Annotated in this window: 47 protein-coding genes, 1 tRNA gene and 2 riboswitches (1 of these 50 running past the window's edge); of the genes, 38 read left to right on the top strand and 10 right to left on the bottom strand. The window is 49.2% G+C overall.

Translation table 11 applies throughout. The features are described from left to right. Positions 1-6,049 carry the final stretch of an MBG domain-containing protein gene (locus ABFC84_10025; GenBank protein MEN6413074.1) on the top strand. It extends 6,953 nt beyond the left edge of the window, so 6,049 of the gene's 13,002 nt are visible here — the last part of the coding sequence; its start codon lies off the left edge, out of view; its stop codon occupies positions 6,047-6,049. 71 nt (positions 6,050-6,120) lie between these two features. Here the strand turns inward: ABFC84_10025 and ABFC84_10020 are convergent, their stop codons facing one another. After that, positions 6,121-6,477 (bottom strand): hypothetical protein, encoded by a 357-nt coding sequence (locus ABFC84_10020; GenBank protein ID MEN6413073.1) that lies wholly within the window; start codon positions 6,475-6,477, stop codon positions 6,121-6,123. A 93-nt stretch (positions 6,478-6,570) separates the two neighbouring features. Beyond that, positions 6,571-6,657: riboswitch (cyclic di-GMP riboswitch) on the bottom strand. A gap of 84 nt (positions 6,658-6,741) precedes the next feature. Then, positions 6,742-6,828, bottom strand: a riboswitch (cyclic di-GMP riboswitch). Positions 6,829-7,085: 257 nt separating this feature from the next. Here ABFC84_10020 and kduI point away from each other — a divergent pair. The 9 genes from kduI (at position 7,086) to ABFC84_09975 (ending at position 17,796) form a co-directional block, all read left to right on the top strand. Continuing rightward, a complete protein-coding gene (kduI, locus tag ABFC84_10015; GenBank protein ID MEN6413072.1) occupies positions 7,086-7,913 on the top strand; it encodes a 5-dehydro-4-deoxy-D-glucuronate isomerase in 828 nt (275 codons plus the stop codon). A 46-nt stretch (positions 7,914-7,959) separates the two neighbouring features. Beyond that, positions 7,960-8,709, top strand: coding sequence for a 2-dehydro-3-deoxy-D-gluconate 5-dehydrogenase KduD (gene kduD, locus ABFC84_10010; protein ID MEN6413071.1), 750 nt, complete (start codon positions 7,960-7,962; stop codon positions 8,707-8,709). Between the two features lie 118 nt (positions 8,710-8,827). After that, positions 8,828-9,787, top strand: a complete 960-nt coding sequence (locus tag ABFC84_10005; GenBank protein ID MEN6413070.1) for a sugar kinase — start codon at positions 8,828-8,830, stop codon at positions 9,785-9,787. Between the two features lie 43 nt (positions 9,788-9,830). Further along, on the top strand, positions 9,831-10,610 hold the full coding sequence (locus tag ABFC84_10000) for an IclR family transcriptional regulator (protein ID MEN6413069.1): 780 nt from the start codon (positions 9,831-9,833) through the stop codon (positions 10,608-10,610). Between the two features lie 87 nt (positions 10,611-10,697). After that, entirely contained in the window at positions 10,698-12,239 is a 1,542-nt protein-coding gene (locus ABFC84_09995; protein MEN6413068.1) for a DUF116 domain-containing protein, read from the top strand. 35 nt (positions 12,240-12,274) lie between these two features. Further along, positions 12,275-13,156, top strand: coding sequence for an NAD(P)-dependent oxidoreductase (locus ABFC84_09990; GenBank protein ID MEN6413067.1), 882 nt, complete (start codon positions 12,275-12,277; stop codon positions 13,154-13,156). 130 nt (positions 13,157-13,286) lie between these two features. Further along, positions 13,287-14,210 (top strand): alpha/beta hydrolase, encoded by a 924-nt coding sequence (locus ABFC84_09985; protein ID MEN6413066.1) that lies wholly within the window; start codon positions 13,287-13,289, stop codon positions 14,208-14,210. Then, complete coding sequence (gene recQ / locus ABFC84_09980) at positions 14,200-16,371, top strand: DNA helicase RecQ (protein MEN6413065.1); 2,172 nt, start codon at positions 14,200-14,202, stop codon at positions 16,369-16,371. The genes ABFC84_09985 and recQ overlap by 11 nt, the downstream gene beginning before the upstream one ends. A gap of 72 nt (positions 16,372-16,443) precedes the next feature. Then, on the top strand, positions 16,444-17,796 hold the full coding sequence (locus tag ABFC84_09975; GenBank protein MEN6413064.1) for an MATE family efflux transporter: 1,353 nt from the start codon (positions 16,444-16,446) through the stop codon (positions 17,794-17,796). Between the two features lie 41 nt (positions 17,797-17,837). Here ABFC84_09975 and ABFC84_09970 read toward each other — a convergent pair whose 3' ends face one another. Next, complete coding sequence (locus tag ABFC84_09970) at positions 17,838-18,227, bottom strand: hypothetical protein (protein MEN6413063.1); 390 nt, start codon at positions 18,225-18,227, stop codon at positions 17,838-17,840. Positions 18,228-18,285: 58 nt separating this feature from the next. Between ABFC84_09970 and uvsE the strand changes: the two genes are divergently transcribed. Both uvsE and ABFC84_09960 read left to right on the top strand, forming a co-directional pair. After that, on the top strand, positions 18,286-19,239 hold the full coding sequence (uvsE, locus tag ABFC84_09965) for a UV DNA damage repair endonuclease UvsE (GenBank protein MEN6413062.1): 954 nt from the start codon (positions 18,286-18,288) through the stop codon (positions 19,237-19,239). 41 nt (positions 19,240-19,280) lie between these two features. Then, positions 19,281-21,416, top strand: a complete 2,136-nt coding sequence (locus ABFC84_09960; protein MEN6413061.1) for a DNA topoisomerase 3 — start codon at positions 19,281-19,283, stop codon at positions 21,414-21,416. A 278-nt stretch (positions 21,417-21,694) separates the two neighbouring features. Here the strand turns inward: ABFC84_09960 and ABFC84_09955 are convergent, their stop codons facing one another. After that, on the bottom strand, positions 21,695-23,029 hold the full coding sequence (locus tag ABFC84_09955) for a DEAD/DEAH box helicase (protein MEN6413060.1): 1,335 nt from the start codon (positions 23,027-23,029) through the stop codon (positions 21,695-21,697). Between the two features lie 359 nt (positions 23,030-23,388). Between ABFC84_09955 and ABFC84_09950 the strand changes: the two genes are divergently transcribed. The 11 genes from ABFC84_09950 (at position 23,389) to ABFC84_09900 (ending at position 34,850) form a co-directional block, all read left to right on the top strand. Continuing rightward, the gene (locus ABFC84_09950; protein ID MEN6413059.1) at positions 23,389-24,567 is read left to right on the top strand and encodes a DEAD/DEAH box helicase; all 1,179 of its coding nucleotides are present in this window, start codon (positions 23,389-23,391) and stop codon (positions 24,565-24,567) included. Between the two features lie 18 nt (positions 24,568-24,585). Further along, a complete protein-coding gene (locus tag ABFC84_09945; protein ID MEN6413058.1) occupies positions 24,586-25,770 on the top strand; it encodes a metallophosphoesterase in 1,185 nt (394 codons plus the stop codon). Positions 25,771-25,913: 143 nt separating this feature from the next. Next, a complete protein-coding gene (locus ABFC84_09940) occupies positions 25,914-28,103 on the top strand; it encodes a DNA topoisomerase III (GenBank protein MEN6413057.1) in 2,190 nt (729 codons plus the stop codon). A gap of 106 nt (positions 28,104-28,209) precedes the next feature. Next, positions 28,210-28,626 carry a VOC family protein gene (locus ABFC84_09935; GenBank protein ID MEN6413056.1) on the top strand — a complete coding sequence of 139 codons (417 nt, stop codon included), beginning with the start codon at positions 28,210-28,212 and terminating at the stop codon, positions 28,624-28,626. Between the two features lie 14 nt (positions 28,627-28,640). Then, positions 28,641-29,219, top strand: coding sequence for a hypothetical protein (locus ABFC84_09930; protein MEN6413055.1), 579 nt, complete (start codon positions 28,641-28,643; stop codon positions 29,217-29,219). 98 nt (positions 29,220-29,317) lie between these two features. Then, a complete protein-coding gene (locus ABFC84_09925) occupies positions 29,318-30,646 on the top strand; it encodes an MFS transporter (protein ID MEN6413054.1) in 1,329 nt (442 codons plus the stop codon). 47 nt (positions 30,647-30,693) lie between these two features. Then, entirely contained in the window at positions 30,694-31,044 is a 351-nt protein-coding gene (locus ABFC84_09920) for a hypothetical protein (GenBank protein ID MEN6413053.1), read from the top strand. A gap of 78 nt (positions 31,045-31,122) precedes the next feature. Then, entirely contained in the window at positions 31,123-31,956 is an 834-nt protein-coding gene (locus tag ABFC84_09915) for a deoxyribonuclease IV (GenBank protein ID MEN6413052.1), read from the top strand. A gap of 4 nt (positions 31,957-31,960) precedes the next feature. Next, positions 31,961-32,641, top strand: coding sequence for a DNA alkylation repair protein (locus ABFC84_09910; protein MEN6413051.1), 681 nt, complete (start codon positions 31,961-31,963; stop codon positions 32,639-32,641). Positions 32,642-32,675: 34 nt separating this feature from the next. Then, positions 32,676-33,614 carry a DUF1848 domain-containing protein gene (locus tag ABFC84_09905; GenBank protein MEN6413050.1) on the top strand — a complete coding sequence of 313 codons (939 nt, stop codon included), beginning with the start codon at positions 32,676-32,678 and terminating at the stop codon, positions 33,612-33,614. A gap of 51 nt (positions 33,615-33,665) precedes the next feature. After that, complete coding sequence (locus tag ABFC84_09900; protein ID MEN6413049.1) at positions 33,666-34,850, top strand: cation diffusion facilitator family transporter; 1,185 nt, start codon at positions 33,666-33,668, stop codon at positions 34,848-34,850. Between the two features lie 48 nt (positions 34,851-34,898). Here ABFC84_09900 and ABFC84_09895 read toward each other — a convergent pair whose 3' ends face one another. From ABFC84_09895 to ABFC84_09885, 3 genes are all read right to left on the bottom strand, one after another. After that, positions 34,899-36,236 carry a hemolysin family protein gene (locus ABFC84_09895; protein ID MEN6413048.1) on the bottom strand — a complete coding sequence of 446 codons (1,338 nt, stop codon included), beginning with the start codon at positions 36,234-36,236 and terminating at the stop codon, positions 34,899-34,901. A gap of 223 nt (positions 36,237-36,459) precedes the next feature. Beyond that, entirely contained in the window at positions 36,460-37,776 is a 1,317-nt protein-coding gene (locus ABFC84_09890; GenBank protein MEN6413047.1) for an ammonium transporter, read from the bottom strand. A gap of 215 nt (positions 37,777-37,991) precedes the next feature. Then, positions 37,992-38,351 (bottom strand): P-II family nitrogen regulator, encoded by a 360-nt coding sequence (locus tag ABFC84_09885; GenBank protein MEN6413046.1) that lies wholly within the window; start codon positions 38,349-38,351, stop codon positions 37,992-37,994. A 157-nt stretch (positions 38,352-38,508) separates the two neighbouring features. Between ABFC84_09885 and ABFC84_09880 the strand changes: the two genes are divergently transcribed. Continuing rightward, a complete protein-coding gene (locus ABFC84_09880; protein ID MEN6413045.1) occupies positions 38,509-39,192 on the top strand; it encodes an HD domain-containing protein in 684 nt (227 codons plus the stop codon). A 94-nt stretch (positions 39,193-39,286) separates the two neighbouring features. Here ABFC84_09880 and ABFC84_09875 read toward each other — a convergent pair whose 3' ends face one another. Further along, a complete protein-coding gene (locus tag ABFC84_09875; GenBank protein ID MEN6413044.1) occupies positions 39,287-39,835 on the bottom strand; it encodes a ferritin family protein in 549 nt (182 codons plus the stop codon). Between the two features lie 121 nt (positions 39,836-39,956). Beyond that, positions 39,957-40,844, bottom strand: coding sequence for a tRNA epoxyqueuosine(34) reductase QueG (gene queG, locus ABFC84_09870; GenBank protein ID MEN6413043.1), 888 nt, complete (start codon positions 40,842-40,844; stop codon positions 39,957-39,959). A gap of 105 nt (positions 40,845-40,949) precedes the next feature. On the opposite strand from queG, the gene ABFC84_09865 reads away from it, so the two are divergent. After that, positions 40,950-42,308 (top strand): aminotransferase class V-fold PLP-dependent enzyme, encoded by a 1,359-nt coding sequence (locus tag ABFC84_09865; protein ID MEN6413042.1) that lies wholly within the window; start codon positions 40,950-40,952, stop codon positions 42,306-42,308. Between the two features lie 19 nt (positions 42,309-42,327). On the opposite strand, the gene ABFC84_09860 is transcribed toward ABFC84_09865, so the two are convergent. Next, the gene (locus tag ABFC84_09860; GenBank protein MEN6413041.1) at positions 42,328-43,278 is read right to left on the bottom strand and encodes a bile acid:sodium symporter; all 951 of its coding nucleotides are present in this window, start codon (positions 43,276-43,278) and stop codon (positions 42,328-42,330) included. 193 nt (positions 43,279-43,471) lie between these two features. Between ABFC84_09860 and ABFC84_09855 the strand changes: the two genes are divergently transcribed. Beyond that, a complete protein-coding gene (locus ABFC84_09855) occupies positions 43,472-44,821 on the top strand; it encodes an SH3 domain-containing protein (GenBank protein MEN6413040.1) in 1,350 nt (449 codons plus the stop codon). Positions 44,822-44,925: 104 nt separating this feature from the next. Then, a complete protein-coding gene (locus ABFC84_09850) occupies positions 44,926-46,554 on the top strand; it encodes an ATP-binding cassette domain-containing protein (GenBank protein ID MEN6413039.1) in 1,629 nt (542 codons plus the stop codon). Positions 46,555-46,606: 52 nt separating this feature from the next. Here ABFC84_09850 and ABFC84_09845 read toward each other — a convergent pair whose 3' ends face one another. Beyond that, entirely contained in the window at positions 46,607-48,184 is a 1,578-nt protein-coding gene (locus tag ABFC84_09845; GenBank protein MEN6413038.1) for a DASS family sodium-coupled anion symporter, read from the bottom strand. Positions 48,185-48,355: 171 nt separating this feature from the next. Between ABFC84_09845 and ABFC84_09840 the strand changes: the two genes are divergently transcribed. The 11 genes from ABFC84_09840 to ABFC84_09790 all read left to right on the top strand — a co-directional run bounded on the left by ABFC84_09840 (position 48,356) and on the right by ABFC84_09790 (position 57,620). After that, positions 48,356-48,781: a hypothetical protein gene (locus ABFC84_09840; GenBank protein MEN6413037.1), complete on the top strand. Its 426-nt coding sequence runs from the start codon at positions 48,356-48,358 to the stop codon at positions 48,779-48,781. Positions 48,782-48,887: 106 nt separating this feature from the next. Then, the gene (locus ABFC84_09835; protein ID MEN6413036.1) at positions 48,888-49,094 is read left to right on the top strand and encodes an H-type small acid-soluble spore protein; all 207 of its coding nucleotides are present in this window, start codon (positions 48,888-48,890) and stop codon (positions 49,092-49,094) included. 229 nt (positions 49,095-49,323) lie between these two features. Continuing rightward, positions 49,324-51,303, top strand: coding sequence for a sulfatase-like hydrolase/transferase (locus tag ABFC84_09830; protein ID MEN6413035.1), 1,980 nt, complete (start codon positions 49,324-49,326; stop codon positions 51,301-51,303). Positions 51,304-51,386: 83 nt separating this feature from the next. Continuing rightward, a complete protein-coding gene (locus ABFC84_09825; protein MEN6413034.1) occupies positions 51,387-52,001 on the top strand; it encodes a TetR/AcrR family transcriptional regulator in 615 nt (204 codons plus the stop codon). Next, positions 51,994-52,968 carry an efflux RND transporter periplasmic adaptor subunit gene (locus ABFC84_09820; GenBank protein ID MEN6413033.1) on the top strand — a complete coding sequence of 325 codons (975 nt, stop codon included), beginning with the start codon at positions 51,994-51,996 and terminating at the stop codon, positions 52,966-52,968. Before ABFC84_09825 ends, ABFC84_09820 begins: the two co-directional genes overlap by 8 nt. Then, positions 52,965-53,864 carry an ABC transporter ATP-binding protein gene (locus ABFC84_09815; protein ID MEN6413032.1) on the top strand — a complete coding sequence of 300 codons (900 nt, stop codon included), beginning with the start codon at positions 52,965-52,967 and terminating at the stop codon, positions 53,862-53,864. Before ABFC84_09820 ends, ABFC84_09815 begins: the two co-directional genes overlap by 4 nt. Next, positions 53,865-54,773: an ABC transporter ATP-binding protein gene (locus ABFC84_09810; GenBank protein MEN6413031.1), complete on the top strand. Its 909-nt coding sequence runs from the start codon at positions 53,865-53,867 to the stop codon at positions 54,771-54,773. Further along, positions 54,770-55,894: an ABC transporter permease gene (locus tag ABFC84_09805; protein ID MEN6413030.1), complete on the top strand. Its 1,125-nt coding sequence runs from the start codon at positions 54,770-54,772 to the stop codon at positions 55,892-55,894. The genes ABFC84_09810 and ABFC84_09805 overlap by 4 nt, the downstream gene beginning before the upstream one ends. A 66-nt stretch (positions 55,895-55,960) precedes the next feature. After that, on the top strand, positions 55,961-56,536 hold the full coding sequence (locus ABFC84_09800) for a nitroreductase family protein (protein ID MEN6413029.1): 576 nt from the start codon (positions 55,961-55,963) through the stop codon (positions 56,534-56,536). A gap of 47 nt (positions 56,537-56,583) precedes the next feature. Beyond that, entirely contained in the window at positions 56,584-57,429 is an 846-nt protein-coding gene (locus tag ABFC84_09795) for a PHP domain-containing protein (protein ID MEN6413028.1), read from the top strand. 115 nt (positions 57,430-57,544) lie between these two features. Next, positions 57,545-57,620, top strand: a tRNA-Gln gene (locus ABFC84_09790). Positions 57,621-57,671 lie beyond the last annotated feature (51 nt).

The following is a 57,671-nucleotide window of genomic DNA, read 5'->3' as shown; positions in this document are numbered from 1 at the left end:
TGATAATACGTCAGCCGCTCAGCCGGTGCTTATTCGCACCAGCGGTGATCTTACCCTTGCCAGCGGCGCTCAGATTACAACCGGCGGGGCAGCGGACATTTATTTGTCGGCGGAAGGCTTGTACAAGCATTTTTACAATAACAGCGGGCGAACTGCCCAAAATCCGGCACTAAATCCCGGCAGCGGCCGCTGGCTGGTCTATTCCTACAGCCCGATTGACGACAAAAGTATTGACAGCGCCCAGTCAAGCGCTACCGATGTAATTGGAAACTTGACGCGGGATTATAAATATTACGGTTATACCTTTAATGCCGATGCACCGGCTTCCGTTGCTCCGCTGCCGATTGCACCGGCCGGATCAAAGCGTGCCTTTCTCTATGCCTATGCGCCGTTTTTGACGCCAACAGCTGCTACCCGTACCTATGGCTACGATAATCCTACAATTCAGTTTACCTTTGCGGGATATATTGACAGTGATACTTCGGCCAGTTTGGGAATCACACAAACACAAAACATCCAGACCAGTGCGGATATTAATACGAATGCAGGAACTTATGCCGATAATAATACTCTTTATCAGGTTAAGACGACAGATCAAACGGTTACGCCAATGGGTTATATTATCAAGGGCAGTACCACGGTTCCTTTGACGATTAAACAGCGGCCAATTACTGTCAAAGCCGACGATGCCGCCAAAGTATATGACGGAACATCAACTGCGCCGACAAATTGGCATGCAGGAACGGACTATACAGTGACCAGCGGCAGCTTCTATAACACGGATACTGCAGCCAGTATCATTACCGGGCAGCTTGCCTTCCAGGGTACATACACGAATGCGGGTACGTATACCAGCGGGATTGGCAATGGAACATTAAGCGGCGGTACCAATTACATTGTCACCGTCGATCCGGGAACCTATACCATCTACAAAAGGCCGATCACCGTGACCAGCGGCACCATTACCGCGGCCAGTAAGGTGTATGACGCAACGACGGCGGCAGTGATTTATGGCGGCGGAGCTACGCTAACCGGAGTGGTTCCCTCAGATTCAGCCAATGTCACTGTTGCTTTGCCAAGCCAGGGCGTCTTCGTGGATAAAAATGCAGCAGTCGGCAAGACCGTTTATATTCAGGGCCTGACACTTGGGGGAAGCGCTGCCGGCAACTACAGCCTCAGCAATGCCAATACCTATACCACAACCGCTGATATTACGCCGCGGCCCATTGGGATACAAGCCGGCAGCGGCAGCAAGACTTACGGCGATGCGAACAGCACCGTGACTTATGACAGCAGCGGGAAGTTCAGCCAGGTAGCTGTCGGTCAGACAGTAGACGGTAAATCGATGATGAGTATGGCCGGGGGAGAAAAAATCAGCGATGTGACCAATACCTTTTATACCGATGGAGCGACTCATAGCAGCCAAGTGACGGATACAACCGATCATGGCAGCTATACAGTGGCGTCCACGGCGCCGGTCTTTGCTAATGGCGGAATTGCCGGCAACTACGAGATCCATTATCTGGACGGCACTTTGGCAATAAACCTCAGGCCGATCACCATCACCGCCGCCAGCAGCAGCAAAACCTACGGGGACTCTAACCCGACTGTCAGCGGCTTTACTGTTGCCGCTAATGGCGTTGGAACAAGCCGCGGTATGGCAGGTACGGACAACATCAGCAGTGTGACAAATACACTGCATACCGGCGGGACAACGGATAATTCGATTGTCGAGAAGACCGGAATAGGGACATACCTCGTTACGCCTTCCGCCGCTAGCTTCAGCAGCGGCAGCAGCGGCAATTATGTGATCACCTATGCTGACGGAGCCTTTGTTATCAATAAGCGGGCGTTGACGGTAACTCCCGACAATGCGACAAAGGTATACGGAGAATTTGATCCCGGATTGAGTTACGTTTCTCTAAATACAGCAACCGGTGAAGAAGTAACTGGAACTATGAGTCGTGTTGCCGGAGAAACGGTGAACAATTATGCTTTTTCCGTGGCTAACATTAAAGTAAGGGATTCGGTTAGCCTTGTGGATACCACAGCTAACTATACCATCACTTCGACAGTGGCTAATTTTGCGATCACCAAGCGCCCCATTACCGTTACCGCCAGCACAGCGTCCAAGGTATATGACGGAACCAATGCTGCGACAAAAGGCGAAGTCCCGACCATCACCAGCGGCTCACTGGCAAGTAAGAGAGTTGTTGATACCGCTACTTATAGTGAAACCTATAACAGCAAAGACGTTCTTACCGCCACGACAATGAATCCGCTGATAGCGATCAGCTCAGGCAACAGCAACTATAATATCACCTATATAACGGCTCCCGGCAGCATTACCGCCCGGCCGCTGACGATTACGGCGGCAGATTCCAGCAAGGTTTACGGAGATTCCAACCCCACAATAACCGGTTTTACAGTAACAGCCCCGGGAGTTGGCACAGGGCTGGCCGGCAGCGAGAAAGTAATCGGCGTAACAAATTCAATTTGGACAGACGCAAGCCATACTGCAGCTGTTGATAAGACTACAGATGTCGGCTCAACCTACAAGGTTACATCTTCGGCAGCAACCTTTGGCAGTGGCGGGATTGCCAGTAACTATACGATTAACTACGTGGACGGACCCTTTACAATTAATCAACGTCCGTTGACAATAACGGCATATAGCCAAACCCGCCACTATGGCGATCCCAATGACAGTTTTGGGTACACTGTAGCGCTGGATGGCACAGGAACCAGCCGAGGTCTAGTGAACGGCAATACGGTAACAGGTGTAACGATTACCCCTGGGGCAAGCTTTGATACGAGTACCTCAGCTGGTTCAAGCACGAGTTTAACTCCTTCAGCCGCTGTGTTTGGCAGCGGCAGCATTGGAAACTACGACATCACTTATACTAATGGGACGCTGAGTGTCGATAAGCGTCCGCTGACAATTACAGCCGGTGGTGCCAGCCGCCTGTACGGTGATAATAACCCGACGGTTACTGCCTTTACGGCAGCAACCGGAGCAGTCGGTTCCGGCAGCGGCTTAGTTAACGGTGATAGCGTAACCAGTGTAACGGATACGGTCAACGCTGCGCTGAACACGGGAGTGGGAACGGCAAGTATTACTCCGTCAGCAGCCCACTTTAGCAGCGGTACAATTGACAACTATACCATCAGCTATGTAGACGGAACCTTGACCATAAATCAGCGTCCGCTGACCATTACAGCAGACAATATCACCCGTCACTACGGCGATACCAATCCGACATTTACGGCTACAGCATTGACCGGGACAGCGGGATCAGGTTCAGGACTGGTCAATGGGGATACCGTTGGCAGTGTGACCGTAAACGCCAGCCAAGTGCTCGATACCCATAGTGGGGCAGGCTCTACCGCTGTACTGACCCCGTCAGGACAAACCTTCAGCAACGGCAGCAGCGGCAACTATACCATCAGCTATGCTCCAGGCACATTGACAGTGGATCAGCGTCCCACCACGATAACGGCGGATCCCAATCAACACAAGACCTACGGGCAAAGCGATCCGACGGCCTATACCTACACGGCGACGAACCTGGTCAACAGCGATAGCTTCAGCGGAGCACTGACGCGAGACAGCGGCGAAAACGTCAGCAGTTACGCGATCAACCGGGGAACGCTGGACAATCCGAACTACGCTATCACTTATGTGGGAAATCCGTTTATCATCGATAAAGCGGCGCTGACGATCACGGCCGACAGCAAAACCCGGATTTACGGCGATGCCAATCCGGCGCTGACAGCCAGCTACAGCGGTTTGACAAATGGGGATTCCGCCAGCGTAGTCACCGGTCTCAGCCTGGCAACTCCGGCGACGGTTACCAGCAATGTGGGTCCATACGCGATCAGCGGCTCGGGGGCTGCAGCCAGCAACTATACCATCAGCTATGTAGACGGAACCTTGACCGTAAGTCAGCGCCCGTTGGTAATCACGGCAGACAACATCACCCGTCATTACGGTGATACCAATCCGGCCTTTACGGCAGCAGCATCGACCGGGACAGCGGGATCAGGTTTAGGGCTGGTCAATGGGGATACCGTTGGCAGTGTGACCGTAAACGCCAGCCAAGTGCTCGATACCCATAGTGGGGCAGGCTCTACTGCTGCACTGACCCCGTCAGGACAAACCTTCAGCAGCGGCAGCAGCGGCAACTATCTCATCAGCTATGCTTCAGGCACATTGACAGTAGATCAGCGTCCCACCACGATAACGGCAGATCCCAATCAACACAAGACCTACGGGCAAAGCGATCCAACGGCCTATACCTACACGGCGACGAACCTGGTCAACAGCGATAGCTTCAGCGGAGCACTGACGAGAGACAGCGGCGAAAACGCCGACCATTACGCGATCAACCGGGGAACGCTGGACAATCCGAACTACGCTATTACGTATGTGGGAAATACGTTTACCATCGATAAAGCGGCGCTGACCATCACGGCCGATAGCAAGAGCCGGATTTACGGCGATGCCAATCCGGCGCTGACAGCCAGCTATAACGGATTCCAATACAGTGATTCCAATAGTGTAATATCCGGTCTCAGCCTGGCAACTCCGGCGACGGCCACCAGCAATGTTGGTTCGTACGCGATCAGCGGCTCCGGGGCTGCAGCCAGCAACTATACCATCAGCTATGTTCCCGGCGATTTGACTGTTACTCAGCGGCCGACCACAGTAACCGTTGATGCCGGACAGCACAAGACCTACGGAGAAAGCGATCCGGCGGCGTATACCTATACGGCGACGAATCTGGTCAACAGCGACAGCTTCAGCGGAGCACTGACGAGAGTCAGCGGCGAGAACGCCGGCAGTTATGGCATTAACCAGGGAACACTGAACAATCCGAATTACGCCATTACTTATATCGAAAATCCTTTTACTATCGACAAAGCACCGCTGACCATTACAGCCGACAGCAAAACCCGGCTTTACGGCGATGCCAATCCGGACTGGACGTTCAGTTACAGCGGGTTTAAAAATAAAGAGGGAGCCAGTGTGCTGAGCGGTCTGACGGCCGGAACCGCAGCCGGGTCTGCCAGCAATGTGGGAACTTATGACATTGTTCCGGGGGGAGCAACGGCAGCTAACTATGCTTTAAGTTACCAGAATGGCGCTTTAACCATTACTCCGGCTACTTTGACTTACGTAGCCGATGCCGCAACCCGGAATATAGGGCTTCCCAATCCCGGTTTTACCGGTACGGTAACAGGATTCAAAAACGGGGAAACCGTAAGCAGCGCTACCGGCGGAAGCCTAAGCTTCGACAGTCCGGCTACAGCGACTAGCAGTATCGGCAAGTACGCCATTGATGGCAGCGGTTTATCAGCTAATTTTGGCAACTATGTTTTTCAGCAGGATCCCGGCAATGCAACGGCGCTGTCCATAACGGGTCTGCCCCAGCCGGCAAAGGATGCCACCGGTAATGCTTCAAACCCCGGTAACCAAGGAGGAAAATCACCCACCCCCGGCAATCAGGGTGGCACCTCACCCGGTCAAGGAAATAGCAGCAATACGGGTCCATCCATCAACTTTGGGCCGGGTAGCAGCGGTTCTGTGACTGTGAACTTTGGGAGCGTCGGTGCCGACGGCAATAAACAGACAGATGATTTTGGCGATTTGACGCCGCGTAAAGAGGGGATCAGTATTCCGGTGTTTACCAGGAACAGCAGCGGAGTCAATGCGGAAGGATTATATGATGTCAGCTACAATCAATCCAGTCTGACGGTAATACCCAGCGGGCAGAACGCTCCCCCGCCGCCAGCGTTGGAGGGTGATGCCGGCCCTGCTGCTATTTTCGATATGAAGGTAGGAAATACTACCAGTTCGTTTAGTGTTCAGGCGCTAAACGGTGTGCTCCGCATTACTCCCTTGGGGGATGCGTCAAAACAAATTATCCAAAGCGGGGACAAAGCGGCGAATAAATTAATCCTGGCAAATGGGATACTGAGCGCGGTCAACGAATTGGGGGTAGTACCGGATCAGGTTTTGGCAGTTTTTATTATGAATGACCGCTAGGCCTGCAGTTGGTAAAATAAAAAACAGGGAACGCAGTTTGTACTGTGTCCCCTGTTTTTATTTTACTCTTATTAAGGTTGTGGATTTTCAGCGGCAACGGAATTAGAACCCAAGAAGGTGATACCGTCCATAGACGTTACACTCTGTGCCCGGACAATCCCGTTGGTATTAAGAACCGGACTTATTGCAGCGGCGGAAACCTCATTCATAATAGCCTTATGGCTTGAGAATACAATATCTTTGTGATTTGACTGTGCCGCCAGGTTTGTTTTATCAATAATAGCATGGACAAGTCCATCACCGCAAACATCAATGCTGACTTTATCGACTGCATTGGCGTTTGCCGGACTTGCTGCGGCTGAACCGGTAAACGCGAAGAGTAGAGCAGCCATAACCACTAATAATGTTAACTCATATATTTTTTTCATCACCAACAACTCCTTTTGCTCATTCTGCCGGGGGAATAAACCGGAAAAACGAAAAGCCGGACGATTGTCCGGTTGCAAACACACTGTTGTTAGCGCGGCAACCTGGCAATCATAGAGTAAAAACTCCGTAGACCCATGGCTTTGCGTCCCTATCTTTCAATAAGTTTGCCCCATATTTACTTGGTGCTTTTTTTCAATCTGCCGGGAAATAAACCGGGAAAACAAAAACCGGACGAGATTGTCCGGTTGCAAACACACTGTTAGCGCGGCAACCTGGCAATCATAGAGTAAAAACTCCGTAGACCCAAGGCTTTGCGTCCTTATCTTTCGATAAGTTTGCCAATCATTTCTAATTGCTGAATTCTTTATATTTATTATAACCGAATTTGCAAACTATGCCAATGGGACTTTTGTCTCAGATTATGGCAGGAGTGCGCTTGCGGCAGCCAGGAAAAGGGGTTCCGGGGCAGGAAAGAATGAGCGGGATATGCGAAAACAAATTTTTGGAATTTAGTGCCGCATGGTGAATTATCGTAACGGGAACGGTGGCAGGGGGAAGGATTTTAATTTTATTTCTAGTATTTTATTTCAAAAAAGGGGGGATTTTCATGGAAGTCAGACATACGGTTCATCCGCAGGACGTAAAGCGGTATACGACAGAGGAACTGAGAGAAAGGTTTCTGATTCAGGGACTGTTTGCTCCCGATGAAGTGAAACTGGTATACAGTCATGTAGACCGGATGATTACCGGCAGTGCCTGTCCGGTGAAACCGCTGGCTCTGGAAGTGGAACAGGGAATGGGAGTGGATTACTTTCTGGAGCGCAGAGAACTGGGTATTATCAATATCGGCGGCGCCGGTACAGTTATGGTAGACGGCAGGGCGTATGCTCTTAACCCTACCGACGGATTATACGTGGGCATGGGAGCGAAAGAAATTCTATTTTCCAGCAGTAACGCCGCTGCACCGGCAAAATTTTATTTTAATAGTTCACCGGCTCACGCTTCCTATTTGACGGTGAAGATTGAACGCAGCCGGATTACGCCGCGACATCTGGGCTCCATTACCGAATCTAATGAACGGAATATCTATCAATATATTGTTCCCGGCAAAGTGGAAAGCTGCCAGTTGGTTATGGGCATGACGGTACTGGAGCCGGGAAATATGTGGAATACCATGCCTTGTCATACTCATGATCGCCGCATGGAAGTTTATTTATATTTTAATGTCCCCAAAGATGCCGTTGTTTTCCACTATATGGGGGAACCGGAGGAGACCCGGCATATTGTGATGCGGAATGAAGAAGCGGTTATTTCTCCCAGTTGGTCGATTCATGCCGGCGGCGGAACGCATAACTATACCTTTATTTGGGGTATGGCGGGGGAAAATCAGACCTTTGACGATATGGATCAGGTGGCTATGCAGGATTTAAAATAATAGGGATCATTTTAAATAACGATTTAAAAAGACGGGGGAGAACGCGATGTTTGACTTAACGGGGAAAGTGGCAATTGTGACCGGGGCGACTGCCGGTCTCGGACAGGGAATGGCAGTCGCTCTGGCGACAGCCGGCGCCGATATCGTGGGCGTCGGGAGAAGAACGTCAGCAGAAACGAAAAATAAGGTACTGGAAACCGGACGCAGGTTTTTGGGAATTGAAGCTGATTTGTTGAGCATTGAACCGATTCAGGGAATCGTTAGCCGGACAGTTGCTGAATTCGGTCATGTTGACATATTGGTGAATAACGCCGGAATCATCCGGCGGCAGGACGCTGTTGAGTTTTCGGAAAAAGACTGGGATGATGTCATGAACATCAATATTAAGACCGTCTTTTTCTTCAGTCAGGCAGCTGCCAGGCAATTTATCAAACAAGGCAAGGGCGGTAAAATAATTAATATCGCTTCTATGTTATCCTTTCAGGGTGGCATACGAGTGCCTTCCTATACGGCCAGCAAGAGCGGCGTTATGGGAGTTACCCGGTTACTGGCCAATGAATGGGCGAAGTACAATATCAATGTAAACGGCATTGCGCCCGGCTATATGGCAACCGACAATACCGCGCCCCTCAGAGCCGATGCTGTCCGCAGCGCGGAAATTTTGGAAAGAATACCGGCCGGACGCTGGGGAACACCGGAAGATTTGGGCGGCCCGGTAGTCTTTCTTGCCTCTCAGGCTTCCGACTATGTAAACGGCTATACGCTGGCGGTGGACGGCGGCTGGCTGGCACGATAAGCTCTAGCAAGGGGAAAAGGCTGCGTCTTCTATTTGGGATAGGAGGCGCAGTTCGCATAAGCCGGGTAAGAATAGGCGATGTAATGCTGGCAAAGTCAGTGTGAGAGGTGGGAGCTATATGCCGGAAGTAATAACGATTGGTGAAAGTATGGTGATGATGGTAGCGGATCAGAGCGATTCGCTGCAGTTTGTGACCAGCTATACCCGCAAAATTGCCGGAGCCGATTCCAATGTAGCCATCGGGCTGGCCCGATTGGGGCATGAAGCGGGCTGGATCAGCGCTCTGGGTGACGATCCTTTTGGTACTTACATCCGCAACACGATCAGAGGCGAAGGCGTGGATACGAGCCAGGTGGCCTTCTCCGCCGAGTATCCAACAGGTTTGTTGGTGAAAGAATTAAATGAAATCGGCGATCCCAAAGTATACTATTACCGGAAAGGATCGGCCGCCAGTCATATTAAGCCGGATATCCTGAATGAAAATTATTTTTTTCAGGCAAAGCTGCTGCACATCACGGGAATTTTTCCGGCCTTAAGCCCCAACTGCCTGGAAACGGTTTTGCAGGCGATCAAACTGGCCAAGCGGAAGGGGCTGATGGTGTCCTTTGATCCTAATATACGATTGCAGTTATGGACAAGGGAACAGGCCAGAGAAACACTGATGCAAATAGCGGCTCTGTCCGATTTAATATTGCCGGGCAGTATCGAAGCGGAAATTATGGCGGGAACCACAGCGTTTGAGTCTGTTGCCGATATTTTTCATAAGCTGGGTGTACAATACGTCGTTATGAAGGACGGTTCGCGGGGAGCGCATTATTCTTGTGCCGGCGATAATGGGAACAGCGCCAGGGGCTATGAGAAAGGTTTTCCGGTCAAACGGGTAGTGGATACTGTCGGGGCGGGCGACGGGTTTGCCGTTGGCGTTCTTTCCGGTTTATTAGAGAATATATCACTCAAGGAAGCGGTTATCCGGGGAAATGCGATAGGGTCTCTGGCCGTAAAAGTCCGGGGAGATGTGGAGGGCTACCCTACCAAGAAGCAGCTGGAAGAATATTTGCAGACTCGAAAGGATATTTGAATCGCTCGACAGAAGTTATCAATAAAGGGATAGTTAGTGGAGGATGATTCAGTTGACTCAAAGCTTGGCAGTGCAGTCCCTGCAGAGAACTTTTGATATTTTGGAGGTAATCGGGAATAGCGTTGCGCCGATCAGTTTGAAAACGATTACGAACATAACCGGCTTACCGAAATCCACTGTTTACCGGCTGCTTAATAATTTGGAAAATAGAGATTACGTTCGCTGTGACAGTAATGGGAATTATCGTCTTGGGCTCCAATTGCTGATGATGAGCCAGCGAGCCGAACAAAATTTTGAGATTAAGCATTTGGCCCGAAAATATTTGACGGCTCTCAATCAAGTTACCAGGGAAACGGTGCATCTGGCGATTTTGGAGAAAAACCGGGTACTTTATGTAGATACGGTGGAAAGCCCGCATGCTCTGCGGCTGGCGGCCAAACTGGGTACTACGAATTCGGTGCACTGTACGGCGCTGGGGAAAGCGCTTTTGATTCAGCATAAAGATAGTAAAATCCGGGAGATTCTTGCCGGTCAGGATATGGAGAAAAGGACGGAGCAGACATTGCTTACTCCGGATGAGTTTGTCCGGGAAATGGCTCATGTCCGTAAATGCGGCTATGCTCTGGATGAATGTGAAAGTGAAATTGACGGCCGCTGTGTGGGAGCGCCGATATATGACAACGCCGGGCAGGTTGTGGCAGCAATCAGTGTTTCCGGTTTGGCTTCCCGCTTCTCCCGGGAGTATATTGAAAACGAGGTCGCCGGCCCGCTGTTGGACAGCACCCGGGAAATATCCCGGTCGCTAGGCTATTCCGGACTATAAAAGGGAGACTTTTTCGCTTGCTTGGCAGGAAGCAGGAATATATATGCTAGTAAAAGCTGGATGTCGCGGTGAAAGGGGTTATTGCAGGTGGATTGGCGGTTAATCAATAGCGGCTGCCGCTCGGCGGCTGAGAACAGCGCTTTGGCAAAGACGATACTGAATACTTCGGCGCTAGAACATACTGGGGGCTCACTGCGTTTCTTCCGTTTCGATTCCAGTTATGTTTTAGTGGGACAATATCAGGACGTGGAGCGAGAAGTAAGAGGCAATTATTGCCGGGAGCAGGGTATTCAGGTAGTACGCCGGCTCACTGGCGGCGGCGTTGCTTATGTGGACCGGAATACACTGGCCTGGGAAATCATAGCGGCAAAAAATGATTTACCGGCCTATCCGTCTGAAGAACTTACCCGTATGGCCGGCGATGCCGCAGCAGAAGGACTCCGGAAACTGGGACTTGCTGCAAGCTATCATGAGCCGGGTGAAATACGGCTTGCCGGCAGGCTGCTTTGTCGCATTCACTGCTTGGAGACTGCCGGCAGTATGCTGTGGGAAGGGTATATTCCCCTGGAACTGGATGCGGGTGTTTTGCTGCGGGTGCTGCGGATTCCGACGGAAAAACTAACGCAGAAGGCAGAAGAAGCCTTCAAAACCAGACATACATCCCTGGCACGGGAGTATAAAGGAATCGTTTCGGCTCACCAGGTCAGACAAGTTCTGGCGGAGGCTGTAACCAAGAGGTTTGGCGTTTCCTTTTACCGGTGCAGGCAGAGAGAAGAACCGGCATATTTGTCTCCGTTCGACTGGTGCGGGGAAAATCCGGTTTGCGACCGGGATAGTAGCAAGTACAGGCTATGTTCCCGCTTGCGGTGCCAAGGCAGAGAGCTGACGGCCGCGCTGGTTTTGGATGATACCGGGCAGCGTATTGAGTCTGCCCGGATAACCGGCGATTTTTACCTGTATCCCGGTTCCGCCGTCACCCGACTGACAAAAAAATTGGCCGGTTTACCGGCCAATGAAGAATCGGTTGATCCGGTTGTCGCCGCTGAGTTAGCTTTTGTTCGTATTACAGGTTTTACTGTGGAAAATTTCAGGGATACGATCAGAGAAGCTTTGAGCAAAAAAAAGTTTACTGGTATTGGCGCCAGCCCTCAGGAGGTCAGTGATCTGTATTGCGTGGGCGGGCTGAAGCCAAACACCTTACCGGAGCTTTTGCAAACAAGGCCGCTTACTTTTTTACTGCCCTATTGTGCCAAACAGCCGGATTGCAAGTTTCGCTTTATCGAGGGCTGCGGCTGCTGCGGCCGTTGTGATGTGGGGGACGGATACCGGCTGGCCGAACAGAACCGGCTGCAGCCGCTGACAATTCAGAACTATGAAATGCTGGAGGATGCTCTGCGGGCGATGAAGGCAGCCGGAAAACGTATTTTTTTTGGCACTTGCTGCGAGGAATTTATTGACAAACATTATCAGGATTTTAAGAAAATCGGTTTGCCGGGGCTGCTGGTAGGCGTGAATAATTCCACGTGCTATGAATTGGGAAAAGACGCGGAGGCCCATCAGGGAACATTTGAAAAGCAGACGAAATTAAAAATGGATCTTATCAAACGGATTATAAAATGTTCCGCCTAAAGGCAAATTAGACAAATAGAAAGCGGGGGAATAAATTGAAAATAACAACGGAAAACACGGTCATAGGATTTATCGGTATCGGTGTCATGGGCAAAAGTATGGCCGAGCATTTGCTGAAGGCCGGGTATAAAGTAGTTGTTTACAACCGGACGAAAGCCAAGGCGGAAAGTCTGCTCAGCCAGGGGGCTGAGTGGGCGGAAAAGGTAGCGGATTTGGCTGCCAGGGCCAATGTGATTATCAGCATGGTGGGCTATCCCCGGGATGTGGAGGAAATCTATTTTGGCAAGAACGGAGTTTTGGACAATGCCCGGGAGGACAGCTATCTTCTGGATATGACGACTTCATCGCCCAAGCTGGCGGTGAAGATTTATCAGGCTGCAACAGGGAAAAAACTCCATGCCCTTGACGCTCCGGTTTCCGGCGGTGATGTCGGCGCCAGGGAAGGCAAGCTGGCCATTATGGTGGGGGGCGATCAGACCGATTTTGCGGCTGTACTGCCTATTTTGCAGCTGATGGGGCAGAATATCGTTCTGCAGGGAGATGCCGGTGCCGGGCAGCATACTAAAATGTCGAATCAAATTGCTATTGCCGGCAATATGATGGGCGTGTGCGAAGCCATCGCCTATGCCAAGAAATCCGGTCTTGATCCTGCCAATGTGCTGAAAACGATTGAAACCGGCGCTGCCGGCAGCTGGTCCCTGAGCAATCTGGCGCCCCGGATGCTGGCCGGAAACTTTGAACCGGGATTCTATATTAAGCATTTCATTAAGGATATGGGAATTGCCATTGAGGCAGCTCAGGAAATGGGATTGAAAACTCCGGCATTGGATCTGGCGATGAAGCTTTATCGCCAGCTGGCCGCTCAGGGGGAGGAAAACAGCGGCACCCAGGCGTTGTTTAAATACTACGACTGTTAAATCGGAGAAACCGGCCTGCCTTATTTAAAAGGGGACCGGTTTTATTTTTGCCAAAAGGATATGGCAGGATATCGGAGAAACGTGGGGAAGTTTGTAAGAACTTAGTTTTTGGCTGACTGGAGGCGGGAAGATGACAACAAGTTTGAAGCATAACCGGCGGTTTAAAATCAGTATGCCGCTGTTTCAGCTTATGGGGGTAGAAAAGGCGCGACAGACTTTTTATCAATTGGCGGCTACGATAAAAAAAGTGGATATTCCTATAGGATCGGTCCGGAATTGTACTGTGAAAACGGCAGGCCGGGATACGCCGGTTCGTATTTACAGTCCGGCGGGAGAAGGACCGTATCCCGCTTTTATTTTTTTGCACGGCGGCGGGTTTGTTGTCGGCAGTGTGGAGCATTATGACGGGTTTTGCAAAAAGATAACCCATGATGTAAACTGTATGGTGTTTTCGGTAGATTATGGCCTGGCACCGGAGCATAAGTTTCCGGAACCGGTAGAAGAATGCTATGAAGTGGCGAAATGGGTACAGGATCATGCCGGGGCACTGCATATCCAATCCGGCAGGCTGGCTGTTGGCGGAGAAAGTTCCGGCGGTAATTTAAGCGCGGCGATATGCCTGCTGGCCAGGGAACGGGGCGAACTTTCCCTGCTGTATCAAATGCTGATTTATCCGGGACTGGATCTGGCTTCCGATCCGGCAGGCAAAGTGGAAGCTAACGGGGATTGCGTCATTGATCCGGGAACGCTGAAATGGTTTAATGACTGTTATTTAAAAGACAGCAGCGATGCGGTCAATCCGCTGGCATCGCCGGTCCTGGCTCCCGACCTGTCCGGACTGCCGTCAGTTTGCATGATTACCGCTGAAAATGATCCGCTGCGGGCTGAGGACGAATTGTATGTTCGGCGCCTTCGGGCGGCGGGAGTTGCTGTCTGCCATCGGCATTATGACGGAGTGATGCATGGTTTCATTAATATGACCGGGCTGCTGGAAGAAGCGAAGCAGGCGCAGGAATTTGTTTGTGAGCAACTTCGTCAGGTATTTGACCGGTAAAGAACAGAGGGATCAATATCGCTTGGGGGAGTATAGAATGCTGCAAAAGGCCAGGGAGATATTACAAAAATATTATGGTTATCGGGATTTTCGTCCCGGACAAGCCGAAATTATCAATAGCCTGCTAGGGGGCAGGGATACGGTGGCCGTTATGCCTACCGGCGCCGGCAAGTCGCTGTGTTTTCAAATACCGGCTTTGCTGCTGCCGGGAGTGACACTGGTGATTTCACCGCTGATTTCACTGATGAAGGATCAGGTGGATTCCCTTCGCAGTCTGGGAATTCCGGCAGCGTTTATTAACAGTTCCCTTACGGCGGCGGAAGTGAATGAACGGATTTATCACGCCCGGAATAACCGCTATAAACTGCTGTATATCGCACCGGAGCGGCTTGGATCCGGTAATTTTCAAACGGCGGTTCAAAGCTTGAAAATATCGCTGCTGGCCATTGATGAAGCTCATTGCGTCTCTCAGTGGGGTCATGATTTTCGTCCCAGCTATCGCGCCATTGCCCCGTTTATCGCCAGTTTGCCAAACCGGCCGGTCATTGGCGCTTTTACGGCCACGGCGACGGAAAATGTCAAGCAGGATATTATTGAACTCTTGACATTGGACCGGCCGGCAGCCTATTTTACCGGCCTGGACCGGCCAAACTTGTCCTTTACCGTGATTCGCGGCGAGAATAAACAGGAATTTATTTTGAAGTTCGCCGCCGCCAATAAAAACCGTTCAGGCATAATTTATGCCGCTACCCGCAAAGAGGTGGATCAGCTTTACACTCTGCTGCAAAAAAGAGGCTACGCTGTAGGAAAATATCATGCCGGACTAGGCGAAAATGAGCGGCGGCAAAGCCAGGAAGCTTTTATCCGGGACGACGTGGCGATTATGGTGGCTACCAATGCTTTTGGTATGGGGATTGATAAATCTGATGTCCGTTATGTCATTCACCACAATATGCCGAAAAACATGGAGTCTTATTATCAGGAGGCCGGCAGGGCCGGACGGGATGGGGAACCCAGTGAATGCATTTTGCTGTTTGGCTCCCAGGATGTGATGCTGCAGAAATTTTTTATTGAGCAAACCGTGCAGGACAGTGAACGAAAGGCCAACGAGTTTAATAAACTTCAGGCCATGGTGGATTACTGCCATACACCCAATTGTCTGCGCTGCTATATACTGAATTATTTTGGCGAAAAAACCGCCTACGACCAATGCGGCAACTGCGGCAACTGCAAGGATGACGGGGAAGTCACCGATATTACCCAGGCGGCCCGGCAGGTATTTTCCTGTGTCTTGCAGATGAATCAGCGCTTCGGCATTTCTTTGATTGCCGAGGTGCTGAAGGGATCAAAGAACAAGAAGGTGCTGCAGCAGAAATTTGATTTGCTGCCAGACTATGGCCGGTTAAATAGTTATTCCCTGCAGGAAATCAAAGATTTGATCAACCGGCTGGTTGCCACTGATTATCTGCGCCTTACGGACAGTGAATATCCGGTCGTCAAAATGACGGGAACGGGAATCACGGTGCTGAAAGGCAATGCCAGGGTATGGCAGAAGGTAGCGAAACGGCCCCAGCAGTCAGCCGCCGACAATTCTTTATTTGAACTGCTGCGGGTGCTGCGCAAGGAGATTGCCGACCGGGACAAGGTACCGCCTTATATGGTGTTTGCCGACAGCACCCTAAAAGAGATGAGCCAGTGTTATCCGGCAGACGAGCAGGCATTGCGGCTCGTCAGGGGTGTCGGTGAAATGAAGCTGGAGCGTTATGGCGCTGCCTTTCTGACGGTGATTCGACAGTATGCGGCCGCTCATCAGGTTCAGCTGTCTGCTTCACCGGCCGCAGCCGCGTCATCAGTCCCGCCGGAAGAGAAAACTCCCAGCCATCTGGTTACTTACCGCCTGTATCAGGAAGGCCGATCGTTAGCGGAAATTGCCGCTCAGCGCAAGCTGAAGCCGTTGACGATCCAAGAACATTTGCTGCGCTGCCATCAGGAAGGGTTGGCCATTGATTGGTCGCCGCTGATCCCCCAGCAGTATGAAAAACTGATCCTTGCCAAGATCAGGGAGCTGGGGGCGGCAAAATTAAAGCCGCTAAAGGAGGCGCTGCCGGAAGAAGTTGATTACGGCGCCATAAAAGCGGTCATTTGCAAGTATTGTCAGTAGGGTTTTGTATAGCTGTCAGCCGAATCAGCCAATCTAATAAGGAGAATCATAGCGTGAGATAGGAGAATCATTTTGCATAATCCGCATGAGATGGGCGAAAAAAAGATAGGCCGGCTGCTTTGGGATTTTTCCTTACCGGCAATTACCGGCATGATGGTTAACGGACTGTATAATATCGTGGACAGTATCTTCGTCGGTCACGGCGTCGGCGCCATCGGACTGGCCGCCGTGACCGTCGCCTTTCCGGTTATGATTATTTTAATGGCTTTCAGCATGCTGATAGGCGTTGGGGCAACGACTCTCATTTCAATTCGCATGGGGGAGCATAAAATTCAGGAAGCGGAGAAGATTCTGGGGACTGCCTTGCTGCTGGGGATGGTTTCGTCCCTTGTGCTGACCACGGGATTTGAGTTGTTTTTAGAGCCGATTCTGGCTAATCTGGGCGCCGAAGCGGCGGTCCTGCCTTACGCCCGGGATTTTACCCATGTTATTTTGCTGGGGAACATTTTTATGTTCCTGGGTTTCGGACTGAATAATGTCATACGAGCCGAGGGACATCCCCGAATTGCCATGCAGACGATGATTATTTCGGCTGTGCTTAATACACTGTTAAACCCGCTGTTTATTTTTATTCTGGGGCTGGGAATTAAAGGCTCGGCGCTGGCAACGGTGATTTCCCAGGCTGTGTCCGCGCTGTTGGTGCTGCGGCATTTTCGGGGGGAAAATAGTTTTCTCAAGCTGCGGCTATGCAATATAAGATTAAGTAAACTCATTATTCCTAAAATTCTGGCTATGGGTTCTTCGGTTTTTTGCATGCAGCTTGCCGCCAGTGTGGTAACCGGGTTACTGAATTTTTCTCTGCAGATTTACGGCGGACAGCTGGCGGTTGCGGCTATGGGAATTGTCAACCGGATATCCTTGCTGATGTTAATGCCGATTTTCGGCATTAACCAGGGGGTTCAGCCTATTATTGGTTATAATTATGGAGCAAGAAATTACAGCCGGGTCATTGAAACGCTGAACAAGGGAATGATGGCTGCCACGGTGATCTCGGTATCCGGCTTTCTCCTTGTTGAACTTTTTGACACGTATATCGTGCGGCTGTTTAATAATGAGCCGGAACTGATTGTTATTGGGGCCAAGGGACTGAGACTATCGCTATGCATGCTGCCGGTGGTTGGGTTTCAGATCGTGGGCTCCGTGCTGTTTCAGGCTATCGGCAAGCCGTATCATTCATTGCTGTTAAGTATGTCCCGGCAAGTCATTTTATTAATTCCGCTGGTATTGATTCTGCCCCGCTTTTGGGGTGTGACGGGGATCTGGCTGGCATCTCCCCTTGCCGATTTAGGTGCGGCTATTCTTACCGGAATCCTGGTATGGAATCAAATCAGGCAGTTAAAACCGGCGGAAGTAAAACAATCATGACTGTGTTTCACAGTCATGATTGCTGCTGTCCCTTTGTTGTCTCAAACTGATGGGTTATAATAACCGCTGCTGTCCCGATGTTTTAATACTGCATCGTGTTTTTCCGTCAAGGTTTGACCGGAAGACCAGACCTCCTGGAACTGCAGGGAATTTTTAAAGCCGGTGCTCCATAAGAAGGCGTTGTCCGGTGTATAGCAGGCAAAAATAATCGTCTGCTGTAAGTTTTCCGGCATGTTTCCGGCTTCATCCGTAATCAGGGCATAATTTCCCGCTTCGCTGAATACGAAGAACAGTTCGGCAGAGCCATCCTCTTGCTCGGTTTCTTCAAAACCCAGAGCTTGGTAAAATTTCCGGATATTTTCATCAGTCAGAGGAATCACAACCTTTCCCAGATGATCTAATACTGTTATTGTAGCGTAAATTGACGACACTTACAATAAAAGAACGATTTGAACCGAAACGTTTTTGGCAAACAGGGTGGTGTCAACAATGATGATTCGCTTTGGCTATGTCGCCATGGCTCTTAACATACTTCAGGGTTCACCGAACAAGACGATGACGGTAGCTGGCCTTAGTAAAATATCGGAACAGCAAGACCGGCTTACTCGTTTACGCCGCATTGTTCGTGAAAATTTAACCACTCAGATGAGGGTTCTTCGTTATAATGCGGCTCATGATATTCATGTATTCCGGTTTACTTCGAAGCTGATTCCTCTGGCTACCCATCCCAGTGTCAGCGGCTGGAATTACCGGGAAGAATTTCAAACAGAATTGGCGGAGATCGGTGAGTTCGTCCGTGAGCATGGCATGCGGGTCAGCTCTCATCCCGACCATTTTACGGTGCTGAATAGTCCTGAGCCTAAAGTGGTTGAGGCAGCAAAAGGCGATTTGGCATATCACGCCGGAATATTTGATGCCATGGGGTTAGGGGCTGAGGCGAAACTGGTGATCCATGTCGGCGGAGTATATCAAAACAAAGAGCTGGCTTTGGAAAGATTCAAAGAAAGTTTCAGTGGATTGTCCCCGGAAATGCAAAATCGTTTAATGCTGGAAAACGATGATAAATCCTATTCGGCCGCCGATGTCCTTGGACTTTGCCGACAGCTTGGCAGGCCGATGGTGCTGGATGTGCATCATCATTCCTGTTATAATACAGGGGAAACTCTTGAAGAAATGTTGCCGGAGATTTTTGCTACTTGGCGGGATATGATGCCTAAAATTCATGTCTCAAGTTCCAAAAGTGCCGGCAGTTTCCGCAGCCATGCGGACTATATTCATGCGGAAGAATTTGTTGCTTTTTTACATAAGGCTAAGCCATTTGGCGCCGATTTTGATGTGATGATAGAAGCCAAACAAAAAGACAAGGCAATGTTTCAGCTGTTAGCCGATTTGCGGCAAGTCCCGGGTGTGAAGTTTATCGATCAAGCTACGATTGAGTATTGAGTGGCTATACTGGAATTTTAATTTTTTTAAGGAGTGCGAACGTGCGACTGTATATTGCTGAAAAACCCAGCATGGCGGCTGAAATTGCCAAGTGCCTGCCTGGAACGGTAAGCCGTAAAGACGGATATATTGTGGCCGGCGGCGACGTAATTACCTGGGGATTCGGTCATGTTCTCCGGCAGGCCGAGCCTCGTGAATATGATGAGAAATATGAAAAATGGCGCATGGAAGACTTGCCGATTATTCCGGAAACGTGGAAGCTTCTGGTAGCCGATTCCTGTAAAAAACAATTTAGCATTATTCAAAAGCTGATAGGCGAGGCGGCGGAGATTGTTCATGCCGGCGACCCGGACCGGGAAGGACAGTTATTGATTGATGAAATTTTAGAATATGTCCACAATGAAAAGCCGGTTCGCCGCATTCTGCTAAACGCCCTGGATGAAAAAAGCATCAAGCAGGCCATTGCCAATCTGCGGGATAATCAGGACTTTTATCCGCTGCAGCAGTCGGCCCTTGCCCGAGCCAGAGCCGACTGGCTGATTGGTATGAACTTGTCCCGGGCGTATACTTTGGCCGCCCAGAGGGCCGGCCACCGGACGACGCTTCCCGTAGGGCGGGTGAAGACGCCGACTTTGGCTTTGGTGGTGCGGCGGGAGCGGGAACTGGAAAATTTTGTTCCGCTTGATTATTTCACGCTTAAAGCCGATTTTCAGCATGAGAACGGTTTGTTTACCGCCCACTGGAAACCGCAGGCGGAGCAGCCGGGCCGGGACAACGAAGGGCGTCTGGTGGATCAGGCGGTTGCTCAGTCTTTGCTGGAGAAAATTGAGACAACGAAGGAAAAGGCGAAGATCACCCTTTGTGTAACAACGGAGAAGAAAGAAACCCAGCGGCTGCCGCTGTCATTGTCCGTACTGCAGGTCATGGCCGGAAAAAAATTCGGCTATGATCCCCAGACGATTTTGGATACGGCGCAAAAGCTGTATGAGAAAAAGCTGACTACCTATCCCCGGTCGGATTGCGATTTTCTGCCGGAGTCACAGCATGATGACGGTACCGCAATTCTGGAGAATTTGTCCGGCAGCAGCCAGCCTCAGCTGGCAGAGTGGTCAAAGGGAGCCGATCCTAAAATCAAAAGCCGGGCCTGGAATGATAAGAAGATTACCGCCCATCATGCCATCATTCCTACAACGGGAAAATGCAATTTTTCCGCCTTGCAGGAGGTGGAAAAAAAGGTTTACTGTTTGATTGCTCAGGCCTATATTGCCCAATTTTATCCGGTGCATGTCTATAATCAGACGAAGGTGGAAGTAGAACACGCCGGGGAGATTTTTGCGGCCAGCGGGCGAATCATCATCGAATCCGGCTGGAAGACCGTGTACGGCATGGAAGACGACGAGAAAAAAGAGGAAGACAGCGGAACGCTGCCGGCGATGGAACAGGGTGATGAAGCAGACTGTACTCGCGTTTCGGCTGACAAAAAGGCGACCAGGCCGCCAACCCGGTTCACGGCGTCCACCCTGCTGGCCGCGATGAAAGAGATTCATAAATATGTAAAAAATCCGGAACTTAAAAAGCAGTTGAAGGATGTGTCCGGTATTGGCACGGAAGCGACCCGGGCGACGATTATCAAGGAACTGATTCAGAGAGGCTTTTTAAAAGAGGAAAAGAAGAAGAAATATCTTGTGCCGACCGATTGGGCATATTTATTAATTGACGCTCTGCCGGATGAAATGACTTATCCGGATTTTACAGCTCTGTGGGAAGACATTCTGCACCGTATGGTTGACGGCAGTGAGAGCCTGGAAGCTTTTCTTAGACAGCAGGTCGATTTTACCGTCGATTTGTGCGCTAAGGCGAAGCAGGCAAGTATTCCCCTGAAAGGAGAGTATCCTTGTCCCCAGTGCGGTAAAGGAGTGCTCCAGCTGCGAAACGGCAAAAACGGCAAGTTCTGGGGCTGCTCCGGCTATCCGGAATGCAGAGCGGCCTATAATGATATGAATGGCAAGCCCCAGCAGCCGGAATATGTTTGTCCCAAGTGCCGCAAGGGAGCTTTAAAACTGAGAAAAGGCATCAACGGCGCGTTTTGGGGCTGCACGAAATATCCGGCCTGCAGGGCAACCTATAACGATAATCAGGGAAAGCCGGCCATCCCCCCGCAGCCGGCAGCCCAATAATAAAAGGTTCACAAGTCTCTGATACAGAAGCTTGTGAGCCTTTTGATATGGTGAGCTATGTGTTAAATGTAAGCATCTAGAAAGCGGCACCGCCCTGATCCGGGGATTAACCAACGCTCCGCCGCCATCGCTTAACCTCCGCTTATGGCTAATTCTCGGCCCAAGGCTTGCAGTCCTTCAGATTTTTTTCTCAATTCCAAGTTCCAAGTTCCAATTGCCAAGTGCTATGAGCTATGCGCCATGGGCCATGCGCTATGCGCCAAATCAACTCCGCAGCCTTAATGCCGGGCTGCCTTTCTTTTAGCACCATAGGACTTTTTAGCGACATTTTCTCCAGCCGTCTTGAGCTTGCGGCGGCTTCGCAGATTGCTGCCGCTGTGGCTGACGGTTTTTTTTGGCGGCTTTTTACCGGTAGGTGTGAAATCATTTTTTTTATCCGGCCTTACAGTATCGCCAGCCTTGCGTTTGTAGGCCGTGCTCGCTTTCTTAATAACCGTTTGTCCGTTTGCTTTCTGCTTTTCAATGGGCGCGCGGATAGCCTGCTCGATCAGCCGCAGATAAAGATGTTCCGCCGGGGTAACAAAGGTAACCGCCGTGCCGGTTTCTCCGGCCCGACCGGTTCGACCGATGCGGTGGATATAGCTTTCGGCATCATGGGGAATGTCATAATTAAATACATGGGTGACGCCTTCAATATCCAGTCCCCGGGCGGCGATATCGGTGGCTACCAATATCTGCAGCTTGGCGCTGCTGAAGCGCCGCATGACTTGTGTCCGCTTGGCCTGAGTCAGCTCGCCGTGGAGTTCATCGGAAGCATATCCCCGTTGGCTGAGAGCAGTATTGACGGAGATGACCCGTTCGCGGGTATGACAGAATACAATGGCTAAATAGGGCTGATAGCGATCAATCATGCCGCAAAGCTTGTCAAGTTTGTCGGCTTCGGCAAGCTCCACGGTGATTTGCTTGATTTCGTCCAATGTCACATGCGAACTTTCGATGCTGATGTTGACCGGCTGCTTCATATATTGAGAGGCGAGGGCCCGGATTTTGGCAGGCATGGTGGCTGAGAACAACATTGTTTGCCGTTTGCCGGAGGTTTGGGCGATGATTTCTTCCATGTCTTCTAAAAAACCCATATGCAGCATTTGATCGGCTTCGTCAATGACCAGTGTTGACACGCCGGACAGCTGCAGGGTTTTGCGCCGGGCATGATCCAGCAGCCGGCCCGGTGTGCCGATTACAATGTGGGGATTGCCTTTTAGTTTTCTGATTTGCTGCTCAACCGCCTCACCGCCGTAGGCGGAGAGAACATTGATGCCCATGGGTTGGGCCAGTTTCGTTGTTTCTTTTGTTATTTGCCGAGCCAGTTCCCTAGTCGGTGTTACAATTAATGCTTGGACGTAAGGAGCGCTTATTTTGATTTTTTCCAAAATAGGCAGCAGAAAGGCAAGGGTTTTTCCGGTACCGGTTTGGGACTGGGCAATCAGATCTTTTCCTGCCATCAGCAGCGGAATGGCCTGAAGCTGGACGGGGGTAGGGCTGGTGATGCCGCTGTCCCGTAAGGAGTCATTTATTTCACGCCGGATACCCAGCGCGGTGAAGTCTGACGACATTGAATACACCTCTTCTTTTCATTATCGGATAGTACCCATCATTATATCAGTTTGCGCTAATATAAGATAGGCTATGCCGCTATCGTACCGCAAGCAGAACAAAATGGGGAACGATAACCGCGAAGGCACAAAGGACACGGAAAAAGAAGGGAAAATAGAATAAAAACCATAACCCCTTTGCGCTCTTTGCGCCTTCGTGGTTTCAAAGCCCTGCATCCCCGCCTGGGGAACGATAACCGCGAAGACACAAAGGACACGGGAAAATGCAGTTTTCGTTATGAACGGCACAAAATAGGGTATAATGAAAGAGGCTGCTTTAGAATAAAGAAATATTGAATCTATTTTGAGGGAGAAGGACTATGAATCAATCTTTTGAACAATTGGGAATCACGGCGTCGCTGGTGGCAGGATTGAAGCAAGCCGGTATTACCGCTCCGACGGGAGTGCAGCAGCGGGTGATTCCCCCGGTCCTGCAGGGAAAAGACGTTATTGGGCAGTCGGCAACCGGGACCGGCAAGACGCTGGCTTATTTGCTGCCTTTGTTTCAAAAACTGGATCTTACGAAACGGGAAATGCAGGCCATCATTCTTACGCCGACCCATGAACTGGCTATTCAAATACAGCGTCAGATTGAACTGCTGGCGGAAAACTCAGGACTGCCGGTTACGTCATCACCGGTTATCGGCAATGTGAATATTACCCGCCAGATCGAAAAACTGAGAGAGAAGCCTCATATCATCGTGGGTTCCGGCGGACGGATTCTGGAACTGATTCAAAAAAAGAAGATTACGTCGCAAACCATCAAAACAATCATTTTGGATGAAGCCGACCGTCTTCTGGACGACCAAAATCTGGACGGGGTAAAAGCGGTTATCAAGACGACGCTGAGAGACCGGCAAATGCTGTTGTTTTCCGCTACGATTACCCCTGTTGCGATGGAAAAAGCGAAACCGCTGCTGCGGGAACCGGAAGTAATTCGGGTAACCGAACCGGAGGCAGTTTCCCCGCGGATTGAGCATATGTATTTTCTTACGGCACAGCGGGATAAACTGGAGACGCTGCGGAAGCTGGTCAGAGGGATACCGGTTGAGCAGGCGTTGGTTTTTGTTAACAGCGGCGACAATATTGATCGGCTGGTAGATAAGCTGAATTACATTGGGTTGAAAACCGCCGGCATTCACGGCGGTTCAGTGAAGACTGACCGCAAAATGGCCTTGGACGGTTTTCGCAGCGGGAAGATCCAGCTGCTGGTTGCTTCCGATGTGGCAGCCCGCGGGTTGGATATACCGGGTATTGAATATGTATTTAATCTGAACTTGCCGGAAGATCCCAGAGTGTATCTTCACCGGGTAGGGCGGACGGGCCGCGCCGGCAAAAAGGGTACTGCCATTTCCCTTGCCGATCGCAAGGAACTGGCTTTTCTGGGGAAATATGAAAAAACGCTGAAAATAGAGATTGCGGCCAAGCAAGTGACAAGAGGCCGGATTGTGAACATTCATCAGGCGAACCCCGCATCAGACAGGCGCTCGGCCGAGTAACGATTGGGAGGAGAATCCATGCGTTTGTTTTATCCAGTGCTCATTGCGCTTATTTTTCTGATTTGCTGGGTGAATTGGCGGCTGCTGGTCAAATGGTATCCCCGGCCCTATCCGTCCTGGGTTCGCTGCGGCTACTGGCTGATTACGCTGGCCGCCTGCTCCTCCATCAGCTATAGCTGGCTGACCCGGTTTAATCTGCCCCTTTACCAATGGTTGTCGCCCATGGCTTATCCGGGCTTTATCTGGGTGACCGGCGAGATTGTTCTGCTGGTGTGTTTTCCCCTGCTGTTTGTAGTCCGGCGCCTGGTTCGCGGCATTTGCAGTGAGCCAGAGACTGAGCCAAGAGAGGGACTGACAGTCACGCGCCGCGCCTTTTTGCAGAATACGCTGTATGCGGTTCCCGTTTTGGCTTTTGTTCCCAGCACTTTTGGCGTATGCTCCGCCGAGGCAACCATGACGGTTCGTCGTCTGAATTTAAGCTGGCAGGAACTTCCTGCCGCTTTTAACGGCTTGAAAATCGCTCAAATCAGTGATGCTCATTTAGGTCCCTATTTTAATTTAGGCAGGCTGGACTACGTGCTGCGGCTGGTGAAAAAAGAAAAACCGGATCTGGTGGTGATTACCGGGGATTTAATTGATGATTTGGATTTGCTTACTGCGAGTGTGGATAAACTGACTGAACTGGCTGCGACAATACCTTTCGGTATGTTTTTTTGCTGGGGCAATCATGAATATTTTCGCGATGTGAACCGGATACGCCGGGAACTGGTGAAAAGCCCGGTTGCCATCCTGGAGAATACCAGTGTGCAGCTTCAGTCAGGCGGCGAATCACTGTATCTTTTGGGAGTCGATTATCCCCGGACCAATTCAGCGACAGAACGAGAGATGCTGCGGCATAAGTTTATGGAAAGTGCCGTGGCGGATGTGCCGGCGGGAGCTTTCCAAATCCTGCTGGCTCACCACCCGGATTTTCTGTTTGACGGATTTAACAGGCGGATTCCCCTGACTCTTGCCGGACATACTCATGGCGGACAGGTCAGGATTTTCGGACACTCTTTGCTGCCGGTGCATTATGATTTCATGGGCGGGCTGTATCAGGAAAACGAAACATATGGCTACGTGAATATCGGTGCCGGCCAGTGGTTCCCTTTCCGCTTGGGCTGTCCGCCGGAAATCAGCATTTTTACGTTGAAAAATTCATGATGCCGCACAAAAGTACTCTAATGCCGCGGCGGGGCATTAGGGTTTCTTCATTTGATTTTTATTCCAGAGGATCAAGTTCGTGCTAAAATATCTTTATATTTGTGGTACGATTTAGGTATAATTTATTGGGAGAGGATTTTACGATGAGTAAAGCACTAGTATTAGCGGAAAAGCCTTCTGTCGGGCGGGATTTGGCCCGGGTGCTCCATTGTCAAAAACAGGGAAACGGTTATTTTGAAGGTGAAAAACATATTGTTACCTGGGCTCTGGGGCATTTAGTCACTTTGGCCGATCCGGAAGCCTATGATGAAAAATACAAAGCCTGGCGGCTGGAGGATCTGCCGATGCTGCCCCAGCAATTGAAACTGGTTGTTATCAAGCAAAGCGGCAGACAGTTTAATACAGTGAAAGAGCAGCTGAACCGGAAAGATGTGGGTGAAGTTGTTATCGCCACCGATGCCGGGCGGGAGGGGGAGCTGGTTGCCAGATGGATACTGGAGAAGGCTCATATTCATAAACCGGTAAAACGGTTATGGATTTCCTCGGTTACCGACAAGGCGATTCAAGCCGGATTCAGCAAATTAAGACCCGGCAGGGAATATGAGAATCTCTTTGCATCGGCAGTCGCCAGGGCTGAGGCTGACTGGCTGGTGGGCATCAACGCCACCCGGGCCTTAACCTGCAAGTACAATGCCCAGCTTTCCTGCGGCAGGGTTCAGACGCCGACTCTCGCCATTATTGCAAACCGGGAGCAGGAGATTCAGAATTTCCAGCCGCAGACATTTTATGGGATAACGGCTGCCGCTCATTCGCTAAAGCTAACCTGGCAGGACGGCAAAACGAAAGACAGCAGGAGCTTCGCTAAAGAACGGTGTGAACAGATCCAACGGTCTCTGACCGGAAAGAATGCTCAGGTTGTGGCAGTAAATAAGGTGCATAAGAAGACCTTTTCTCCCCAGCTGTATGATTTGACGGAACTGCAGCGGGACGCCAATAAAATTTTCAGCTATTCGGCCAAAGAGACACTGTCGATTATGCAGCGGCTGTATGAGAATCATAAAGTTCTGACCTATCCGCGAACGGATTCCCGCTATCTTTCCGCCGACATTATGGATACAATGAAAGACCGTCTAAGTGCCTGCGGTATTGGTCCCTATGCAAAACCGGCTTTTAAGGCGGCGAAAGGGCCGCTGAAGGCCGGCAAGCATTTTGTCGACGACAGCAAGGTATCCGACCATCACGCCATTATTCCTACGGAGCAATTTGTTAACTTAAGCGCCTTCAATGATCAGGAACGGAAAATCTACGATTTAGTGGTCAAACGGTTCTTAGCCGTATTATATCCACCTTTTGAGTATGAACAAATTACCGTTACGGCAAAAATCGGCGGGGAATTGTTTACCGCCCGGGGGAAAACCGTAATTGCGCCCGGCTGGAAAGAGGTTTACGGCAACCATTTCGAGGAAGAAGAGACGAAAGGGGACATTGCCGAGCAGCTGCTGCCCAGTATTCATCAGGGGGAGGTATTGCCGATAACCGCCATTACCCTGACCAGCGGACAAACAAAACCGCCGGCACCGTTTAACGAGGCCAGCTTGCTTTCCGCCATGGAGAATCCGGTCAAGTATATGAGCCGGGAGAGTGAAGCGCTGAAAAAGACTATCGGCGAGACCGGCGGATTGGGAACCGTGGCGACCCGGGCCGATATTATCGAGAAGCTGTTTAACAGCTTTTTAATCGAGAAGAAAGGCAAAGATCTCTGGATTACCGCCAAGGGCCGGCAATTGCTATCTTTGGTGCCGGAAGACTTAAGATCACCGACACTGACGGCACAATGGGAACAAAAGCTGGCTTCCATTGCCAAGGGTTCTTTACCGAAAACAGCTTTTGTAAATGAAATGCGGCAATATGCCAATGTAGTTGTAAGAGATATTAAAAACAGTCAGGCACAGTTCCATCATGATAACATGACCCGGACGAAGTGCCCGCAGTGCGGCAAGTATTTGCTGGAGGTAAACGGTAAGAAAGGGAAAATGCTTGTCTGTCAGGATCGGGAATGCGGTTATCGCAAGGGCATTGCCCGGATTACCAATGCCAGATGTCCCAATTGCCACAAAAAGCTGGAACTGCGGGGCGAAGGGGAAGGACAGATTTTTGTCTGCGGCTGCGGCTACCGGGAGAAGCTTTCCGCTTTTACCCAGCGCAAGCAAAAAGAGAGCGACAAGGCTTCCAAACAGGACGTTGCCCAGTATCTAAGAGAACAAAACAAGCGGCAGTCAGGACCGGTTAATACTGCGTTAGCGGATGCGCTGGCGAAGCTGAAACAAAAATAGCGGCGGAATGAAGCGAAATAAGAGAAGCAGGCAGGAAGCGGCAGGTGTTTGCAGCATGGATGGCGAAAGGAACCAGTAAATAAATTGTTTGTATGGAGACGGTATTATGAAAATAAAGCGGATGGATGCTACTATTAGTACGGAAAAATTGCAGGAATCAAAAAATTTTTATCAGAAGTATTTTGGCTTTCGGCTTGTTTATGAAAGCGACTGGTATGTGGAACTGCTGTCGCCGGATATCAATGGCGGCATCAGCTTTGCTTTGGCTGAGCGGGAAGAAAGCGAGTTTTTTGACGGTCGGGGATTGATTATATCTTTTGAGGTGGAAAATGCGGCTGCGGAATATGCCAGACTAAAACAGGCCGGATTGTGCATTCAGCAGGAAATGCAGGATAAGCCCTGGGGCGAACGCGGTTTTGTGGTGGATGATCCCAACGGTGTTCATCTTTATTTGTATCAAACGATACCGCCTACGCTTGAATACAAGAAAATTTATGATTCCTTCCAACAGCAGACGAAATAGCAGGAGGAATGATGATGAAGAAAGTTCTGGCGCTTCTGTTTATGACTTTTTTTCTGGCTGCTGGTACGCTGCCTGCTTCGTGTCTGGCTTATGAACCTCAGCGAATTGCCGTGCTGCCTGTTTTTAACAGCAGCGATACCCATGATCAGGATACGGAACAAGTCATTGCTGACGCGCTGCAAGCTAAGTTTCATATGCCATTGGCTAAGGTGATTACTATTTATGACGTGATCCCGGCCAAGGAGGTTCAGCTGGCCTTGCCCCCCGAATTGCAGAATCGGAATAAACCGGGGAAAATCAATGCTGCGGTGCTGCAGAAGATTGGGACAAGCTTGCAAGCGGATATCGTGATTGGGGCGCAAATTACGAATTTCACCGCAGTTACTTTTAGCAACCGCGATGGTGATTTGTTTCAGCGAACCGATTTGACCATACGGATTGTTGGTTATGACGTTGGAAAAAATCAATTTTTGGATATTCACGACAGCCGGGATTATGATGGCGATTGGTCGGTAATGGGAAATCCCGATTACCTGGCAAAGCAGATTATGGAGGATTTGATGGGCAAAGTCCCTTATACCTGGAAGCGGTAGGCAAGCAGCCTGAGCCCTCGTGATGAATGAGTGGATCAGGCTGTTGGTATGTATTTTATGTTTTATGGAGGTTGGATGTATTGCAGGATCAGCAAAAAATGCAACGGCTTAAAATTCGCCGCTGGTTCATTTGGACGCCGCTGGCGTTCGCTTTTTTAGCGTCTTACTTTCATCGTACGGTAACCGGGGTAGTAGCCGACAGCCTTATGAGTGAATTCGTTATTGAGCGGGCGGCGGATTTGGGAATCTTGTCGTCAATTTATTTTTATACCTATGCCATACTGCAAGTACCGGCAGGGATTTTAGCGGATTATTACGGGCCCAGGCGGGTCGTCAGCTTATCCTTAGTAATATCGGCCTGTGGCGCCGCTTTTTTTGGCTGGACCGACAGCATCGGCGGTTTATATGCCGGACGCTTTTTTTCCAGCCTGGGAGTGGCCTTGATTTACGTGAATATCGCTAAGATTCAGGCAGAATGGTTCCGGGTGCGGGAATTTGCCACAATGTCGGGGCTCTTAACTTTTGTCGGCAATTCCGGTTCTCTGTTGGCAGCAACGCCGCTGGCCTTTATTGTTGACGCTGTCGGCTGGCGCTCTTCCTTTTATCTTATTGCGGCATATTCCCTGGTGATGGCGCTGATTTGCTGGCTGATGGTGCGGGACCGGCCGGGAGATATTGGGCTTCCCTCAATAATAGAAATCGAAAAGCGGGAAGGGAAAATATGTGCGCCGGTAGAAAAGGGCAAGGAAAGTGTGCTTGCCAGGATGAAAGTGGTATTTAAAAACCCCTTTACCTGGCCGCCGTTTTTAGCTTCTGTTGCCATGTACGGAGTTTATATGTCTATTATCGGGGTATGGGGAATCCCTTATTTAATGCAGGTGTATGGTATGCCCCGGGTGGCCGCTGCCAACCATATGCTGTTCATGGTTATCGGTAATATGGTGGGAGCGCCGCTGCTGGGATTTTTGTCTGACCGGCTGGGGTTCAGACGCTGGCCTTATGTTGGCTCTGCCGCAGGAATATTGGCGGCATGGCTGGTAACTATCTGGCATGGCGCGCAGCCGCCGGAATGGATGCTGTATCCCATTTGTCTGGCACTGGGCCTGGGAGTATCCGGGGTATCGCTTACGGTGGCGTGCGTCAAGGAAGTAAACCCCAGACATTTAACGGGGATGGCCGCCGGTATAGCAAATTCCGGTGCCTTTGTCGGCGGAGCGCTGCTGCAGGCGCCTTTTGGCTGGATTCTTGATCAATATTGGCAGGGAAGCGTGGAACAGGGAGTCAGGCTTTATCCGGTGGCTGCCTATCAAAGTGCTTTTTTGTTTTGTGCCGGGGTCTTAGTGGCTGGTTTATTGTGTGCTCTTTTGATCAAAGAAACCCACTGCAAGGAGTTAGAGTCCAGGCCGGCGGGGAGTTTAGCTCAATGATCGACAAATAAAGGAATTTGGGAATACTGTTATTGACAGAAATTTGTATGGGTGAGGTTGTTATGTATTGCAGCTTTTGCGGAGAAAAAAATTCATTTCGTGCCGTCTATTGCCGCTGCTGCGGCAGGCAATTGAGCAATCCGCTGGAAGATACCCAGCCATTGCCTCTGCTCGATGACACGGCAGTAAAAAAATATTCACCGGTAGATTCCGCTATTCCGGCAAACCGGCCGGGAAAGAAGAAGTTTAAGAAATTTATCTGCCGGCTGACAGCTTTGCTGCTGCTTTCCGGCCTGATCTATGTGTCGGTAACGTTTAAGACGGTTGATGAATATCGTACTCTTACCGTGGTATACGGAGGAATTACCGTACTCTATTTTTGGTGGCAGGCAAGGTAAAGGGAAATGAAGCGGGACAGTGCCAGAAGTGAATAATGAATTCAAGTCCGGCACTGCCCCCCGAAAGAAGGAATCGTTATGTTGGATATCGGCTGTCATTTGTCCGCAGCAAAAGGCTTTAAAGCGATGGGAAAGGATGCTCTTCAAATAAACGCTAACACCTTTCAGTTCTTTACTCGCAATCCGAGAGGCAGCAAGGCCAAAGAGATTGATCCCCAAGATGTAGCGGCACTATTGGAGTTGGCAAAAGAAAACCGGTTTGCCGCCATTTTGGGCCATGCGCCTTATACCCTCAATGCCTGTTCCGCCGATGAGAAAATAAGAACGTTTACCGGGAAAACGATGGCCGATGATTTGGCTCGCATGGAATATCTGCCCAACAACCTGTATAACTTTCACCCCGGCAGCCATGTAGGGCAGGGAGCGCAGATCGGTATTGAGCAGATTATCACAATGCTCAACGCCATCTTAAAACCGGAACAGACTACCATTGTCCTGCTGGAAACAATGGCAGGCAAAGGCTCTGAGGTTGGCCGTACCTTTGAAGAACTGCGGCAGATTTTAGACGGTGTAGCACTTAAACAGAAGATGGGGGTTTGTCTTGATACTTGTCATATTTATGACGGCGGTTATGATATTGTAAATGATCTTGACGGGGTGCTGGACGAGTTTGATGCTATTATCGGTCTGGATCGACTGTATGCGATCCATTTAAACGACAGCATGAACCCGCTGGGCAGTCATAAAGACCGCCACGCTAAAATCGGCAAAGGCTCCATCGGGCTGGCGGCCATTACCCGTATTATTAATCATCCCAAGCTGCGCCAGCTACCCTTTTTTCTCGAAACTCCCAACGAATTGCCTGGTTATGCCGAAGAAATCAGCTTGCTGCGAGGGGTATATAAGGAGTAACATAGTGGAGAAAACAATCAGGGATCAATTGTTTGCCTCGGTCGACGGGGAATATCAAAAATTCTCGTCAACGCTTCTGCCCGGCACCGGCAATGTCCTGGGTGTTAGGCTGCCGGTGCTGCGACGGCTGGCGAGGAAAATCGCCCAAACGGATTGGCGCAGTTATTTAGCTGGCGCACCAAGCAAATATTTTGAAGAAATCATGCTGCAGGGCATGGTGATCGGTTATGCAAAAGCAGATATCGAAGAAATTCTACCCTATGTTGTTCAGTTTATACCCAGGATCGATAACTGGTCGGTGTGTGACAGTTTCTGCAGCGGCCTGAAGTTTACCGGGAAGTACCGGCAGCAGGTTTGGAGTTTTTTACAACCCTACCTGGCGTCGGCAAAAGAATATGAAGTGCGTTTCGGCGTGGTCATGCTGCTGCATTTTTATATTGACGAGGAATATATCGGCCGTGTTTTGCAATCACTGGATCGTGTCAAAAATGACGGCTATTATGCCAAAATGGCCGTTGCCTGGGCGCTGTCCGTCTGTTATATAAAGCTGCCTGAACCGGTAATGGCTTATTTAAAAAATAATACACTGGACGATTTTACATACAACAAAGCTCTTCAGAAAATTACGGAATCTTATCGCGTGGATCAACAAGCAAAAGAAATAATTCGCAGAATGAAACGATAAGCTGACAGAATAGAAAAAATCCGGGTGATGGAAAATGATTCTTAGCGCCAGCCGGCGGACGGATATACCGGCTTTTTATTCCCAGTGGTTTATGAACCGGCTGAGGGAAGGGTTTGTCCTGGTTAAAAACCCAAGAAATCCGAATCGCTGCAGCCGGGTGCGTTTAACGCCGGCGGCAGTTGACTGCATTGTGTTTTGGACGAAAAATCCCCGGCCACTGCTAAGCAGGCTGGGTGATATCGAAAAAATGGGTTACCCCTTTTACTTCCAGTTTACCCTGAACCCCTATGATGAGCGGGTGGAACCGGGACTGCCGCCGAAAACGGAGATCGTGGAAACCTTTAAACAGCTTAGTGAGGCAATCGGCTCCCGGCGGATTGTCTGGCGCTACGATCCGGTCATTGTGAATCGGGAGTTTACTGTACAATATCATCTGGATTCGTATCAGAAAATGGCGGATACGCTGGGCGGTTATACCGACAGGTGCATTTTCAGCTTTGTTGATCGTTATGCAAAGAGCCGGGGAAGGGCAAAGGGAATTGTTGATGAGGAAGTCAATGAATGGGATATGAACCGTATCGCCGCAGGGTTTTCCCAAATTGCCAAAGAGCAGGGGATGATGCTGTCTGCCTGCTCCGAAAAAATTGATTTGAGCCGATACGGTATTGCCCGTGCAGCCTGTATTGATAAAGAGATGGTGGAAAGAATCATTGGCTGCCCCATACAGGTGAGAAAGGACTTGAATCAGCGTGGGGCTTGCGGCTGCAGCGAAAGTGTGGATATCGGAAGCTATGATTGCTGCCTCCACGGCTGTGTTTATTGTTACGCCACAATGAGCCGGACCGCTGCGCTGAACAATTGGCAGCGTCATAACCCTCAATCAGCTATTTTAATCGGTGAACCGAATCCGGCTGATCTTGTAACCGACAGAGAGACGAAAACGCTGAAAAAGCCGCAGTTGTCACTGTTTTAGTCAGACGAAGGAAAAGTATGGATTAACGGATTTTGTAGTGGAGTGATGCATATGACAGCACAATTTGTAATATCACGATTTATAAAAAATTATCAGGATATCAATGATACCGGGGTAAGAGAAAAATACGGCATTGCAAGCGGCATTTTGGGGATAGTGATTAATTTCATCCTGTTTACCGTCGAGATTATTCTCGGACTGGCAACCAACAGTATTGCCATCATTGCCGATGCATTTCATAATCTGGCCGATGTCACCGCTTCCATAGTGACTCTCTTTGGGTTCCGACTTTCCAATAAACCGGCAGATAAAGGCCATCCCTTTGGTCATGGCAGAATGGAATATATTGCGGCACTTGTTGTCTCGTTTCTCATCCTGGTGGTTGGACTTCAGTTTATTAAAACCTCGTTCGAGAGGATTCTGCAGCCGCAGGAAGTAAGTTTTAATCTGCTGACTTTCGGTATCATTATTCTTACGATCCCGTTAAAGTTATGGCTGAGTTATTTTAATAAATCTTTGGGGAAAATGATCCGTTCCGCCACATTGGAAGCGACCGGAGCGGATGCTTTAAATGATGTGGCAATATTAAGCGGCGTTATTCTCTCCTTAGCAGTGTCTTATCTGTTTGGAGTCAATATTGACGGCTATGTGGGGATCGTTGTGGCGATATTTATCTTTTTATCAGGAATATCCCTGGTCAAAGAGACAATCAATCCCCTTTTGGGGCAGCCGCCTGACCCCCAATTAGTCAAAGAGATTAAAACATTGGTGCTTGGCTATGAGCATATTATGGGAGTACACGATCTGATCATTCATAATTACGGCCCCGGCAGAACGATGGCTTCCATTCATGCCGAGGTTCCTTATAATATATCCATTGTGAAAATTCACGAAGTCATTGATCAGGCGGAAAAGGAGCTTTCGCAAAAATTGAATCTGTTCCTGGTTATTCACATGGACCCCATCTGTTTTGATTCGGAGGAAATTGCCGACGCCCATGACCTAGTGGAGCAGGTAGTGAAGCAATTTCCGCCGATCAAATCCTTTCATGATTTTAGGGTTGTGGGAAAAGGCGAAAAGAAGAATTTGATTTTTGATATTGTCATCGGCTTTGATAAAAAAATCACTGAAACAGAGGAGGAAAAGCTTACAGTGGATATTAATGCTGCCATTCAACGGGAACATCCGGGGTATAAAGCGGTCATTACAGTAGACCGGGATTATACCGGACGATAAAAAAACAATAAGCTCCTGCAGCCTGCTATGGCTGTAGGAGCTTTCTTACTAGGAAGGAATGGATTCACTGCTTGGCGATACTTCGTTTTTTTCACGCTTGCGTAGAAAAATTCGGTGAATCCGTACGTTATTCACTTCTTTGATGATAAATTCACAATCTTCATACTCAATTTTTTGATCAATTTTAGGCGGCATCTCCACTTGAGAGTACATCCAGCCGCCAATTGTATCAAAATCGTCCGAATCAAGCTTCAATCCGAATATTTCGTTTGCCTCATGAATGGGCAGGCGCCCATCTACCCAATATCCATTATCTTCGGCGGGTTCCACTAAAGGCTCTTCTTCATCAAATTCATCCTGAATTTCGCCGACGATTTCCTCCAGAATATCTTCTACTGTTACCAACCCGGCTGTCCCGCCATACTCGTCCACTACAATGGCAATTTGAGAGCGGTTCTTCTGCAGCAGTCTGAGTAAATCGCTGATAGGCATAGATTCCGGAATTGCAATGATTTCACGGGCTATTTTACGAATGTCGGGACGCTGCCCTTTGGCAACTGCATTCAGCAAATCTTTAATATGAACAAAGCCAATAATGCTGTCTTTATCAGGATCACATACAGGATAGCGGGTTAGCTGCTCCGTCAGCGCTTTATCAAGATTTTCCGCAAAAGAATCTTCCGCATACAGGCAAACCATGTCGGTACGGGGAATCATGACTTCACGGGCATTTCTTTCGGCAAAATCAAAAATATTGTCAACAAAAGTAAGCTCTGTTTTGTTAATGTAACCTTGCTTTTGGCTTTCTTCCATTAAAATCCGGATCTCTTCTTCCGTATGGGCGGCTTCATGTTCATTGGCGGTTTGGATGCCGACTGTATGCAGCAGCCGGTTGGCAGTTGTATTTAAAACCCAGATGAACGGATACATCAGCTTGCAAAAGCCAATTAACGGCACTGATGTCCATAGGGTCACGCTGTCAGCTTTTTGTATGGCTAATGATTTTGGAGCCAATTCGCCTAAGATGATGTGCAAAGCGGTAATAATAGAAAAGGCGATCGCAAAGGCAATGGTGTGAATTACCTGGGGTGAAAGGCCAAAAGCCGCAAGCACCGGTTTAATGATTTCGGCCACAGCCGGTTCACCGATCCAGCCCAAACCAAGGGATGCAAGTGTAATTCCTAACTGGCAGCCTGACAAATACGCATCCAAATGGTCGACCAGCTTTTTGGCAGATCTGGCTCTTGTGTTTCCTTCCTGCAGCAAGGTATCAATTCGGGTGCTTCGCACTTTTACCATGGCAAATTCAGCGGCAACGAAAAAACCATTTAATAAAACCAGAAAAATTACAAATATTAAATTGAATGCGATAGACGCAGGGTCCAATCAATTCCCATCTCTCATCAAGCGGAGAGAATAGGCTCACCTCCTTATTTCTTACTATATATTATATTTGTTTCTGTTTTAAATCACAATAGCGGCGCATAGGAAGGGGGAGCGGGAAACAGTTTTGCAAAAAAAGATCCTACGATATTTATATCAAATATTGTAGGACATTATGTTCAGCAGATGACTTTAGAGCTGATTCCCTAGCGCCGGCGGCTTTTTTTTAGTTCGTTCGCACAGCTTCTTTGGCCAGCGGCAGGGATGCTTCCTTTGGACTCAGATTTTGCAGTGTGCCAAAGGGGGAATACTCCAGATCATTATAGGCGGCTACGCCATGTTCGCTGAAGTCCAGACCTTCATTTTCATCTTCTATTGATACTCGAATGCCGACGATAGCCTTTAAGGCACGGAACAGGGCATAGGTTGCAGCGAAGCCCCATAAAGAAACGATGATAACGCCAAAGGTCTGGATGGCCAGCAGCTGGAAGCCGCCGCCGTACAGCAGGCCGCCTTTTTCGGCGAAAATACCGACCGCAACTGTGCCGAAAGTACCGCAGACACCGTGTACGGCAATGGCTCCCACCGGGTCGTCGGCATGGAAAAGATCAAACAGCGGTACGGCCAGCACTACCAATATACCGGCAATGATTCCGATGAAAAGTGAACTGACTGGTTCCACATAAGCGCAGCCGGCGGTTATGGCTACAAGGCCGCCTAAAGCGCCGTTGATGCCCATGCTGGGATCGGCCTTGCCATAGCGAAACAAAGTAAACAGTGCGGCAGCCGTTCCCCCGGCAGCTGCCGATAAGTTGGTATTTACGGCAATCCGGGCAATGTTCAAATCCAGACCGGACAAGGTACTGCCCGGATTAAATCCGAACCAGCCAAACCAGAGAATAAATGCACCTAGGGCGGCTAACGGTAAATTATGACCGGGCATAACGTTGACCGAGCCGTTTTTATTGAATTTACCGGTACGAGGTCCCAGCACCAATACAGCTGCCAGAGCGGACCACCCCCCCAGGGAATGTACTGCCGCCGAACCGGCGAAATCCAGCATGCCCAGCTTATTCAACCAGCCGTCGCTGCTCCAGACCCAGTGGCCGGCCAGCGGGTAAATGATTACGGTAGCCAATAAAGAAAAAACAATGTAAGGGGCAAATTTCATGCGTTCGGCGACGGCGCCGGATACAATGGTCGCCATGGCGATGGCAAAGGCGGCTTGAAACAGCCAAAAGGCATAGACAGGTATTTTAAGTCCCAGGTAAGTGAAATCCCCTTGGACCAGGAACCCGGACATTCCAATGATACCTGCTTTATCCATGCCGTACATCAGCGCAAAGCCGCAGATAAAATAGCCCAGCATGCCAACCGTACAATCCATCAGCACTTTCATAATGATGTTTAAGGAATTGCGGCTGTGAATGAAGCCTGCTTCCAGAGCCGCAAAGCCCGCTTCCATTAAAAATACCAGTGCGGCACACAGCAGGACCCAGATAGTATTCAGTCCGGCAGCCAGTGCGCTGATTGTGATTTCCATGAGTATACCTCCCATTGTGCGTTGTATTTGGCAGAGAAACAAAAAATAAAGCCAACTAAATAAAGTCAGCGCCAAAACACACGCTAACTTATTCAATTGGCTTCATTGCCACAAAAACATTTTCTTTTTTATAAAGCAAATTTATATTTTCGTATTATAGCATGAAGAATCATAAAATACCAGTATTTTTAATATGTATACAAAATGCAGGATACTTACTTTATTTCCGCCGGATCCATAATGGCGATATCGCCTTCCTCACCGGTGCGAATGCGGATTGCATTTTCAATGGGATAGACAAAAATTTTTCCATCCCCTAACTGACCGGTCCGAAGAACTGTTTTGGCTGTTGCCAGTACCTTCTCCACCGGAATTTCGCAAACGACGGTTTCCACTTTTATTTTTGGCAGCAGGTTAATAGTGTACTCTCTGCCCCGGTATATTTCCGTATGGCCTTTTGTCAGGCCGCAGCCGTACACCTGACTGACAGTCATGCCGGTAACCCCGATATCGTTTAAAGCTTCTTTCAATTCCTCCAGTTTGTTGGGCCGGGTAATGATTTCAATTTTGGTCATTTTGCGCATGATACATCCTCCCATAATAGTTCAGATTATTAGACAGGGAATTTCTTTCTTCCAGTTTAACTCCAATAAAGGTTTATGACAATCAAAAATTCAGTCTGAAAGAGCCTTAGGCCTGTAAATATATTGAGAAATGCAGTAAAATAAAACAATGGAATTTTTTGCTGCAATCGGCAATAATTTATTTTATAATCTGGAAGATTGGCGTCAGGCAATTTCAAATTGGGGGGGACAGCACGAAATGAGCAGTGAACGGTTAACCAAACAGATGAATTTTTTGGCTGAGATCGACAAGCTGAAACAGATCTACCGGCAGAATTTTATTACCGGCGGCCAGCGGAATGAAACGGATGCGGAACATTCCTGGCACATGGCGATGATGGCTATACTGCTGGGCGAATATGTCAAGGACCGGTCCGTGAATATTCTGCAGGTCCTGAAGATGGTTTTGATCCATGATATCGTGGAAATTGACGCAGGTGATACCTACTGTTTTGACGAGAGGGCCGGGCTGGACAAGGCGGAACGGGAGCAGCGGGCGGCGAAGCGCCTGTTCCGGCTGCTGCCGGAAGATCAGGCTGCGGAATATAACGGCCTCTGGGAAGAGTTTGAGCGGCAGCAGACGGCGGAAGCCTGTTTCGCCGCTGCCCTTGACCGGCTGCAGCCGCTGCTGCTGCACCAGCTTACCGCCGGAAAAGCTTGGAAACAGCATGGCATTACCAGCAGCAAGGTTTATGAAAGAAACAAGCGCACCAGGGAGATATCAACGGAGCTGGGCGATCTGGTACAGGAAATGATTGAAAGCGCGATTGAAAAAGGATACCTGGCAAAATAAACTTTTGCTATGAGCTATGAGCTATGAGCTATGAGCCAAAAAAAGGAACCTATCGCCCAATTATAACGGCGATAGGTTCCTTTTAGCCCTTTTATTATTTATTGAAATATCTTTCCAGCAGACCCTTGAACGCGGAGCCGTGGCGGGCTTCGTCTTTACACATTTCATGTACGGTATCGTGAATGGCATCCAGGCCTAGTTCTTTGGCCCGTTTGGCGATTGCCAGCTTACCTTTGCAGGCACCGTACTCAGCTTCTACCCGCATTTCCAGATTCTTTTTGGTGGAAGGAGTCACGACTTCACCTAATAGTTCAGCAAATTTGGCGGCATGCTCGGCTTCTTCCCAGGCAATTCTTTTATAAGCTTCCGCTGCTTCCGGGAACCCTTCTCTGTCGGCCTGACGGCTCATGGCTAAATACATGCCGACTTCAGTGCATTCCCCGGTGAAATTTAGTTTTAAGCCTTCTAGAATTTCAGCGTCAACGCCGGCAGCGACACCAATGCGATGCTGATCCGGCCACTGTACTTCACCGGCAGACTGCTCCTCAAATTTTGCTGCCGGAGCGCCGCACTGAGGGCAGGCTGCCGGGGCAGCATCTCCTTCGTAAACATAACCACAAATGGTACAAACAAATTTTTTCATTTAAAATTCCTCCCAATAATTATTTCTAATTGATAATTTTTATCCGCAAGTAAAGTATATAAAATTTTACTGAAAAATGCAAGGGGTAAGCTGTAAAAAAATAAAAAAAGTTCACAAAGAATTAATCTAAACAAGAAAAGTTCCTTACTAACGGTTTTTTCCCCCGCCAACTAAAGGCGCGATTGCCATAACGGCGGTTAAATTCTTTGTTGGACAGGGCGGGCAGGCTTTGACAATCGATACGGGGCAGAAGAAATTTCTGAAATTCGGTTATGGGGGTGCAGGAAATATTTTGGTTATGGGGGCAGACATTCTGGCAGACATCGCAGCCGAAAATAAGGCCGGATGTCCGGATAATGCTCTTCTCATTTTCCGTTAAGCCGCCTTTTTTCTGCGTCAGATAGGAACGGCAGCGGTGGGGCACAATGGAGAAATCGCCGAGAATGGCTTTGCCGGGACAAGAGCGGATGCAGCGGCCGCATTGGCTGCAGGTAAGCGTTAAAGGTTTATCCGGTTCAAAGGGATAGTTGGTTAACATGTACCCGATACAGACATAAGAACCATAGGTTTGATGGATGAGCTGGCTGTTGATGCCATAAAATCCCAATCCGGCCAGGTATGCCAGATAGCGGTCTGCTAAGGGGCCGGTATCAGTATAGGCCCGATAAGAAAAATTCACAATTTTTTTCTGCAGATAGCAGCCAATTTGTTCCAGCTTTTTTCTGACAAGGATATGGTAATCTAAAGCATAGCAATATTTTGCTAGATTTGCTCCTGTTTTTTCGCCGATATAATAAGGAAATAAGCAGACAATAATGGATTGCACGTCCGGCATTGTCTGGCGGGGATCGATTCGCTTTAGTAGATTTTGCTCGGCAAATTCACTGTAATGGCCGAGCTTTTTTTGCTTTTCCAGCTTTTTCGCCAGATCCCAATAAGGACCTGCCGGGGCAATCCCTGCGCAGTCGATTTGGATGGAGGCGCAAAAATCCTTGAGCCTTTGTTTCATGACAGTTTCTCCTCGTTGTTTTTGTCACATTTTATAGCTTCTCCTAATATACTATAGGGGAAGATTTGTTGATGGCCTGCTTTAAGGTGGGCAGGGGGGATCGGTATGGATAATTTGGAACTGGGTTTTCATTTACGCAATACGGTTGTCGGCGCCAATACACAAATACCCTTGGCCAACGGCGAATATGTGACAACTATTAATTTTGATAATGCGGCAACTACGCCGCCTTTTTGTGCGGTTATGCGGGAAATCAACCGGTTTGCGCCATGGTATTCATCCATTCACCGCGGCAAGGGATATAAGTCGGTGCTGTCATCTGAACTCTATGAAGAAGGCCGGAAGGTGATTGCCGGGTTTGTTAAGGCAGATTTGTCCCGGGACGTTATTATCTATACGAAAAATACTACGGAATCCATCAATATGTTGTCATATATTTTGTTTGACGCCGATGAAAAGCAAATCATTTTAGCAACCGATATGGAGCATTTGGCTAACGATCTGCCGTGGCGGGATAAATTTGCGGTGGACTATGTGAGTATAAATGAAGCCGGCAAGTTGTCGCTGGCGGATTTAGCGAAAAAGCTGCAGCACTACCAGGGAAAGGTAAAGCTGGTGACGGTAACGGGAGCCTCTAACGTATCGGGGATTCTCAATCCGATTGACCCAATTGCCAGGCTGGTCCATCGTCATGGGGCGAAACTGCTGGTGGACGGCGCTCAATTAGTGCCTCACTGTCCGGTTGATATGAGGCCTCATGATTCGCCGGAACATATTGATTATTTGGTATTTTCGGCTCATAAAATGTATGCGCCCTTCGGTGTGGGCGTCCTCATTGGGCCGCAGGCGACTTTTGAACAGGCAGTTCCTGTCTATCAAGGCGGCGGAGATGTCAAGCTGGTATCCCGCCAATTTGTGGAGTGGGCTGATCCGCCGGCGCGGCACGAAGCGGGAACGCCCAACGTTATGGGAGTGGCAGCGCTGATAACAGCCATTCAAACTTTGCAGAATATTGGCATGAAAGCGATTCATCAATATGAGGAAAATTTAATTTGTTATGCGCTGGCAGGTCTAAAGCGAATTTCCGCCCTTACCTTGTATGGCTGCGGTGAACCGGGGGATGAGCGGGTCAGTCTGTTGTCCTTCAATATAGAAGGAATACATCACAAGGCCGTTGCGGCGATACTTTCCGGCGAAGGGGGAATCGCCGTGCGCAGCGGGCTGTTTTGTGCGCATCCCTATGCGCAAAAATTGCTCAAGCTGACTGCGGCAGAGGTGGAGTACTGCCGCCAGCATCTTGATTCCCTGCTGCCGGGGATGGTAAGGATGAGTCTCGGTTTATACAATAACTACCGGGAAGTGGATCGCTTTTTGGAATTGCTGGAGCAGATAGTCAGAGATCCGACTAAATACCAAAAAAAATATCGCAGTTTGATTCGGTATGCGGCAGCCGATCGGCCGTAAGCAAGGTGTCGGGAGCTTGCTACTGTTTTTCAACCCGTTTAAAGATCCGGAATATAATCGTCGCCAACGGCTGCTGAAACAAGATGGACAGTGTCATAGGAATAGCAACTTTTTGGGGGAAGTAACTCAGGGCTATGACCAGGCCGCAGGCGTTGTTGCGAATACCTACATTATAAATCATGGCAACAACAACATCTTTGGGGCGCTTTTTTAGGACAAAGGAGCCGGCATAACCGACACAAAAGCCGGTTGTGACGATTAGCAGGGTAACCAATATAGTTTTGACAATGGTCAGATCCCAGTGAATATGCGGCATAACGATTGCAGCATTAATAAAGATAACCAGGAACATTGCCAACTTGGAAGTAGCGCCGCCGATGCTGTTGGCAAAGGCATTTACCTTTCCGCCGGTCCAATCGTGGAGCAGCATTCCAATGACGCTGGGAATGGTTACCATCAGCATGAGCCCTTTCAGCATTTGCAGGTAGTCGATCGCGACATTCTGTCCGGCAACGATATGAAAAAACAGCGGTAGCACCAGCGGAACGAGAAAAGTATCCAGCGTTACGGCAACGAGAGAGAGGGCCATGTTGCCATCCAACAGTGAAGTCCAAATGATGGAGGTTACACCGATGGGGATCGACGCTCCGATTAGATACCCCAGCCGGATATAGGGGTCGTCCGGGTAAAAGATCATACCGACTATCCAGGCGATGAACGGAGCTGCAATATGAACCAGGGCTAGCACCCACAAAGGAATCCAGGGATGCCGCAATACCTGGATAAATTGCTTCAGACTGGTGCCTAATGCTGTCGTGAATGTCATATAGGCAAATAAGACGATTACGATTTTCCGTAAAAGATGGGAATCAGGAATTCCGTAGCAAAAGCCTAAAAACAGGGCGGAGAGGACAATGAGGAACATGTTTTTGCCTAAACGGGCATTCCATTTAGTAAAAAAATCAATCATAGGGAGCCTCCTGGGGGAATATTTTACAATCGATCATTATCACATAATATTCTAACACTTTAAATGATGCTTTTATAGAGGTAAAATAAAAGCAGATAAAGCATGTGTAATAACAACAGAGAATAAATTCATTGTTTGGAGCAGTCAAAGGAGAATGGGTCAAGAGTGCTCTGAGGTAAGAAAGGAAGAAAATATGAGTCGATGGAATTGGCACTATTGGCGGAGGGCATTATTGTGCGGCATGTTTTTGGCTGCTTTGCCGATTGCCGGGTCTGCTGCTTCAGTTGGCATACCGAATGTTACCGCCGATATGACGAGGGCGGATTTTTGGGCTGACAAGCTGAATCAGCCTGACCGGCAACTGCTGGACCAGGCCGGGATCAGGCAATTTAACCGGCAGTTTATTCAGGCATTGCCGGACACTTTGTTTGATTTGCATCAATATCCGGCTGCCATCAGTAAACAGGTACTGACGGGCTATCTCCAGAGCAGCCGGATTCCTCAGGAAACGATGTACCGGAATGATGCGCCGGTTACTGCCGACTACTGCAATCGTCTTACCGCAAAACTGAATCTGGCGGCAATACAGGAGAACAATGCTGTCCGTTACGGCTTCACGGTGAACCGCACCAGTATTCGCACTTTTCCCACTGCTGATGGTGTTTTTGATAGTCCGGGAGACCGGGATTTTGATTTGTTTCAGGAAACAATTCTTGATCCGGCTGAACCGGTAGTCATATTATGGCAAAGTGATGACAACAACTGGTATTTCATCCAAGCGTATAACTACCGCGGTTGGGTGATGGCCAGTCAGGTTGCTGCTGCTCCCGATCGGGAGGTATGGCTGGATTATATGGATGAATCAGACTTTTTGACAGTAACGGGAAATAAGCTGCGGCTGTCCCTGGTTGGTGCCGATGGATCTGCCGTGAATCCGGTATTCGAAATGGGGGCCAGGCTGCCTTTAGCTGCCAGGACGGCAGCCGGCCGGGATTACCAAGTGAAACTGCCGGTGCGAAACGCTGCCGGCGGGCTGGAATTCCGGACGGCAGTTCTAGCTGCCGATGCCGATGTAGTTCCCGGCTGCCTGGCTTATACCCGGGCCAATATTCTCCGGCAGGCTTTTAAATTATACGGACAGCGTTACGGCTGGGGCGGCTTGGCTGAAGGCGTTGATTGTTCCAGCTTGATTTTGGACGTTTACCGGACTTTCGGCTTTAAACTGGCCCGTAATGCCGATGAGCAGGAAAATTCTTTTTCCCGGAATATCCGGTTCAGCCGGGACGGTGTAATGCCGCAGCAGACTTTAAGCAAGCTGCTTCCGGGATATCCGCTGTATATGAACGGGCACGTGATGCTATATATCGGGGAAGAAGGGGGAAAGTTCTATATTCTTCACGCCTTGTCAGGCTATGGGGAACCCTCAGCGGGAGGAATCGAGCCGGTTGCTGTTATGCGGGTTATTGTCAGTGATTTGACCCTTCCCCGTAAAAACGGCAAACCTTTTTGGGAAGCAATCCGCACAGCGGGAATTTTGGAATAGTCATAATCTCCCGCAGCATTGACGTGCCGGGAAAAATGTGATATTGTAAAGCAATATCGAACGCAATAGGCCGTCGAGAGGACGGCTTATTGCGTTCGATAGTTATGAATGACAGAAAGGCTGATGTTAGAATGATAAGTACCAGCGGTTTGACGCTGCGGTTCGGCAAACGGGCGCTGTTCGAGGATGTCAATATAAAATTTACACCGGGGAATTGTTATGGCTTGATTGGCGCCAACGGTACCGGAAAATCCACTTTTTTAAAAATTTTAGCCGGCGAAGTGGAACCCAGCGCCGGTGAAGTGATGATTACTCCCGGCGACCGTCTGGCGGTATTGAAGCAGAATCATTATGAATATGACGAGTTTGCGGTGCTGAAAACCGTTATTATGGGTCATTCCCGGCTATATGCCATTATGGAAGAAAAAGACGCCCTCTATGCTAAGCCGGATTTTTCCGATGCGGACGGTCTTAAAGCAGGCGAACTGGAAGGAGAATTCGCCGAGCTTAACGGCTGGGAGGCTGAGACAGAGGCAGCCCGGCTACTAAACGGCTTAGGCATTGGCGAGGAACTTCACGGCAAGTTGATGAAGGATTTGAGCGGCAATGAGAAAGTCCGGGTGCTGCTGGCGCAGGCGTTGTTCGGCAGTCCGGATATTCTGCTGCTGGACGAACCGACCAACCATCTGGATGTGGATTCCATTGCCTGGCTGGAAGAGTTTTTGTACAACTTTACGAATACGGTGATTGTAGTTTCTCATGACCGGCATTTTTTAAATCAGGTCTGCACCCATATTGCCGATATTGATTTCGGCAATATTCAAATGTATGTCGGCAACTACGATTTCTGGCAGGAATCCAGTGAACTGGCGCTGCAGCTGGCCAAGGAAGCCAACAAAAAGACAGAAGAAAAAATGAAGGATTTGCAGACTTTCATTCAGCGGTTCAGCGCCAACGCCTCAAAATCCAAGCAGGCTACTTCCCGGAAAAAACAGCTGGAAAAGCTGACTTTGGAAGATATCCGGCCATCTTCCCGCAAATATCCTTATATTGCGTTCAAATCAGACCGGGAAGCAGGGGACCAGCTGCTGACGGTGGAAAATCTCAGTAAGACCATTGACGGCGAAAGAGTTTTACATGACGTCAGCTTTCTGGTGAGCAGAGGCGATAAAATTGCTTTTGTCGGCCCGGACGGCTTGGCGAAAACAACGCTGTTCAAAATTTTAATGGGCGAGATGAAAGCCGATGAAGGGGAATTCAAATGGGGTGTCACGACTTCCCAGGCTTACTTTCCCAAGGACAATGCCGCCTACTTCGAGTCCAAACTGAATTTGGTAGACTGGCTCAGGCAGTTTTCCCGGGATCCGGATGAGACTTTTGTCCGGGGCTTCCTGGGGAGGATGCTGTTTTCCGGGGAAGAAAGCCAAAAGTCGGCCAACGTGCTGTCCGGCGGTGAAAAAGTCCGCTGCATGCTGGCGAAAATGATGTTAAGCGGAGCGAATGTGCTGTTGTTTGATGAGCCGACCAACCATCTGGATTTAGAGTCTATTACCGCACTGAACAAAGGACTGATTGATTTTGCTGGCACCATACTGGTTGTTTCCCATGACCATCAATTCGTTCAAACCATCGCCAATCGGATTATTGAGATCACTCAGGAAGGGATCGTCGATCAGCGGATGACATATGACGAATATTTGGAATGGAAGAAAACCAAGACGAAACTAAATTAAGCAAAATGCCTGCCGATTATATACCGGCAGGCATTTTGCTTAATTTAGATTATTAAATCAGCCATCTTACGATAAAGATAACGAGTGGAATGGTGAAAGCCAGGATGCCAATGACGTCAATAATCACACCGGTCCGGATCATTTTGGTAATGGGGATGAGGCCGCTGCCGTAAACAATGGCATTTGGCGGAGTGGAGACGGGCAGCATAAATCCTAGAGAGGATGATAAAGCTACTGCCACGGCAACCGGCACCGGATCGATGCCGGCCGATAAGGCGGTGGTGATTCCTAATGGCGCCAGCATGTTGGTGGCCGCAGTATGGGACGTTAATTCCGACATGACCAAAGCGAGAATGGCGAATACCGCAACCATAACTACCAGGGAATTCGCCCCGGTAGCGGCGACAATTACATTGCCGATGTACAGGGATAATCCGGTTTTATACATCAGTACGCCTAAGGAAAGACCGCCGCCGAACAGCAGGAGAGTGCCCCAGTCAATTCCCTCATTGGCATCTTTCCAGGAGAGGGTGAATTTACGGTTTTTCCAATCAACAGGCAGAATAAATAATAAAAGCCCGGCAAACATTGCCGCAGTAGCCTCAGAAAAATGTTTTTCAAATATTTTGAGTAGCGGAGCATCGGTACCGTATAGAATAGAAATAATTCCCGGTGCCAGCCAGAGAATAATCGCCACTGAAAAAGCGATAATGGCATTCCGTTCCCCCTGCTTCCAGGGCCCCAAAGAATCCCGCCTGGCTTTGATGAATTTATCGGCCCCTTCAATGTTGCTGACATCAGCCGGGAACATACGGTTGAGTACAATATAGACCAGACCGAAATAGAAAACAGTAGCAAAAATCCCCCAGCTCATCCACTGGAAAAAGCTGATTTTTACGCCGGCTAATTTATCCAGCAGGCCGACGACGATAAGATTCGGGGGAGTTCCTATAGGGGTAAGGACTCCGCCGACGGAGGCTGCATAGGCCGCCATCAGCATGATGCCGGTAGCATACTTATAGGTTGCCAGGTCGATCTTTTTGCCGGCAGCTTCATGCATATCTTTGATTGCATAGAGCAAGCCCATGGCAATAGGAAACATCATTGCAGTTGTAGCCGTATTACTCACCCAGCCGGACAGAAAGCAAGTTACCAGCCCCAAGGCAAGCAGGATCCGTTTTGGGCTGGAACCGACCCACTTCATACTTAAAATGCTGTAAGCAAATCGTTTATCCAGGCCGTGAACCATCATAGCCTGGGCCAGGAGAAAGCTGCCCATGAATAAAAAGATCAAAGGATCGGCAAAGGGAGCAAATGCTTCTTTTGGCGATACAATACCGGCCATTACCGCCAGCACCGGCCCCAGTGTGGAAGTGACGGGAATGGGCAGCGGCTCGGTCATCCACCAGGCTGCTACCAGTGTCATAATGGATAACAGAACATGCGCTTCGAATTGTAGACCGTCAAAAGGTGTAAAATATACCGCTAATGCCAATGATGGCCCCAAAATGAAACCGATCGTTCTGCGCCGTATCTCAAATTTTTCTTCTTGCGGCGTAAGCCGCGAACGCATTTGACTAAAGTCCGCAAATTTGACAATTTCCTGGTTGTCGTTTTTTTCAGTTGCCATAATTGCCTCCCAAATAAAATAATGCTACATGTAATTCTCTGAGGTACATTAGTATACCTGCCATGCAAATATGTATACATTCAAAGGGATAAAGCGGGACACCCGGTTAGAGAGTGCAGTGCTCCGTTTGTAACCGCTGACAGACCGGCGCATAGGATAGAGAGAAGGACTATGGCGAAAAAGAGCAAAAGGCAGGGAGTGAGAGACGTGCGGGAGGAAACGAAGAAGTTACTGTTTGCCATGTATACAGAAGTAAACCGGGTTGTGCCTCATCTGGGAACTGTAAACGGTCGTATGCTGGGTATGACGGAGCAGTTTTTTAACAGCGCCGTTAATTCCCTGTATACCCGGGGATTTATCAGCGGGGTGGCTATTAAAATCGGGGATGATGATGAACACCCTGCCAGTATTTCCACTGAAAATGTTTTGTTAACCCGGCGGGGAGCACGGTTTGTGGAAAAGCAAGTGGGGATGAGTGATGCGCTGCCAAAGCAGGAAAAGCTGTTTCGTTTAAAGAAAAAGGCGGCCGATATGGGCTGGGATGAACTGGCTGTCTTGATTCAAAAGGCTATCCGGGAATTCAGCGAGAACGTGTAACGCAGCTGCCATATTTTTTCTAACGCCGGTCATAGAAGATCATCTGCTTCGTATAGAAAATGCGGTACTTCAAATACTAGAGGAAAAAGGAGCTGAAGTCCGGCCTATGAAAGCAACTCGCGCCGAAGAGATCATGAAATCAGCCGCTGCTGTTGAAGTCCATTACCGCAATAATCCGGTATGGATTGAAACAGTTGACAAAGGCCGCAATGCTGCCAATGTAACTTATCTGGAAAAGGGGAATACCGTCGAGGTATCTATTACCCAATTGGAAGAGAAAGGTCCGGTAAACTATGTTTCACCCATGACCTAGACGGCAGGACGCCAAGTGGCAGCAGGCCATAGCAAGGCAAAAAAGTATGCAGTAGAAAGCCCGTAAATCATCGGTTGATGCCGAGTTTTACGGGCTTTTTACTGTGTGCAAAATTTTTTTAACATAAAGGATTGTAATATTATAGGGAAAGTAATAAGATATTTGTTGTAATTTAGCTGATTTTAGCTGATAAAGGCAAAGCAATTGGGAGAAAGGATGTTTAACGGCAATGTCCAGGTGGGAAAATTTCTTTCGCGATATTCAGCAGGATTTAAAGCTGTTTGTATTTATTCTCGGCGTATTTTGTCTATTTCGCATTGGCTTCATCATTACGCTGCATTCGTATTTAAGTGATGCTTCGACTGTAAAAGATATTTTGCTCTCCCTTTATTATGGACTGCGGATTAGTTTGAAAAGCACGGTTGGGGTAACGCTGCTGGTATTTGTTTTGGCTACAGGCGTCAATTTGCTCACCGGGAAAAACTACGGCAGAAAAATCCGGCTGGCTCTGGGGAGCGCGTATATAGCCTTGTTGACGTTATTTTTCTATGTTCGCATTCCCTATTACGAGCAGTTTCACATGGCGTTTAATCAACTGCTGTTTACTACCTTGCGGGATGATGTGGGGGCGTTATTTTACACCTTGGTGCAGCAGTATAATTTATTTTTTCGGTTGCTATGGGTAGCGGCGACATCCTTTATTTTGTTTAAATTGCTGCAGCGCTGGCTTAATACGTCGACTTTGCCATTGCCGCAGTTTTCCAAACGGCGGCAAACTCTGGCTTTTCGTGCTTTCTTGTGCGCTGTTTTAATTCTATTTGGCACCTTTGCCTGGTTTGGCGGCAGTTTAACCTATGCCTACGATATTACCTGGGAAAATTCTGCCGCGACCAAAGACGATTTATTGAATGAGGCCATATTGGATGATGTCCAGGCGTTATACCGGGCGTATATCTTACACGAACGGCTGGCCGCTTCCAACGGTTTGACAGTGGACACCGATCGCCTTGGGGAATATGGGAACTATATTGCCGGGAAAAAGCTCGACGCCGGTCAGGTGGATGACTTCTTTCGCAAGACAGCTTTGGGCTCCGGCATGGACAAGCCCCGGCATGTTTTTTTGATTATCGGCGAAAGCTACGCCAACTGGCCGCTGCTGCCGAAATACAAGGATCTTAATATTGCCAATGGCCTGAAAAGCATTATTGCCCAGGAAGATGCCGTTTATGTTCCGGCTTTTTTACCCAACGGCATGGCAACCATTGCCGGAGTCAACGGCATCGTCAGCGGTTTGCCGGAAGTCAATCTGTATATCAACTACCAGCAGGAATCCTATAAGGAACCTTATGCTACGGCTTTGGCACCTCAGATGAAAAGACTGGGTTATAAAACCCGGTTTTGGTATGCCGGACCCAGTTCCTGGGAGAGAGTCAAAGATTTTGTATTGGCGCAGGGCTTTGACGAGTTCTATGACCGCAGTGATCTTAACAGTGAGGCCGGCAATGTCTGGGGCAGTGATGATAAATATTTATTCAATCGAATTTCCGCAGCTTTTACCGACGAGGAGTCAACCTTCGATGTGATTTTAACCGTGTCTAACCATGCTCCTTTTACTGTGGATTTGGCCCAGGAAGGGTTTGACGCCGATAATATTCGGGACGGCTTGCCGGAAAAACAGCGGTCCGATGAGGAACTAATCAAAAAGCTGGGACATTTTTGGTATGCCGACAAAGTGATGAGCGGATTTGTCAGGAATATGCGGCAGCGGTATCCGGACAGCTTGTTTTTAATCACCGGCGATCATGCCGACCGGCTGAATATTGAAACGAATCCGGATTTGTATACCCGCTACGGTATTCCGCTGGTTATATACGGCAGGGGTATTGACAAGCACAGCCTGCCGCCCCGGGTTGCCGGCAGTCAGATCAATATTACGCCGACACTCATTGAATTGATTGCGCCGCCAGGCTTTACCTATTACTCCACCGCTCCCAGTCTGACCCGGGGCAATGATTTTGGCTTCAATTATGCATTTTGGATTACCGCCGGCTTTATCGGGAAAAATGATGCTCCGGCAGTTGAAGTGCTGCCGGGAGTTGAGCCGGGGGAAGTGCCGCCGGATGAAGTACAGAGAATGCAGGACATTGAAGCCATCCGGGCGGTGTCCTGGTGGCGGGTTCAGCATGGCAAGCAGACGGTTGACGATTGAAAATTTGATGGTAGACAATAACAATAGAATCTGCTATGATTTAATCAATCGATTGATTAAATCATTTGATTAGGGGGATTGAATTGAAACAGGGAAAAGATACCGAAAAAGATTCCCGGTTGAAGTTGATCGAAGCGGCGACTCCATTGTTTGCAAAACGAGGATTTGCTGCAGTATCTATAAGACAATTGGCGGAAGCAGCCGGTGTAAACAGCGCCATGATTTCCTATCATTTCGGCAGCAAGGAAAATTTGTATAAAGAGGTGCTGGAGCAGCAATTTTTTCAGGCACTGAAAATTGTTGAAGCGGTTTGGACCAAAGAACTTACGCCGGAAGAGAGAATTCAGTGTTATGGCCGGTGCATCGGCAGGATTCACAACCGGTTTCCTTATTTGCTTTCCTTTGTGCACAGCGAGCTGACCAATCCTACGGCTTGTTTTGATACGGTAATCCGCAAGTTTATCCCGGTTCTTTATGACCATTTATGCCGGATTTTTCAGGGGGGCATTGAACAGGGGCAGTTCCGTTCGGAACTGAATCCGGCTTTTATGGCTGTTTCTCTGGCCGGAATTATGAATTTTTACTTCATCATTAAACCATTGGCCAGTAAAATGCTGCCGCCGACAGTAGCCCAGGAAGAAAATTTTATTGAGCAGGCGTTGAAAATTTTTTTAAGCGGGGTGAAGCCGAATGGTTGACAAGCGGGTGATTGCCGGAATCGTTGTCTTCAGCTTACTGGTCGGAGCGGCCGGCTACAAGCTGTTTCGGCCGGCTGAAAAAGGGATTGCGGCTACCGGAACCATCGAAGTGACCCGGGCGGATATTACGGCCAAGGTCGGCGGCTATATGACCGGGTTTACTCTTCAGCAGGGGGATACGGTCAGTGCCGGGCAGATCATTGCCCACATAAGCCGAAAGGATCTGGACGCGCAACTGCTGCGGGATCGGCTGGCCCTGGACAAAGCCGAATCCCAACTGCGGGATCTGGAGCAAGGAACCCGGGAGCAGGAGCGGCAAGCTCAGGCCGCCAATGTGACGGCAAACCGGTCTGTGCTGGAAAAAGCCCAGACTGATTATTCCCGGTATCAACGGCTCTACCAGGAAGGCGGTATTTCCACTCAGCAGCTGGATGCGGCCCGTTCGGCCATGGAAGTGGCATACAATAATACGGTGGCGGCGGAACAGCAATTGAGCTTGCTGGAGGAAGGCAGCCGGCCGGAGGTTATCGAAGCCCAGCGGCTGGAGGTAGAGCGCAGCCAGGCGGTAGTGGCTGCCAGTCAGGTGCTGGCGGAAGATACCATTGTACCATCACCGTTGGACGGTCTGGTGCTGACGAAAAACTTCGAAAACAATGAATATATAAATCCCGGTATCCCTATCGCTACTGTGGGGGATATGAATGACTGCTGGGTAAAAATCTATGTGCCGTCGCCTCAGATTGGATTGCTCCAAGTCGGGCAGGCGGCTGACGTGAAGGTGGATTCCTATCCTGACCGGATATTTTCCGGGGTGATCAAAGAAATCAGCCAGACTGCGGAGTTTACTCCCCGGCAGAGCATTACTCAGCGGGAACGGGCCAATCAGGTATTTGCCGTAAAGGTAAAAATTGACAACGGTGCGGGGCTGCTTAAGCCCGGTATGCCGGCTGATGTGGTGCTGCAATGATTTGCTTGAACGGCGTAAGTAAGGAATTCGGCAGCATCAAGGCAGTGAAGGCCATCTCATTGCAGGTGGAAAAAGGTGAGATTTTCGGTCTGGTAGGGCCCGACGGTGCGGGCAAGACAACGACGATTCGTCTGCTTACCGGAGTGATGAATGCCTCTGCCGGCGAGATTCTTGTGTTAGGCAGCTCGGATCGGGAAGCGGTAAAAGGGCATATTGGCTACGTTCCTCAGCGGTTCAGCTTATACGGGGATTTGACGGTTATGGAGAATATCCGGATTATGGGGGCGCTGTACGGTGCCGACAGCCGGCAGGTGAAACAGAAGGCGACGGAAATTTTGTCCTTTACCCGGCTGCTGCCGTTTAAAGATCGGCTGGCTGACAATTTATCCGGCGGAATGAAGCAGAAGCTGGCTCTGGCCGCCGGACTGATGCATAGACCGAAGCTTCTTTTTCTGGATGAACCGACTACCGGAGTCGATCCCGTGTCCAGACGGGAATTTTGGCAGATGCTTTACCGCCTCAATAAGGAAGGTATGACTATCTTTGTTTCAACGCCCTATATGGATGAAGCCGAACTGTGCCATCGGGTGGCTTTTATGCATAACGGTACAATTGTTTGTTGCGATTCGCCCCGGCAATTAAAACAGGATTATCCGTATCAAGTACTGGAACTTCATGCTGTCAGCAAGGATATCAAACGTCAGCTTAAAGGACTGCCAATTCGCGATATCAATGCTTTTGGCGAGAAATATCACTTAATTGTCGATGATGGAGGGGCAGCGGCTCAACAAGTTCAGCAGCGGTTAGCCACTGCTGGCACGGTGGTTCAGGGGTTAAAAATTATTTTGCCGACATTGGAAGATGTATTTGTCGCGTTAGCCGGGGAGGTGGAGTAAATGACGGCTGCAGTGGAAATTTCTCATCTTACCCGAAAGTTTGGCAGCTTTGTTGCGGTGAATGATGTCAGTCTGACCATTGAAGCCGGCAGCATTTACGGCTTTCTCGGTCCGAACGGCTCCGGCAAGTCCACCACCATTCGCATGCTCTGCGGTATTTTAGCGCCTACTTCCGGCGGCGGCAGCATTTTGGGGCTGGATTTAGGGCAGAAGGGTGAAGCAATTAAAACAAAAATCGGCTATATGTCCCAGAAATTCAGTCTCTATGATGATTTGACGGTGGTAGAGAATCTGAATTTTTACGCCGGGATGTACAGCCTTTCCCGGGGAGCGAAGCGGGAAAGAATTGATCAGATGCTGGAGATGGCCGGCCTGAAGGAACGGCGACAGGAACTGACAGCCAATTTATCCGGCGGCTTTAAACAGCGTCTGGCGCTGGGATGCTCTATCATTCACCAGCCGCTGATCCTATTTTTAGATGAACCGACCGGCGGGGTGGATCCCAAATCCAGGCGCTTATTTTGGGATATCATCTACGATTTGGCGTTAGGGGGGACGACGATCATGGTGACTACCCATTTTATGGACGAAGCGGAGCATTGCGATAAAATCGGCTTCATCTATGAGGGGCGGCTGATTGCCGATGATCGGCCGGCAAATTTAAAACAGGCAATTCCCGGCGTGCTCCTGGAGATACCGGCGGCGGACCCCATTGGCGCCATGGAAGAATTTACAAGCCGACAGGGAGACTATCTGGATCTATACCCCTACGGCACAAATGTTCACGTGCTGGCGAAGCCGGAGCGGATAGCTGCCTTTTCTGCTTATAAATACGAGGTAGTTACGCCCTCGCTGGAAGATGTGTTTGTGTACTATGTGAAATCCTGCGGCAAGGAGATGGTGCTATGATTCGTTTATGGGCTTTGCTGGTCAAAGAGTTCATTCAGATGAAGCGGGACCGGCTCACATTCGCCATGATGGTCGCTTTGCCGATTGTTCAGTTGATTGTTTTTGGCTTTGCCATCAATACCGATGTCAAGCATTTGCCTACTATTGTTTTTGACCAGTCGCTGCAGCAGGAGGGGCGGGATCTTTTATCTTCTTTTGAAGCCAGCGGCTATTTTGACATAAAGTATGTTGCCGGCAGTTATCAGGCGGTAAACGATTCCATTGAATCAGGCAAGGCCAAGGTGGGGATTATTATTCCGCCGGATTTCAGTGAAAATGTAAAGCACGGCCGCAGTGCCGCAGTTCAGGTTATTGTCGATGCTTCCGATTCAATGGCGGCGTCTTCCGCCATCAGTACGGCGCAGATTATCGGCCAGTTAAAATCTCAGGAGATTCTGTTTCAAAAACTGGAGGGCATTACCGGTAAGTCCGTGTCCATGCCTTATGATATTCGTATCCGCCCTTGGTACAATTCCGATTTTGTCTCCGCTTTTTACATGGTGCCGGGCATTCTTGGAGTGGTGCTGACAATGACAATGGTCATGATCACATCAATGGCCATTGTCCGGGAGCGGGAACGGGGCACGCTGGAGCAATTGATTGTTACGCCGTTAAAGACCCATGAATTAATGCTGGGTAAGATTATTCCCTATATTTTTGTTGGTTACATGCAGGTGACTTTGGCTTTGGCGGTGGGAATCCTGGTATTTGATTTGCCGGTTCGCGGCAGCCTGCCGCTGCTGTATGGCTTGACTTCGCTGTTTATTGTCGCCTCCCTGTCTTTAGGAGTCTTGATTTCCACCGTAGCCAGGACTCAGATGCAGGCGATGCAGCTGTCCTTCTTTGTATTTTTGCCAAGTATTTTACTGTCCGGGTTCATGTTTCCCCGGGAGGCGATGCCAACTCTGTTTTATGTTATGGGCGACGTAATACCGTTGACCTTTTATCTGGAAATTATGCGGGGAATTGTGTTAAAAGGCATTGGCATTCATTTTCTTTGGACTCAGGTATTGGCGCTGATTGCTTTTATTTTGGCCACGCTGGCAGTCAGTATCATGAAATTTCAGAAAAAAATTGCGTAAAAAATAGGGGTAACCGTATTCTTGTAGAAATAGTATAAATAATAGGATTAAAGGGGGAAGCGATGGATGTTAAAAGAGCTGGTTACCAAAAACAGAAGCTATCGCCGTTTTTATGAAACGGAAAAAATTTCCCGGGAAACCTTGCTGTCTCTGGTAGATAATGCCCGGCTTTCGGCCAGCGGCGCCAACAAGCAGGCACTGCGGTATTTTATCTCTTGTGACGGGAAAACAAACGAGAAGATATTTTCTACCCTGGCCTGGGCTGGTTATTTGAGCGACTGGAAAGGACCGGAGCCGGGAGAGCGGCCTGCCGGCTATATCATCCTACTCCAGGATGAAAACTTCAAATGCGGGACTCCCGCTGATTCGGGAATCGCCGTGCAAAGCATATTGCTGGGAGCGGTGGAAGCAGGCTTTGGCGGCTGCATTGTTGCCAGCGTACAGCGGAAAAGGTTGCAGGAGGCATTGGATATTCCTCCAAAATATGAAATTCTGCTGGTGGTGGCGCTAGGCAAGCCGAGAGAATCAGTGGTTATTGAAGAAATCGAAGCAAACGGCGACATTAAATACTGGCGGGATGAACAGCGGGTGCATCATGTGCCAAAACGCAAGCTGGAGGATATCGTTATAAACTATAAATAAAACAGCCATCATTGTTATTACTGATTTGAGCAGGAAAAGGTGAGAACTTGAGACGAACCCCAATTGGTAAAGTAGATTTGCACATTCATACGACCGCTTCCGACGGAACCTGGAGTGCGGAAAAGCTGACGGAAGAAGTTAAGAAGGCAGGTATTGATTTATTTTCCGTTACCGATCATGATACGGTTGCCAACACGGCTGCAGCACAGCAGGCTGCAGCCGCGGCTGGCTTAGCCTTTTTAGCGGGAGTCGAATTGACATCAACGATTCGGGATCAGTCCTTTCATATTCTCGGCTATGGAATCGATCCTTTATCCGAGCCTTTGCGAAAACTGGCGGAGCATAATACGGTTCTCATGGAAGAAACCGACCGGGACAGCATTAAAAAATTGATTGATGACGGCTTCCTCATTGATTACGATGAATACTGCCGTTATCAGCATGAACCGGCTCGGGGAGGCTGGAAATCGTTAAGCTTTTTGATTGATAAGGGATTTTGTCGGGATATCCATGACTTTTTTACCAATCTGTTTACGGCAGAGCGAAATATTGTTTGGCCGGCTTTCCCGTCTCCGTCAACTGTAATACAAGTCATTAAAAAGGCAGGGGGAAAGGCCGTTCTGGCTCATCCCGGCAGTGGCTTTCACGGTTCCTGTTTGGAGGAGACTCTTGACTTTTTTGCCGGTGAAACCATTGACGGCGTGGAATGTTTTCATCCCGGGCATGATACGGTAGTGACCCGGCAGGCGGTAGACTGGTGTAATCGATATCATTTGCTGATTACCGGCGGCTCCGACTGTCATGGTGACTTTGTAGCGGAGCGTCATTTAGGGCAGCCGGAAATTTATTTTGGTCAATTGCGGCTAGCGGGGTTGGCAGATAGGATTCAATAAAAGAAACTCCAAATGTCTATAATTTCTATAAAAATTTTTTACTATAGGTTTGCATAATACTAAAACTTCTGCTATAATAAATCATGTTCCGGCTGAGAAGCCGAGCATCATACATTGGGGCGTCGCCAAGTTGGTAAGGCACGGGTCTCTGACTCCCGCATGCGTTGGTTCGAGTCCAGCCGCCCCAGCCATTTTTTTGACTCACTAGCTCAACTGGCAGAGCAACTGACTCTTAATCAGTA

It is taken from the genome of Veillonellales bacterium, from assembly GCA_039680175.1.
Taxonomy (GTDB): domain Bacteria; phylum Bacillota; class Negativicutes; order JAAYSF01; family JAAYSF01; genus JBDKTO01.
The sequence above is the reverse complement of the archived record's forward strand: the minus strand, read 5'-3'. Positions and strand labels throughout refer to the sequence as shown.

What these genes read in the sequence shown, in the direction of transcription:
- ABFC84_10020 (MEN6413073.1), bottom strand. Translation starts at nt 6,477, where the DNA reads ATGAAAAAAATATATGAGTTAACATTATTAGTGGTTATGGCTGCTCTA.
- kduI (MEN6413072.1), top strand. Translation starts at nt 7,086, where the DNA reads ATGGAAGTCAGACATACGGTTCATCCGCAGGACGTAAAGCGGTATACG.
- kduD (MEN6413071.1), top strand. Translation starts at nt 7,960, where the DNA reads ATGTTTGACTTAACGGGGAAAGTGGCAATTGTGACCGGGGCGACTGCC.
- ABFC84_10005 (MEN6413070.1), top strand. Translation starts at nt 8,828, where the DNA reads ATGCCGGAAGTAATAACGATTGGTGAAAGTATGGTGATGATGGTAGCG.
- ABFC84_10000 (MEN6413069.1), top strand. Translation starts at nt 9,831, where the DNA reads ATGATTCAGTTGACTCAAAGCTTGGCAGTGCAGTCCCTGCAGAGAACT.
- ABFC84_09985 (MEN6413066.1), top strand. Translation starts at nt 13,287, where the DNA reads ATGACAACAAGTTTGAAGCATAACCGGCGGTTTAAAATCAGTATGCCG.
- uvsE (MEN6413062.1), top strand. Translation starts at nt 18,286, where the DNA reads ATGATGATTCGCTTTGGCTATGTCGCCATGGCTCTTAACATACTTCAG.
- ABFC84_09955 (MEN6413060.1), bottom strand. Translation starts at nt 23,029, where the DNA reads ATGTCGTCAGACTTCACCGCGCTGGGTATCCGGCGTGAAATAAATGAC.
- ABFC84_09950 (MEN6413059.1), top strand. Translation starts at nt 23,389, where the DNA reads ATGAATCAATCTTTTGAACAATTGGGAATCACGGCGTCGCTGGTGGCA.
- ABFC84_09945 (MEN6413058.1), top strand. Translation starts at nt 24,586, where the DNA reads ATGCGTTTGTTTTATCCAGTGCTCATTGCGCTTATTTTTCTGATTTGC.
- ABFC84_09940 (MEN6413057.1), top strand. Translation starts at nt 25,914, where the DNA reads ATGAGTAAAGCACTAGTATTAGCGGAAAAGCCTTCTGTCGGGCGGGAT.
- ABFC84_09935 (MEN6413056.1), top strand. Translation starts at nt 28,210, where the DNA reads ATGAAAATAAAGCGGATGGATGCTACTATTAGTACGGAAAAATTGCAG.
- ABFC84_09930 (MEN6413055.1), top strand. Translation starts at nt 28,641, where the DNA reads ATGAAGAAAGTTCTGGCGCTTCTGTTTATGACTTTTTTTCTGGCTGCT.
- ABFC84_09925 (MEN6413054.1), top strand. Translation starts at nt 29,318, where the DNA reads ATGCAACGGCTTAAAATTCGCCGCTGGTTCATTTGGACGCCGCTGGCG.
- ABFC84_09920 (MEN6413053.1), top strand. Translation starts at nt 30,694, where the DNA reads ATGGGTGAGGTTGTTATGTATTGCAGCTTTTGCGGAGAAAAAAATTCA.
- ABFC84_09915 (MEN6413052.1), top strand. Translation starts at nt 31,123, where the DNA reads ATGTTGGATATCGGCTGTCATTTGTCCGCAGCAAAAGGCTTTAAAGCG.
- ABFC84_09905 (MEN6413050.1), top strand. Translation starts at nt 32,676, where the DNA reads ATGATTCTTAGCGCCAGCCGGCGGACGGATATACCGGCTTTTTATTCC.
- ABFC84_09900 (MEN6413049.1), top strand. Translation starts at nt 33,666, where the DNA reads ATGACAGCACAATTTGTAATATCACGATTTATAAAAAATTATCAGGAT.
- ABFC84_09890 (MEN6413047.1), bottom strand. Translation starts at nt 37,776, where the DNA reads ATGGAAATCACAATCAGCGCACTGGCTGCCGGACTGAATACTATCTGG.
- ABFC84_09885 (MEN6413046.1), bottom strand. Translation starts at nt 38,351, where the DNA reads ATGACCAAAATTGAAATCATTACCCGGCCCAACAAACTGGAGGAATTG.
- ABFC84_09880 (MEN6413045.1), top strand. Translation starts at nt 38,509, where the DNA reads ATGGAATTTTTTGCTGCAATCGGCAATAATTTATTTTATAATCTGGAA.
- ABFC84_09875 (MEN6413044.1), bottom strand. Translation starts at nt 39,835, where the DNA reads ATGAAAAAATTTGTTTGTACCATTTGTGGTTATGTTTACGAAGGAGAT.
- queG (MEN6413043.1), bottom strand. Translation starts at nt 40,844, where the DNA reads ATGAAACAAAGGCTCAAGGATTTTTGCGCCTCCATCCAAATCGACTGC.
- ABFC84_09865 (MEN6413042.1), top strand. Translation starts at nt 40,950, where the DNA reads ATGGATAATTTGGAACTGGGTTTTCATTTACGCAATACGGTTGTCGGC.
- ABFC84_09860 (MEN6413041.1), bottom strand. Translation starts at nt 43,278, where the DNA reads ATGATTGATTTTTTTACTAAATGGAATGCCCGTTTAGGCAAAAACATG.
- ABFC84_09855 (MEN6413040.1), top strand. Translation starts at nt 43,472, where the DNA reads ATGAGTCGATGGAATTGGCACTATTGGCGGAGGGCATTATTGTGCGGC.
- ABFC84_09850 (MEN6413039.1), top strand. Translation starts at nt 44,926, where the DNA reads ATGAATGACAGAAAGGCTGATGTTAGAATGATAAGTACCAGCGGTTTG.
- ABFC84_09845 (MEN6413038.1), bottom strand. Translation starts at nt 48,184, where the DNA reads ATGGCAACTGAAAAAAACGACAACCAGGAAATTGTCAAATTTGCGGAC.
- ABFC84_09840 (MEN6413037.1), top strand. Translation starts at nt 48,356, where the DNA reads ATGGCGAAAAAGAGCAAAAGGCAGGGAGTGAGAGACGTGCGGGAGGAA.
- ABFC84_09835 (MEN6413036.1), top strand. Translation starts at nt 48,888, where the DNA reads ATGAAAGCAACTCGCGCCGAAGAGATCATGAAATCAGCCGCTGCTGTT.
- ABFC84_09830 (MEN6413035.1), top strand. Translation starts at nt 49,324, where the DNA reads ATGTCCAGGTGGGAAAATTTCTTTCGCGATATTCAGCAGGATTTAAAG.
- ABFC84_09820 (MEN6413033.1), top strand. Translation starts at nt 51,994, where the DNA reads ATGGTTGACAAGCGGGTGATTGCCGGAATCGTTGTCTTCAGCTTACTG.
- ABFC84_09815 (MEN6413032.1), top strand. Translation starts at nt 52,965, where the DNA reads ATGATTTGCTTGAACGGCGTAAGTAAGGAATTCGGCAGCATCAAGGCA.
- ABFC84_09810 (MEN6413031.1), top strand. Translation starts at nt 53,865, where the DNA reads ATGACGGCTGCAGTGGAAATTTCTCATCTTACCCGAAAGTTTGGCAGC.
- ABFC84_09805 (MEN6413030.1), top strand. Translation starts at nt 54,770, where the DNA reads ATGATTCGTTTATGGGCTTTGCTGGTCAAAGAGTTCATTCAGATGAAG.
- ABFC84_09800 (MEN6413029.1), top strand. Translation starts at nt 55,961, where the DNA reads ATGTTAAAAGAGCTGGTTACCAAAAACAGAAGCTATCGCCGTTTTTAT.